Source organism: Pseudomonas sp. PLMAX, assembly GCF_046042685.1.
Lineage (GTDB): Bacteria > Pseudomonadota > Gammaproteobacteria > Pseudomonadales > Pseudomonadaceae > Aquipseudomonas > Aquipseudomonas putida_AE.
The window spans coordinates 881909-934150 of the sequence record NZ_CP064950.1; the positions used below are offsets into that span (position 1 = coordinate 881909).

Genomic DNA, 52242 nt, shown 5'->3' on the forward strand with positions numbered 1-52242 from the left:
AGCAGATGAGCTTTGATACCTGGCAAAAGACGCACGATGAAGCCCTGGCGGCGGGGGCGGAGCCTCCAAAATGCAACAGCATTACCCTGAGATGCACAGCAACGAAAAATGACCTGGTCGGCCAGATCGCCATGCAGGCTTATGGGAACATGAAGCAAAAACATGGGGTCTTTGAGAAGGAAGGTCACGTCCTGTGCCATACGTCAGCACGGTTCCTCGCCGAGTTCGAAAGGCCTGAGGTACTGGCAACCAACAACTACGCGGCAGCGAGGAGTTTTACGGAGCACTACGTGCCCTTAGATTTTCTGACGCTTCATGCTCACCCGAAAGGCAATTTGGGGTGGCCAACAGACGTTGGCTTCGACGAATCGAACGGCGGGAAGGCGCTTCGCTTCATGAACCTGAGCGAAGACATCCACAAAGCCCTTGGCCCGGTGCTGAGTCACGATCAGTGGAGGTTCATCTTGAAGGGTGACGTGATCAAGGGGAAAGACATACTCACGGCAGTGACGGTTCATGGCCTGAACAACCAAGGGATGAACTGGTGCTTTGAGCAGGAAACGCCGGGCGAGCTGAAGGAGCTTGGCTTTAAATGCGTTCCAGAGACAGAAGTGCTACTGAACAGCAAAACAGATGGGAGCGCTTGGGATATCCGGGGCTCAGGCAGAACGAGCGTGGATATCACGGAGATCAAGGATTTCTGCAAGCGAAAGGATCTAGGTAGCTATGGGGAGCCTTGGGCGAAATCCATGCTCGATGACACCTACGAACTGGGCCTGTGGCCTTTCAAAGATCCGAAGCCACCGCTGTCTGACCTGATTGCTAGCCTGGCCAGGAAGAAGAGCCCGCTTAGCGACATCTCTGACGCTGCGGTGATCGCCAGGTTTGTAATCACAGACTCAGCCATCGAGGAGTGCGTGAAGTACGCCAAGAAGGCCAGAGAATGGTCGCTGCTGGCGGACATCCACGGTGCCGAGGCGATGAAGCCCTATGTCACTGAGATGCCGGTGCAATCCAAGGGAAAGGTGTTCACCCTGGAGCTCGGGGTCTAGTCCTGAAACGAATAGGCTAAAATGACAAAAGGCACCTCGAAAGGTGCCTTCTGTTTTGTAGGGTGGCCAGCAAGTGAATGAGCTGTCGGGACATTTAAAAGATGTAGACATGCTCGGCATCTGGCCGATGATTCGACAAAAAGCGGGGGAGGCGTGTTTTCACCATAGAAGTAGCCCCTTCCCAAGCATTCGAACCAAAACTTTTTAAATCATCCAGTGCGTTAGCACTGGTTTTTGTATAGGTGGCCAGCAAAAAATGAGTCTGATGGGACATTTAAAAGATGTAATCACACTCTGCATCTGGCCGTAGATCGACGAGTAGAACAGGGGAGGCGTAGTTTCACCCAAAGAAGTAGCCCCACCCCAAGCATTCGACCTAAAACTTTTAAAGCTTTTCATATCGCCGTAGCGCTATGTTTTAAATTAGTGTGCCAGCAAGTTGTTGCGTGACGGAATAATATGCGATGTAGTCACAGCAGGCATCTGGCGTAAGCCGACAAGTTATGGGTTAGACACTTAGCCTGTAGTCCAATCCCTCATTCGGCTTGGTGTTACTCTATCAAATTAAAACCTTGTGTCAACAACTAATTTGAACAAATTTGGGAAATCCTTTTCCCGTTGTTACATCAATCCAAAGATACAGCGTTGATAGCATCGACCTGGTTTGTACGACCTTCAAAGAAGGACGCCATGACGTTGAACACCTCGTCCGAGAACCCGCCAACCATCAGGGTGTCAGCGCGGTTTGCGCTCACAGAATACTGGTTTGGCGTGATATCGCAGTTGACCATTTTTGCCCGTGGAAACATCCCTTTGTAACGAGCCCAAAGTGTCGACAAATCAGAGCGGTAGTTATCCGCCCAGCTCTCGTTGTCGGAGACCATCACAAGTTGGTCTACTTCGATGTTGTTCTTGATCAAATAGTTGATCACGCTGCCGCAGTTAGTTCCTCCACCAAGGTTTCGCTTGATGGTGTTTGCGATTGTCATAACTTTTGCATCATGTGCAACCCGAAGTGGGGTTGTTTCATACGCAAACGTCACGATGTTCGCCGAACGGTTCTTGTGCATCAGTGCTGCACCAACCAGGGCTGCAACATCCAAGCAAGTTACTTTCGAAGACGCTGATCCTTGGTTGCCAGTAATTGCTTGGCTCATTGAACCCGATACGTCGATGGCAATTACAGTCTTACCCGCGATTTCTGGTACGTTCTCCAGCGCCACTTCCATAGCATCTTCCAACGCCACTTTCAGCTTTTGAGGCAATTCATTGCTAACGTTCAGCATGGCTGTCATCAGCTGGTATGGGAATGCACGCGCCTTGATGATGTTTTCACGATCAGAAAGGCGGGCTGCAACCACATCAACCATCTCTTTGTTCTCGAACACTCCATGACGCTGAAACGTATTGAGATTCATTCGCGTCATTGTCCACTTAGCGTTCGACGCAATGCGCTCCCAATCATGAGTCGACAACGGCAACGCCGTCAGCTTCTGGAATGGCGCCTTCACTGGTGCGTACTTCGACTCGCCGGCAACAAACGCCTCGTAATCGCGGATGAAGTCTGGCAGCAGCGCCACATCGACTGGTTTACCCATGATGTAGGCGTACAGCGCGTTTCGATTTTCATCCTTCGCCTTTGGGTGCGCCAGTTTCAGCACATCCACCAGGCTTGGGTCGCGGCCAACAGAGGCTTCCCACAACGAGTAGTCGTTCAGGTTGCCGATGAAGCGCTTAACCAGACGCTTGGCTTTAGAACCAAGCGACTTACGGCCTACAGCGCCGCTACGCAGGATCTGCACGAAGTTACGCAGCATACGAGCGTTGTCGATGACCTTATCGAACACAACATCCGCCAGGGTGCTCTGACGAGCTACCAGCATTGCGCAGAGCAGGGCCGGCATGTCTTTCATGAAGCCTTTCTGACGAGCGTAGACCGCCAGTTTCGCCAAGTAGTCATCCGACACGTTCTTAGCGTGCTCGGTCACCAGACCCAATTGGTCTTTACCAGCAGCGTAGAACGTGTTGTTGAACGCGCCGGTGCAAGCCAGGGATGCTAAAATTTGCTCAGAGGACTTCAGGTGAGCCTTACCACCTGCGTGGTTCACTACCTGAGTCGAGCCGAATACGTTTTTGTTAGCCATTTCACTTCTCCAAATTCATTCTGAGTCATTCAGACGATGTGAGGAGTACTGCAAGTGAGATGCCAACATTTTGATCATCCTATGAAAATACCTTCGAAATGCCTGTATTTACTGGGCAAAAAGATATTCGCGATGATTCTCAAGAATTGACAGTCTGTCCTTTCTATAGGAAAATCTATTCCACAACATATGAGCATATGCGGACGGATACGATGAATACGGTGATATACAGCTTCTTGGGCACCCAGTTGGACGGCGGATTTCAGGAAAAACGCTGGAACCGCTGGCGCCCGAACGTTGGTATCGCCACTTCGACCGATCCGGAGATCAATACTCTGGTGCTTCTCTACAACGAAAAGCACAAGGCTCTGGCAGAGCGTGTCGCTAAAGATGCGGTGACCGCCGCGAACCGCATGAGCTTCTCTGTGCGCCTCAAGCAGGTCGAGATGGATCCTTATGATCTGCCTTCGACCTATCTGATGATGAGCAAGCTGCGGGAGGAAGAGACCTTCGAGGCGGATACCCGCTACCTGTTCAACCTCAGTACCGGTACCCACATCATCCAGGTCGCGATCTTCAAGATGGTCGAGTCCCGGCGTTGGCCAGGCCTGCTGGCGCAGACTTCAAAGGCTGAAGATTTATCAAGCAAGATCACCCTGATCGACCTAGATCTGCGGGCCTACGACTCGATCATGGATCGCTATCGCCTTGAAGAACTGAAAGGTGAGGATCGTCTCAAGCAGGGTATTCCGACCTTAAACGCGGCCTTCAACACGATGGTGACGAAGCTGCAGCGCGTTGCCTCAAAGTCCGAGAGCCCGATCCTGCTGATGGGGCCAACCGGCGCCGGCAAGACGGCCATGGCTCGCCGTCTGCACTCGGTTAAGCAGCAGTTCGGTTTGCTCAAAGGGGAGTTCGTGGAAGTGAACTGCGCGACCCTCAGGGGTGATACCTGCATGTCGACACTGTTTGGACACAAAAAAGGGGCCTTCACCGGCGCCAACGACAACCGGGAAGGTTTGCTCAAGAAGGCGCACAAGGGGCTGCTGTTCCTTGATGAAATCGGTGAAATGGGTCTGGACGAGCAGGCCATGCTGCTGCACGCCATTGAAGACAAGACCTTCAACCCGGTAGGTAGCGATGCGACTGTTCAAAGTGACTTTCAGTTGATCGCCGGCACCAACCGCGACCTCAATGAGGCCGTGCGGGAGGGGACTTTCCGGGCTGACTTGCTGGCGCGGATCAACACCTGGGCGTTTACGATGCCAGGCCTGCGGGATCGCTTGGAGGACATTGAGCCGAACGTTGGTTATGAGTTGGCCAAGCTGGAGCACGAACACGGCACCCGCTATCGCTTCTTGGCGCCAGCTCGTCAGGCTTACCTGTCCTTCGCATCCTCCAAAGAGGCGCTGTGGACGGGTAACTTCCGTGATTTGGCTGCTTCCATCGAGCGTATGACCACTCTGTGCGACAACGGGGTGATCGATAGCGCCGTGGTCGAGGACGAAATCCAGACCCTCCGGGCAGGTTGGTCGGGTGGCGCTGTGGCCGGTTCCGTAAACACCGTTGACCTGGTCGAAAAGCTGCTGCCAGGCAAAGAGATGAACCTACTTGAGCGGGCGCAGCTGAATGCCGTGCTGGCGCTCTGTGGTGAGGCTAAGAGCTATGCGGCGTTGGGCCGGCAGATCTTCGGGGACTCCGTGGGCAAGAACCCATCTCAGCGGGTAAGGGATCTCCTGGTTGATAACGGGCTCACCCTTGAGCAGGTTAAGGCGATCTTGGCCATGGAAATTCATCGCAGGTAATCGGGTCTTCCCTGGCAGCGCCATGGGGCTTGCTCTTGGCGCTTGCCGAATAGAGCGCAGAAGCGGGAATTCAGCTGCGGTCTGGAAGTAGAGGATAAAAATACAGACAGGTGATCGGGATCGTGTCAGCAATCGATTGAAACGGAGGGAGAAGCTGGGAATCGTGCCAGCAATCGGTTGAAACGGAGTGAGACCTCTGAAAAAAAACTGACAGTAATCGACTGAAATAGACGAAGAAATGGCTTATCAACCTTTTACTTCCGGTTTTATCTGAATCTTTACTTCCGAGTACACAGAGCAGGCTCTAGGGCGGAACTTTCAATGCGCTTCTGGCGTATGCAATCATGGGATATGGAGGGCCCAAATGGCTAACGATGCACTGAATTTGAAACTGTCTGGCGTACTCGATGGATACGCGGTTCGTAAGATCCACCTGGAAGAAGAGGTGGATGCGTCTGGGTATGCGCCAGTCATGGAAAGCCTGCTCTCGCTCGCGGCCACCCGCCAGAACATTGCTGTGGAAAATCCAAGCTCGGAATTTCTGGGTGCATTGAGCCCGAAATCCAAAGGGCTGATGCTGACGAGCGCCCTCCTGACTGATAACGCGGCGCTCTATACGCCGCTGTACGCCGAGATTGATACTTGCCTGGGTGAGATCTATCCCCAAGACCTGACCTCGCTCCTGGGTGGCAGCCAAGCGCCCAAGGCCCTGTCTGAAATGACGAAGCGGGCCTGTCAGGACATGACGATCCTGGGAACCTATAATGCCGGCCTTAACCAAATCAAAGCCTTTCAGACTGGCGATACGCCGCTGGCCAGCATCAAGGCAGACATCACCGATTCTGCATGGGTAGAAAAGCACCCAAATGAAACCCGAAATTTCCTCACGCTCGTTGATGCTGTACCTGAAACGAAGGAAGTCGAGACGCTCAAGCAAGGGCCGCTTGCACGATTCCTGATTGCTGGGCTGAAGCTCGGTGCGGTTGCCACGGTAGTGGCAGGCCTTGGGCTTACCGGGATCTATGGTGCAAGTTTTCTACACACCGCCAGTGGTCTTGGTTACGTCAACCTGGACACAAGGCCGGCCATTGAAACCGTCATGGCCCAAGACAAGGTTGAAATGCACAAAATCGTTCGTGCTGGTGAGTTCGACAGCGTGAAGCTCTTCAGCAACTATCTCGACAACCTGCAAAAAAAGTCAGTTCGTGATGCTGTTCGTAGCTTCTACAACGACCAGACCGTTGGTGTGGCGATGCTGGCCGAGAAGGGGAAATACTCCGATGATGGGCTCTGCATCGTTTCGTATGAGCAGACTGCGCCGGTAAGCAAGGATGGTCACTTTTCCGAATTTGGCGACCAGACGGGCATGATCGTCGAAAAGAATCTGCATGACTTCTTCGTCAAATCGCATGAAACAGGTCACTGCTTCTTCCAAGTCGATAACGGGGCAGTTCGTGAGCTCGACATCCAGCAGTACCGCTACCAAAAGAGCCTGGAGGAGATTTACGGCGACCTCGTAGCCATTCTCGACCACATGCACGAAACCGGCGCCAATGACCTGTACACCAATTACCTCAGGCCAGCACGGATTGCCTACGTCAAAGACTTCGATCACAAAACCGCCTGGGCTCTGGACATCATCCTTCCCGAAATCGACCCTGCTGCCATTCAATTGAAAGACAAGGTTGAAATTCCTCAGATCGCAAAGTATCTGATGGAGAAGCACTTCATGACCAAGACCGGGAGCTATTTTCCTGGGGAAATGCGTCTTGCAGAAGAAAAACTGATAGACACACCAGCTTCCATGGCGATGTGGATGGAGATTATCGCTGCCCGTAAGTTAGAGATGGCGCATTTCGAAGATAAATGGGCAGTGAAGCTGGCCAACGATGTGCAAGACTCGCTGGCGCAGCACTATGCCAAGTACCAGGGTGTTGCCAGTCAGGAAACGATGGATCGAGCCAAGGCCGGCTACGAGACGCTCGCCGAAAAATACAATCTCAAGCCACTTGAGGTCACCGAGGTAGCCCCGGCCAAGTTGGCTAAACCTCAAGAGTCCCTGCTATCCAGATACCTGTAGCCAATACGATAGGCCCGTAGATGGGGAGTCGGGCCTTCCCTGGCAGAGCCAAGGGGCTTAATCTTTCGTTTCACCGCATGGAAGTCATTGAGATGAGTGAGTCAAACGCAGCACTGTTCCACAGAATCTTCGGCCACCTGCCAAACCTGGAACAGTCGATCCTTGCTCATCCTTTCTATCGGGAGGGTGCCGACAGATCCGGCAAGCTCCTGCACGTTTGCCAGGCTCTAGAGAGCGGCTGCACACCATTTGAGATCATCCGTGCGCTGTCCAGCACGTCGGTAGGCGGTGAGGATCAACACCGAAGCACGGTGTTCCTGGCTATCGCCTACGCGCATATCGGCCCGCTGGAGTTCGACCAGGTCTTCCAGGATTGGCTCGACCATTCCGAGGATCTGCTCTGGAAGGTGGGTGGTGCTAAGCGCTTCCCATCGTTTAACGAAGTCGAGACAGCTGTGATGGTTAAGCGCGGGATTTCGCTCGTGCGCCGTGGGGATGGCTCCCTGAGGCCCCACGATGAGCTTGAACGCTTTGCAGGCAAAGGAGGGCAGGCTTTCTCGTTCATCCAGTCAGCGCTGCTCCATGATGACCTGGAGGGGCTTGAGCACCTGGAGTCGACACCGGGGATGGCCAAACGAATCGATCATGATGATATCGTCGAGTTCGTAGACTCCATCGTCCATGCCAAGCGTGAATTCGCTGAGAAAGGGGAGGAGCACTTCGAGGGCCTTCCGCCGATCCCAAGGGTAACGGCGCGGTTCTATACACAGCGGCTCATGCGCGATTACTGGCTGGCTATCACGGGGGCGATCTCTAAGGGCTCGATGGAGACCCTTGAAGCCAGTTTTAACCCTGACCTGTCGGTTAGAGGTGGTAGCGACCTGGTGCTGGATCTTTTAAACGACCAGACGATCACACTGCCGGCGCAGCGTAGCGTTGCGACCGCTTATGTGGCCAAGCATGTAGCCGCTGGCGCGGACATGGTCGATGCCTACCATGTGATGGCCCTTGGTCGTGTTTACGCAAAGGACTACGCCGGCGCCCCAGTTCCTTTGGATGTCGTCGTAAGCCGCGCCTTGAGCCAAGACTCAGGGGTGCGAGGCAACTTCCAGTGGTTCCTGCTCATGTACACCCCGGAGCAGATTCTTGAGCATCACAGTGCTCAGGACTGCCTGAAACTGCTTTACAGCATGACCGGCGACCTCAAGTACATGGCCTGCATTGAGTCCCTGGAGTACCGGGGCCAGGAATTTCTCAAAGAGCTTGGTGTTTAAACTTATTCAGCATCCCTTGGAGGGGAGATTCATGATCCTAGAAGACTACAAATCTGAGAATTGCGAAGTGACCATGCTGTCCGCGCTCTCCGGCGTTGAGGCCGAACTCTTGATCGGCAAAACCATTGCAAAACTGGACGCGAGTGAAGAGTCGCTAATCCTACATTTCACGGATGGTTCGGTGCTCCAAATCAATAACAACATAGGCGACAGCACACTTGGTGTGATTTACCGGGTCGCGCCTGGCACCGGCTCTGAAAAGCCAATTTTGGGATGAACATTCTGATCCCGGCCAATACCAAAGCTCATCAGTTCAAACCTGACCTCAATGCTGAAGACGTCGCGGCGCTGCTGTCTGTCGAGCAATGCGGCAGAAGAGATGGCCTGGGCTTTCGTCTGCTTTACAGGGCCTATGTCTACAAGCAGGTGGATCTAGAGTCCATTTTTAGCTGCCTGCTCGAGCTTCCAAGTTTCTATGAGGAGCAGGGTGAGGTACCAGGCAAAATCGACGTCTTACGTGCGCTCAATAGTTTCTGTGCTGCTCTGATGGCAGACCAGGATGTCCACGAGCGTTTGTTCAAGGATTTTCTGGGTCTGGGGTCTAGATTTTGGGTCGATCCAACGCTTCCGTACCACACACCTCGCCAATCCCTGGCTATTTTTCATGGTGGTGTGAATCTACTGCGTAAGCGTACTGGCGAGATCAAGTCAGATATCTTGAACATGTACACGTTGGCCAGAGATCCAGCTTCGACGCTCTTTCAAAGCGCGATCTTGCACGATGACATCGATGCGATTGAGGATCTGTACGCCAAATATCCCGGCTTCCTGAAGAAATACCCCTCGAACCTCATCAGGTCGTTCATCGCTGAGCTCGATGCCCTTGCCGAGGATGGCGTCGAGATCCCGTTGATCCCAAAGGTTCGGGATCGGTATGGCCGGCGTATGGCGACCAAGGAATACTTTGAAACCGTTCGAGTGGCTCTGGAGGCGGATGATGAGGTCTTGCTGGATCAAGTTTACGACCCTGTCATGACCAAGCGCTGTGGGTTGCAGATCATGGAGGCTCTGCTTGGCAAGGTGAGTGAGCGAATGAACATCAGCAATATCGCGCTGAAGTTTCTGTGCCGACAGGTTGGGGACGGGCTAGATCTTTATCCGCTGTTCCTCAAGCTTTCCTACGATGCGTTCGTGGCAATCGACATGGCTGGCGAGGAAATTGACCCATTTCTGGTGATCGATAAGTGCTTAACCTACATCAGAGTCGGGCGTTCCGATTACGCGATTTTTCTTCTGATGCTTACTATTGAGCAGATCAAGGTGCATCCGTCTGCTGAGGAGTGTTTTCGCCAGCTCTATGAGCTAACCGGTGACATCCGATTCATCGCTGAGGTCGAGTCACTGAGCTACCGGGGGCAAATTTTCATGAAGGAATTGGGCGTGTAGCTGCCTGGCAGAGCATGTCTCCCAGGCCCCACTGGCACTATCCGGGGAACACCGGCCAAAAGTGTTTCAACGACAAGAGCAATACAGCCGGCATGATAACCAGCATCAGAGCACACTTGCCGATGTGCAGCGAAAGCTCGCGTCCGGTCATGACAGAACCATCAGGATAAGAAGCTTCCTGGCACCACCACATCTTAAAACGCTCTTTCATTGGTCTTGCCTCTTTGAGTTGAGCACGCTGTCGAGGAGGATCGAGCAACTTGCGGAGTGGTCTCGCAGGCTATCGCGCTTTTGGTAGTCCTGCGCCCGTTCGGCGACTTCCGCTGCTGCCTGGTACAGGGCGCCGGCACGCTCCAGGTTGCGCTGGCGACTCTTTGGCTTCCACCATTCAGGGCTCCAGGGCCACTTGGAGGGCAGGGCGGTGTCTTGATTGACCGCATCGCGATAACAAAGAGCTGCCAGCTCCAGGGTTTCTGGCCCATGCTGATCATCATGGCTGGCAGTCCAGCCTTCAGAATCGATCTGACGCTGGCGCTCGGCAGCAATCAGCTGCTGTCCTGTTTTATGGTTCATGTATGCACTGTCTCCCATGCATAAAAATATCCGTGGTCTACCAGTCGTTCTTCTCTCGCTGGGCCAGGCTGGTCAGTCCACTGAGCAGAACGAAGCCAATCACGGAACTCGTCAAATGTCTGGCCTGCCTTGCGATGAAAGCCGCAGTCTTCTTCGAGCTCACGCAATACACGCGCAATGTGGTCACTGTGAATCTTGAATGACCGGGTTTCACGCCACCCTTCATCCAACAAGAAGGCCAGATCAATCCGGTCTGTGATGCCGTAGTAATCTGACCCGCCCACGCTCGACTCATCAGAGAAGTGCCAGTAGAGGGGCCCAAGCGTTGGGTGCGTAGCTGACACCACAACCCCTGTTCGCGTCCTGGTTTCTTCCGAAAAGAACATTTCTGGCCCTATCCCCTGGTGTATTCAGCTGCTGTCAATTGAGTGTATTTGTTGTTCACAAAATGCCGGGAATAATCAGACCGACAGCACCGCGAGGCTTACAGCTTTCTTCCTGTTTTTTGGTTCGGTGTTCAGCCTTGGTCTGTGCGCAGTCTCGGACAACCTGCTGATAGTCCTCCAAGACTGGCTGCAGAATTGGCCACGCAATGAACGGCATGATTGCCAACGAAATGATCGTCAAAACCGAGCTCGTTTTCATTCTGTTTTCGGCCCCGGCTCTGCAGGCTGCGATGCCGTAGTTCCGGCCTTTTCCGCTTCGCAGCGGTCATTGGCTCGGCGCATTTCTTTTGCTACATCCTTGATAGCATCGCTGACAGCCCACAGTCCCCAAAGCACGGCAATTGCCAAAAACCAGATCATCATTCCCTGCATTCTCTCAACCTTATAATCGGAATTCAGTTTTCAAAGGTGGGTGGCACGGTTACCGGCCCAGGCCTCTGATGTCACCGGACATCGTTTTCGCTTTTCCGGCAATCGAGTGGCAATTGATATCGCCGGACATGTTGCTTACATCGCCAGAAACGTCACCACAGCGCACGCTACCGCTCATGGTTTTTACTCGGCCAGCTGAGCCAGCAACCTCCACCGATCCTGAAGAGGTCTCAACAGATTCAGCGTTGCCATTCACCACCACGTTGATCGGCCCTACGAGGCTTTTACCCTGCTCAACCCCGTCAATCACGACCTTGTCGCCGACGATGCTGATGTTACGCCCAGAGAATTCTCGTCCATTGATGCTCACGGTGGAGCCGCCGACTGTGATTTTCATGCCTTTGTCCTTAAGTCTTCTATCGGACGCGCACTTTGCTTTTTTCCTCCGTGGTCTTAGCTTTGCGCACAATAAGCGCAACATGGTATTGCACCAAAATGGGCTAGTACAGCCAAGAAGTTTGGAGAACATCACCACCTCCGTGAGTCAGCCGGCTGAACACGGGTGTGACCATCCCAGGCAATGAAATATGGCCCGTAGCCGCCATCGATTAGGTCGGGAACCCAAATCTTCACGACGTCGTAATCGTCGGCCTGCTCATAGTCGAGGAGGGCCAGGGCAGCAATTGCCGCAAGCGTGTACTGGCCTGTCTTTACGACAAGGGACTGTTCGTGACCACCGTTGATCTGGACTGTAAACGTCGTGGTATCCGTCATGGTTTTCCTAAGGGGTTAGCCGTTTTTGGCAATAGAATTGACAACGTAATCCAAGAATTTCGATATGGTATGGCATCAATATTGATACGTACAGAGCCTGTTTATCCTGGACTCTTGAGGGATTTGCACCAATTAAGGTTCTCGATTGACGGTCTGTCAATTTATACCATATGATTTCGGCCTGATTGCACCTTGAGCCCCTCGTGGGCCCCCAGATTATTGCCAGGACTACAGCTATGACCGTCAAATATATCCCTGCGCCAAACGCGCAAGTCATGAATGTCACGTTTGACCCGGAGCGCCGAAACTTCTCCGGTCACCACATCACCAACGACGGTCACAAGATCCTGCTGCTCATCGGCTACGGCGAGGGCAAGCCAAAATTTGGCGAGAACTACGAAGCTCTGCGACTCCTGGACGCGATCCTGCACGCTCCAGAAAACCAGATCATCCGAAACTTCGAGGCGATGACCGAAGCGCACTTCCGCAAGGCCATCAACGATTACTCGACTAAGGTCGTTGAACTAAAGCACAACTTCCTGAAAACCATCGGCGCAGATCTCGATTCCGACGAGTCCAAGGCGTCAATTGCCGAGTCTCAGGAGAGCGCGAAATATGTCGCGAGCCTGGAAGCGCTTTCGTTCGAAGAAATCAAGAAAGTCCTACGTATCCAGCAGATCAGCATCGTCGACGGCGGTTATAAGATCTCGATTGGTACCTTTGAGCCTCAGGCTCTGCTGATCGGCGCCTTCCTTCCGACTCACGTTGATGTGACCCCTGAGCAGATCGAAAAGCTCAAGGCGATGGCCGGCAGTACTTCCGAGTGTCCTCTGTGTGCAGCTGGGATTCCGCATCCTGCTGATTTCCACCCACAAACAATCGTAGATCCAGGTGAGCTGGCGCCGGCGCCAGCAGCTCCAGCGCCAGCGGCTCGCCCGGCTGGTCACACGCTGCACTAAACAAATCACCGCTTAGTCGACGCCAGGGCCCTAGTACGGGGCCCCAACCTGAATTCGAGACATCAAAATGCAAATGACTTTCTCCCCTGAGTACAATCACTTCTTCGTGAAAATGCTCGATCTCGATACCAATCGTGATATCACGCTGTTTCGCGCTGTCTCGAACCCTGACGCGGTTTTCGAAGAAACCTTCGACTTGATGTCGAATGTGGCCTCGGCGCTCGGCAAAGACCAGAACATCTTCACCACCTGTTTCCAGGCCCTGCCTACCGATGGGATGCGCATGGCGGTGGAAAAATTCCTTGAGACCGCTCCAAGCTCTGACGAAGTGCGCGCTCAGGCTGGCCAACACATCACCGACCTGGCCGAGCTTCAGAAAGTGGTCGATGACCACGAAGCTCTGCTTCGTGAACTGGGCGTAGGACTTACGCTGTCCGATGAGGAATTCCGCGCCTCTTTGCGCATCTTGAGCATCGAGATGCAAGGCCCAGGTGACGGCTTCCGCATGGGCGTTTGCTGGGGCCCTCGCGACTTCAGGCTGCTGATGTGCATGATCCCGCACGAAGCCTTGAATTTCTCGCCAGAAGACCTCAGCCAGGCACAGGCTCAGCTGATGCAGGCGGGTCTGGAAGGAGAAGAGTGCCCGTATTGCGCAGCCGGCGTTCCTCATCCAGAAGAGATGGAGATGCCAGGTGAGCACGCCCCCGTTGGTGATGCTCCAAAGCACACCCTGCACTGAGTGATCTGCATGTATCCGAATATTGGCCGCATCATGGAGGGGACGAGTTTGTCCCTGGGTGTCATCAAACAGCGCTACGGGGGCTACACCAGCATCTTCCTCGCACCATCCATGGAAGACTTGAAATTCGTGGATGAAGAGCTGAATGGCGGCGATACAGAAGCCGTGGAGATGCAGAGCCACCTTGGTTCGAACGCCGGTACCCGTTTCCCGCATGGGTCGGGCGACACTTTTGAGCAGGCAATGGCTCAGCTGGAGTCGCTGGCCGAAACTCTGCAGCCAGAAGAGCTGCAGGCCTGGGGATCTGAAGTGCGTAAGGCCTTTGCAGCACTGCGTGAGGCCGAAGCGACCGGGCGCAATTGCCCTTGGTGGTTGTCCAAGGCTTTCCGAGAGGGGCGCCTGACAGCCGTCAACTGAGGTCTCCGGCTAGCGGAGCTCCATAAACAAGAAGGCCCCTAACCGGGGCCTTTTGGTGTCTGGCGATTACTGCTTAATCACACAGGCTCGAGATCCAGCGCCAGCTTGATCCGGATGACATTCCGGTCGCCATCGGTGGTCTGCTGACCGAACTTATGATCAGCGGTCAGGGTTGAGGCATCGGCGATCTCGCTGGAGAATCGCAGCACATCCGGCTGATTCTCGGAGTAGATCTGAAACACCAGGACATCATCGTCCTTGGCGTTTTCGATGAGTTTTTTCATGTCGCCAACGGTTGCACAAATCATGTGGCTCTCCTTGTTCAGTGGCTGATGACGTCGATGGTATTTTGATAGCTTTCTGGTGTCAATAAATGCCTTTTGTTTGGTTGTGGCCTTTACCTTAGCTATTTCCGTATATACAATGTAATCACTTTTAGAGGGATGTAACCTTGAAGTTGAAGATCCAACGCTGCGGCAATAGCTCGGGCATTCGTTTCCCAGCACAGTTGCTAAAGGAACTTGGCGTGAAAATCGGCGATTCTTTCGAAATGGAGCAGGTCGGCAGTGAACTGAGACTGAAGCCAGTAGTGACCAAGCCTGTGTTCGACATCGAGGCCCTTGCGGCTCAGTGCGATCCTTCTGCGGCGGTTCCTGCGGGACTATCCGCCTGGAGCACCTTGGAACCGGTTGGACGGGAGTGTCTGGCATGAATATTTTCTGCGCCGGCGACATCGTCAAGTTCATGACCCCAGGTGAAAACCAGCAGGCGCTGCAGTTCAAGGCCCTGGTGTTGAGCGATGCGAAATTCAACGCTCTGGGTATGCCTCTGGTGGCGCCAATCGTTGAAGGCCCAGTAGGGCGCTTCGAAGGTGTTTCAGTTCAGCTGCGTGAGTGTGGCCAGAAAGGTCACATCCTGCTGAACCTGGTAAGGTCGCTGGATCTGTGTGAGCGCTTTGCGCTGGTAGTCGACCGGGCCTCTCCTGATGTGATGGAAGAGACCAAAGCCAAACTGCGGGCAATCAACGGTCTTTGAGGCCAAAACGAACAAAAGGGAGTCCCCATGAGAAACGTAATAACCACTGGCGCCGAGTTGAAAGCTTTCTACCGGGACTCGAAGTTCTGGCCGGAAGGCGGCGTGACCGAGGTGTGGCACGAGGAAGTGTCGTTGAGAATCAACGGTAAACTTAACGAATCGCCAGATATCCATGGTATCGATGACGCAGCCACCGTTGAGATTGTAAATGGCGGCGTGATTTCGAATGACGACTCGGTCGATGAAGACTTCGACGCCTATTTCCGCAAGTGGCAGAAAGATCAGTCGCACTCCGAGATTGTCTGCAGTATTCCAAAGCAGCGGGTCGAGGCCTTCTTGGAGATGGTTGCGAAGTTCGGCGGCACGACCAAAGGTTGATCTGAAGACAAAAGCGGTAGTGCGTGCTATTAATGGCCTCTAGCCATATTGAACTAAGGGACGTAAACATGAGCGAAATCGTCAAAACCACCGGCGCCGATCTGAAAGCCTTCTACAAGGACGAAAGATACTGGATCGACCATAAAGGGGGCGCCCTTTGGCATGATGATGTGCTGCTCAAAATCAACGGTGAAGACGTAAGCGAACCTGATATCAATAGCATTGCTGATGATGCCGTTATCGAAATTCTTTCCGGCATGATTATGTCGAAGGATGATTCCTTCCGTGAGAGCCTCGACGAGTACTTTACGAAGTGGAAGTTTGCCCAGACCCACACCGGAGTTGTCTGCGGCATCCCCAGGGATAAGCTCGAAGAATTCAAGGTGCTGGTAGCTGAAATGGGCGGTAAGTTCCTCGCCTGAGGCTGCAGGTAGGTTGCTGGCCGGTCAGGGTGCTATCCTGCCGGCCAGGCAGCTGGTTTGGAGATCGATTTGGCGAATGCTAGATTCATGTCCAAAGCAGCAGTTAAGCGCTGCGACAGAGCAGGCCGGTTCAATTCCGGATCGCTGATCGAGAACTGGTGAATTGAGGGTTCGAGTCCCTAATAGGTCGAAAGGCCGAAGCTAAGCCTGAGGGGTATCAGGTGATCTGACAGCTGGAAAGACAGCACTATTTCTGCGGTGGTTGATGATTTATTCTGGGCCGACCCAACAAAGGATTGAGCCAGAATGATCTTTCGAGCCATTGCCTACAGCACCGACGAACTCTGGTCTGACTCCAAAGCCATGGAGCGGGTGGTCTTTGTCGACGCTGAGACCAGAGATGACGCCAAGCTGGTCATAAGCGAAAGCCTCACTCATCTCTGGCGAGTTCCTGAGAGATCCGTCGAGTTCTACAACCTGGAAAGTGAGTTTGAAGTCATGTCGCGGGCATTGGGCCCGGCATCGACCGGCGATCAAAGACTCTTTGAGGTTGGCTGCGAACAAGGACAGCCGATCTATACGGGGAGCCGAGTTCACGATCAGCCGCTGCTGCTTCTCAACGACAATCTGCACCGCATGACCCTGGCGTACCTCTCTCTGCCTAAGGAGTAGGGGAGTCGTAGCATTCGGTCTCGGCTAGCTTTAAGATGCTGGCAATTAGATACAGGTAGGCATGGATGAGTATTGAGTTCGACATCGACACAGCCTTTAAGCTGAAGAAGCCTTGCGCGAATTGCCCGTTCCTTAAGGTCGGTGCGATCAAGCTGCGCCCTGGTCGAGTGGAGGGGATCATTAGCGACCTGACACAGGATGATAAGGGGATGTTTCCTTGCCACAAGACGATTAAGAAGACAGATGTCGAGCTCGATGATGACGGTAACGAGATCATCACCGGTGAGGCCAATGTTTGCGCCGGCTCTCTGTCCTACCTCATCAAGCTGGGCAAGATCCCAGTTGGAATGCGTATCGCGGACAGGCTCGATATGATCAACATCGCTGATTGGGAAGCGATAGGCCATTTGACCATAGATCCGGATCCAGAGACCGAAATGCCGATGGCTCCAAAAGCGGAAGAGAAGGCCTGAGGCTGGGTTAGATGCCCAGCTCATTGGTAAACACTGGGCCTCGATCTTCCAGATCCAGTAGCGATCCAAGACCCGAGATATCATGTTTCATGGCAAGCTGGGCGAGTTGCTTGCTTGGTGCACCGGACTTAAACAGCTCGACCACATCCGGGTGTCCTTTTACGTAGCTGAGTATTGCTCCGTGGAAGGGGCCTGACTGATACAGCAGGTCTCCCCTCGGGATGGACAGTCCAAGCAGATCAATCATGATCGTAGGATGGCCAGATTCCAGGGCCGCAGCAATCATGGCTTCGATGTACATGGTCACCAGCATGTGGTGAGTCTTTCTGAGCTGCTTGCCAGGCTCACTGACAAATTCAAACCAAGCTTCCGCCTCCATCGACTCACGAAAGTGAACAGCCGCTTTGGCTGCCATGGCCAACCTACTCTCGATGTCTTCTTCCGGGTAGGTGTGCTCGATGGCCGCGAACATCATCTCCATCCATTTTTTGGAGCCCTGATAGCCTTTCAGCGCCTCAGAATCCACTACGTCTGCAGACCTAACGCCGAGCATGAGGATATCCATCACCTTCAAGTCTTCGTCTATGAGGAATTCATAGAAGTACTCGGTCTTGAATACTCTCGAGAACAGTTCGCCCAGGGTCTTCTGAGAGATGGAATAGGTGATGATGTTCATGCACGATCCTTCGTCTAAACCTGGCATCAATGCCAATCATAAATTGCGGTGCCACCTAGTTTGGTGGCGTATGGCCATTCTATAGGATACTTGCACAAATGCATATCGATTATTCGCTATATCCAGATAATGATCCCTCGATTATCCGTCAGATCCGTATAATCAAGCGCTGTACTTGCCTCCAACGCTTAAAGTAGATTGGGGAAAACAGGAGACCCTCGTGTCAGATCAATTTATTAAGCGCCTCGATGAGCTAACCGCGATAGAGAAGCGTGCACGCGCTTCGCATATAGGTTCCCTTGAAGGCAGTACGCGTGACCTCGCTAAATGCGTCATGGAAGCTCAAGAGCACCTCCACAAAAGCCCATCTACACCTCAGAATTCAGTGCTGCAGTACCGCATTCAAAGAAGCGCGGAACATCTACTGCTAAACGCTAACGGGCAGCTTTTCGCAGACGGCCAGCTGGAGGCTGTCTTCAACATCGTTCCGGATCCAGTCCTGCTAAACGGCGCGGTACACAAGGCTTTCTGGAGACAGGCTGATGAGACCTCATACGCCCTTGCCAGAGAAGCTCTAAGGCTGGGTGCCGTATGGCTCACCTCAAGCAACGGCCTGGTAGAGCAGGTTTTGGATCGGGATGAGGTCAAGCCTCCAGTCGACATCTGCAAATCGGCGCTCATCGCCCTGGTCGAAAAGCAGTGGGCCTTTGACCACACGAAGCTGACTGACCTGTACCAGCAGCAGCTGGTCTTTGCGCTGCTCGCCGTGTGCTCAAACGAAGGCGATCATGATTTTGTAATCGAGTACCTGCGTGGCAATCAGGAAAACTACCTGAATGACTTTGCCGTGAACATGGTCACCAACTCCAGCAACCTGGTTACCCATCTGGTGTCCGTCATCAGAAGTGTGAAGGACGAAGGACTGCTGGTGCGCCTGGCAGAAACCGATGCCGATCTGTATGTGGAGTTGGGCCGGTCATCGTATTTGCAGAATGACCTGTACGGGCATGTCGTCGACGCAAAGAGATCTTCTTTTGACCTGTCGAACCTGCCGCCAAGTGAGTTTTTGGATGAGGTGTTTCTATCGGCCTGCCTTGCCGGCCTCGTGAAGAACGACACCCTGGACGAGAACAATCACGCGATGCTGACCAGTACCTGGGAGAAACAAGGAATCCCCGGAACTCTGGAAGGCTTTTCGAGGAAAAATTACGAGGTCAAAGAGCACCTCGATTACCTGAAGCACTACCGCAATGCCCTGAGCATGGACATTGACTGGTGCATCCTCTCGGAAATCAAGAACAAGGATTACGCCCCTCGCAAGTCGACATTCTTCCTCGACGCGATTTTCACGACGCGGGGAGGGCTCATCGGTGATGACCCGGTGAAGATGGCTCGTCACACGGCGGTCTACATCATGACCAATGGCGAGATCCCTGATGAGGCCAAGGCCAAAGGGGAAATCGATGTCGACAACCTGATTTTTGGGGCTTGTCTGATGAAGACGCACGCGGTCTACAACAAAAACGAGAAGCAAAATCAGGAAGTGATTGCCTTGATCGCAGCGGTGTTTGAGGACAAAACCAAACACCACATGCTGAAAGACCTAACCAAAGATCGCCTCGATGAGCTGCGGGTGTACTGCAAGGCGATCACGGATGAACAGATAAAGGCCATCAAGTGGGATGACTACCGCATCCACGGTCAGGTGTTCATCCAAGAGTTAGGCGTTTAACGTCTTACAATCCCCGTCACGATGGCCCTGAGACTCGTACTGATGTCGCACGGGCCGTCGCAGGGCCCATCGCATTTGCTGCTTGGAATGCAGTCACCGACGTCACCACAAGCATCAGCCGCCCTTGGAAGGCTGCAGGGCCCTGAAGGGCTTTTGCCCGGCTTCCCGTCACGTTTCTCGCGCTTCTTGCGTTCCTCACGCTCCTTTGCCGCGCTGTCGCAGCTGTGGAAGCGCTGCTTGATCAGACCCCACCCGCTGAACAGCCCCTTATCCTCCAGGATCGACAGAACCGCGCCGGAGCAGCCGGGCCCGCCGTGCTCAACCGAATAGGCACAGCGAAAGCCCTTATGGGGCGAAATCTTCTGCTGGTAGACGCCGATAGCCAGGCGATATAGCGTTTTCATGAGGTGCACCATTGGTATGTCAATATAAGGCATATATCATGAAACACTTTGGCACAGGTTGCCACTGATTCAGCCGCCTACGGCGAAAGGGCGAGTTGCTTGGATTTTGCCCGCGCTTAACCGGCGATACATGCCACGTACATACCACGTATTACATACCAAGGATCTCAATGAAGATTTTGCGTAAGGCTAAAGTGGGTCGCTGCTTGATGACCGGGATCAAGGCCCACAACCGTTTCCTGGGCTATTCCACCAATCCCGGCCTGACCGATCCGGCCAGCGGCCCGCGTGACGGCACCAACCGGATGACTGAGCGGTTCTTCGGGAAGGCTGATCGGGGCTGGATTCTGTACGGCCTGATGAGCAAATCCAGGAATCGTTTCATTGGGTACTGCGTTGTCAGCGAGGAAGCTGCTGAAAAGTAGTGGCAATTTATGCATAATATTCATTGCAAGGTACTCTTAGAGTACCTACAATCAGCCCACTTGCCCGCGCCGGGCCTACTATCGAGCTGAAATCATGGTCGACACCACCCAAAAACTTAAAGCCGACAAAGGCCTGAAGAACGGCAGCTGCAATCGCACTGCTTGCCAGGAGCCGGGCGCCAACTTCTTCAACCGCTCCACCAAAGCCTACTACTGCGAGTACTGTGCTCGACGAATCAACAACTTCGACGACACCCGCAAGTATTGCCAGGAAACCTTCGGCAATCCTGATCTTTGCGTGCGTGACGATGGCGACGTCGACTTGCGCTTCCAGCCGTTGCCCTACGTGAAGAAGGCAACTGACCCAACTCCAGCGGACGCTTGAGCATGGATGTCGAGTCCTTCGAACCAACCGATGAAATGATGGTGCTTATCAATGAGCGCCTGAGGCCTGTTCAGCTTGTTGCTGCCGAGCGGCGGAGTCGACTGGAAGCGAAATACGGGGAAGGGGCGCCTATCCAGTTTTTCGCGGAACCGGATCAGCCAGGTGATTTGGATACCGCCTATGGGCGATCCCTTAAACACGGGTGTTTATTGAGAGAGTTGAAGGTTCTGGGTCTTGAAGTCTGGGAGCGAACCGGCAAGAAGGCGCAATTTGATGCGATTACACAGCAGGTGATCGAGAACGGTCGCCGGGCCGGCGCTTGCTGAATGGGGAACGTGGCCATGACTAAAAATTGCGATGAGTACGTTGGAATTCACTTCCAGGATGGCAAAGCAGTGAACCTTTACCGGTTCGGTCTCGACCATGCCGCCCGCAACTTTCACCAGCAGGCCACCAGCCTGAATGCTTTCCGACGCCGGGAGCAAAAGCGTGCAAGCGAAGCAATCCGCAAGGACTGGGCTCAGCGCATTTCTCAATGGCCGACCATCCAGTACGCCGAGATTCAGATAGCGGAGAGCTTCGATCAGAGCGAAGCCATTGTGCCCCTGTACGACGATCTGCCGGTTCATCATCTCCCATCGCTCGCAGAGTTTTACCAGGCCATCGGCTACGACCGTCCCAAGCAACGCTATGGCGTCGTAGAGGCGCCAGCCGTTAAACTATCGCCATCGAACACTTAAACCACTGACAACCGCCCACAGGCTCCTGAGACCCCATTGATGTCCCCAGTTGATCAACGAAGTGCAAAAGCTCCACGTCACGCGACCTTTGCACGCGGGGATACTCGCAACCTCCTGCGCGTAGCGCTGGCTATGTCTCAAGTGGAATCACCGACCCTGAACAACCTCGCAAAGGCTACCGGCCATGTGAAGTCGGGTGTCCTGCGGGATATCGAACGACTGCAGGGCCAGATGGGCGTCGTGGTAGAGAAACGTGGTTCGGAGTTCGTGCTTAAGCATTGGGGCCCGGTGCTCAAGAGTGCTGAAGGCATTGAGCAGTTCCTTGATGAATCGATTGCGGAGGCCAACTGATGGCGAAGCTTACAGCCCTCGAAGTTCTTGCAAAGAACCAAGATGACCACCCTTTGCCGCTAGGTGCTCCGGTCGATCACATCAAAAATGTGCTCTGTCCCCCTGATCGTCAAGATGACATAACTACCACGTTGCTCGAAGGCGGCTATGTCGGCGCCAAGAAGCTTGAGGACGGCAGTTATGCCGTTGTGCAGCGCCTCTTCTCGACTGCCGCCATTGGCCTGGGCGTTGATTGCTTTGGGATGATCAACAATCGCTATTGCTTCAACGATCTGCAGGATTGCTTGTCTGCCTGGGAAGATCTAAAGACCCGCAATGACGAGCCTGAAGGCTGGATTGCCCGCCGACCAGAACGACCTGAGGACAAGGAAGCTGAATTCCAGCGTACCTTGGCCAAGTTCCGTGAGCAGGAAGCCCTGAAGGCCAACGGGTCATCCTTCGAGCCATGATTCGATCCAAGCACCCGCACGTCCAGCGCTTTCCTAACGGCTGGGCCATTCGCCGCCTTGACGGGACGATCTTAAAGATCCTGCCCGTGCTTAAGGGGCAGCGCAATTCGTCGGTCAAAAAGGAGGCGATCAGGCAGGCAAAAGAGGTCGACCTTTCCCCGAAGGCTGACAAGCGCATGGCGGTCAACCGCTCCCTGGAGAACTTGCCAAGGGTTCAGTTAACCATTCGCCGGCGCTCGCGGGGGCGTAACGCATCGCCTGATCGGCTGTACTCGATCCACGTCTCTGTCCAGCTTACGCTGATGTCCCTGATGGTCGACGGCAGCCGGAAGAACCGCTATGAGCGGATATCGCTAGGGGAGATGAGCTCACTCTCCCAGGTGAACATAGACCAAGCCTGGAAAGCGCTATACGGGGCGTGGGCCTGGGCGACGGTTATGCGCCAGGAAGCTGAGGTGGGTGCCATTTTCAAACAGGACGTACCCGCCGACCGTGATACCTGGCTGGCGCTGATTCCAGAGTTGCCGACGCCCCTGACGGTGCAGGGGATCTGGGACGATTACGGCTACGACCAAGCGACAGGTACCGATGAGAAGTGCAGGGCGGAGTTAAACGCCACCACAGCCTGACGTTGGACACAAAAAACGCCCCGAAGGGCGTTTCTTTTTTCCTGCCGGCTTAGATCCGGAAGCTACCAACAAGCCCCGTAAGCCTCTCTGCCTGGATCTCAAGATCCTTGCAGGCGCGGAGGGTGGATTGCAGGTTCTCGACGCCTTCCTGATTCAGCGTGTTGATCTCGATGATGTCCACGTTGATCGACTCGACGACGGCGGTTTGCTCTTCGGTGGCGGTGGCCACTGACTGGTTCATGCCGTCGATATCGCTGATGCACGAGGTAACGCTTCCCAGGCGCTCGCCGGCCTGGTTCGCAATGCTCACGCTGTCATGACTGTGCTTCTGGCTTTCTTCCATGGTGTCGACAGAGGCCTGAGCGCCAACCTGGAGCTCCTCGATCATGATCTGCACCTGCTGCGCCGACTCTTTGGTGCGGTGGGCGAGTTTTCTCACCTCATCAGCTACCACAGCGAAGCCTCGACCAGCCTCGCCGGCGCGGGCCGCTTCAATGGCCGCGTTCAGCGCCAGCAAGTTGGTTTGCTGGGAGATGCCGGTGATGACTTCCAGGATCTTGCCGATGCTTACCGTGTTGGCGGCGACACCCTCGATGTTGGTGCTGGAAGCGCTGATCATCGACGACAGCTTGTTCATGGCCAGAATCGATTGTTCAACGACCTTCTGACCATCTTCAGCCAGATGTCTCGCGTCACTGGCCTGGCGGGAGGCCTGAGCGGCGTTGTGGGCGATTTCCTGGGCGGCGGCACCCAACTCGTTGATTGCGGCTGCAACGCTGCTTGTACGGTTCGACTGCTCGTCTGAGTTGACGATGGAGGAGTTGGACGCGCTCACCACGCGCTTGGCAACTTCGTTGACCTGCTCGGTAGCCGAGGCAACCTCTTTGATCGAGGTGTGGATGCGATCAACGAAAAGGTTGAAGGACGTGCCAAGTTCGCCGAACTCGTCGTTGCGGATGATGACCAGGCGCTGGGTTAGGTCGCCTTCACCTTCAGCAATGCCCTGCATGGCCACACTCATGTCTTTGAGAGGGCGCATCAGGACGCGGATGAACATGCCCAGCAAGCCGATGATGATAAACACCGACAGGATCGAAGCGATGATGGCCGAGTTGCGGAACTCCTGGAGGGCTGCAAAGCACTTCTCTTTGTCCAGGGAGAGGGCGACAAACCATTTAACGTTCGGCAGTCCCTTAACCTGCGTGAAGGTCACCAGGCGGGTATTGCCATCGAGCGTGACCTCGTGGATGTCGTTTGTCAGCGCTGGGGCGCCACCGGTGTAGAGGTCGTTGATGTTCTTGTTGATCTTCTTCTTGTCCGGGTGCACCAGGATCTTGCCTTCATCATCGACCAGGTAGGCATAACCTCTGCCGCTGAAATCCATGCTGTTCAAGTTGTCGATCAAAGCCTGGATGCTGATGTCGGCGCCCACAACCCCGGTAGCTTTGCCGTCTTTGATGACAGGTGTGGCAATCGTCATGATCAACTGGCGGGTGCTGGCGTCAGCGTAGGGGTTTGTCAGCGTAGGGGAGCCGGCAGTAATCGCATCCTGGTACCAGGGTCTGCTTCTTGGGTCGTAGCCAGGAGGCATCGGTGAGTCAGGTTTTGTCGTGAAGGTGCCTTCCGAGTCCCCGATGTAGCTGGAGATGAAGGTTTTGGACATCGCCTTTTGACCCAACAGGCTGGCGACTTGCTCAGACTCTGGGTGGTTGGCTGCGCCTTCTGCGACATGCTCGACCAGCAGAATCTGTCCGGTAAGCCAGGAGCTTACGCTGGTAGCCGAACTGTCACCCATCTCATGGAGGTAACCCTCAAGATCATGGGTGATGGATTTCTTCTGCAGGTAGTCGTTGTAGGCAGTGAAAGCCGTGAAGGCGACCAGAACGATCATCGACGCGGCGATCAAAATTTTACTGCTGAACTTCAAGTTTTTCGTCATGGGTGTGTCCGCGAATACTTCTTGCTGGAGCTAGGCCCAGGCCCTGGGCGGGGTAATAGTGGCGTTTAGAAAAGCTGGTGCTCCCCATGACTTACACGTGCCTGTGAGGTCAAGGCTGCTGCCACTTACTGCTTATCGACAAATAAAGGCGAAAACTTCAGTGCCAACAGCGAATTTTCAGCTAGATTTTCTGCGCGACAATTTATCATTATCATCTGACCGTTCGTCGGCGAATTGGAGCCGTTCGGGGCGTTTTAAGTGACTAGAGAGGCTCGATTCTGTAGGGTTTGCGTCACTAAACGACAAGGACGCCTCGACATGCAACAGATTGGATCTGCTCTTCTTAATTTCCCCAAAGCCATCCTCGAAGCTTTCCGTGGCGCTCCTGTGCCTCAAGAGCCAGTGCTCACCGCCGAGCAGATCTCGGAGCTCGAGCAAAATGTGCTCGTGTTTTTCGCCACCGAAGCTAAGCCTGAATTTATGCCTGCCAATGCTCTGCCTGTGGCCAGCGCGTGGGAAAATTCTGAAGGGGAGGCCATCAAATCATTGCGCCGCAAAGCAGCTGAGAATGGGCGTGAAGCCGTATACAATGTGACCATAGAATCCCGGCCCTACTACGAGGGCGGTCGGTTCTTCTCGATTTATCGAGTCTACGGTTTGATTTGATTCTGGCTCCAGGCTCCAGAAGCCTGGCATTGAGGCGATGGGGTTTTAGATGAGTGAACAGCGTGTGTCGACGGGTGCGCCTGTCGAATTGATCTCGCCGGGTGGCCCTGAGTTGCCGAAGTCCTTAGGCGAGCTCATGGATTATGCGTATTCAGCAGGGCATGGGCATGTTGCGTTTGAGCTGCGGTTGAACCTGGTGCGCACCATCTTCGATTTCTTTGGTGGAAAAAACCGACGTGTCTGGGAGCACAAATCGCCAGCAGAAAACGCAGTAAACCAGATCCTGGATGAGTTGTACGGTACCGACCGCCCTGGCTTGTGTTATGAAATGTCGCCTCAGGGACGGCGTTTCGAGGTCTCTGGCAAGAGCCGAAAGTATCTGGTCAATTGCAACTGCACACCTGCGATCCCATCAGGTGCTGCCGTTACTATCAGGATTGTCAGCGCGACAGAATTGGGTGAAGAAAAGCTGGCAATTTAGTGGATATGTTTTTGCTGGAAGGCCATCCATTCGATGGCCGCTCATCAAAGATAGTGAGATAATTGACGAGCTGATTCTCTACAGTTTGAGGTTCGTCGATGTCCAAGTTCGTGCAGCACTCTTTTCCCGTCGAAGTGTCCCCGGAATCCTTCAAAAGACCCTTCATTTTCGCCGCTGATGCCCATCCGTTTGTGAACGGTCATCGCTCGCTCAGCGTTGTAAACCAGCACGGTCTGGTCAAGATCTATGGTCTGGTCGATACCCACCAAGAAATGCGTGTCGCACGGTTCCTGATCATCGGTACGAATCACGAAGTACCCGAAGAAATCATCGACCGTGTACACCTCGTTGGCCCAGTTTTGCTGGCCGATGGTCGCTTTGGACACCACGTCTACTACATCGACGATTACCAGGAAAACCACAGCTCGGCACGTCCAAGCACCTTAAAGGCGTCCTCCGTCACCTTTGGCCTGCAGTCTTCTGCTGCAAATGCTGCCGATGAGAAGTTGCTGTCGTCGATCTACGAGCTCTGCAACAAGCACCGTGGCCGTATCGTGCTTGTACCTGAGCCGGGTCATTTGATGGCCTTCACTCTGCGAGTCCTCGATCCAATGTTCAACGAGGAACCGGAGTTTGCGGATCTCATGGACAAGCTCTACGACGAGCCTGCCGTTGAGTGGGTTCGTGTAAACAAGGCAGTGTGAGGATTGACCATGGAAAGCATTTTTACCCAGACCCTAGTCAAAACCGACGTCGATTGCAACAACAACAAGTGGTGGAAGGTCGTGGTCGGCCAGGACTTCACCGCGCACGTCACCAATGGCCGTGTGGGCGGAAACGGTCAGGTGCAGAAGCCGAAGTCGTTTCCAAACGAAGCCGCTGCGATGCGCTTCGTTGAGTCCAAAATCCGTGAGAAGACGCGTGATGGCTACACCCCATTCAAAGCGCTTACCGGGGGCGGTACCGCAACCCGGCAAGAGGCGAGCCGTATGGATCTGGAGGTCGCGGCTTCTGAACAGATCCGCACCCGGCATAAAGACGTCGTCAGTGACCTGATCAAGCGCCTGGTGATGGCGAACGTTCACTCGATCCTGAAGAGCACCGACCTCAAATACGACGAGGTCTCTGGTGTGTTTGAGACGGCTTTGGGTGTCGTTACCCAGGACTCCATCGACGAAGCGCGTAAGCTGCTGGGCAGGATCTCCAAGCACATTCTGGGCGATGACTTCGACAGCGATGTGATCAAGAAGCTGGTGGCCTCCTACCTGATGCTGATTCCGCAGAAGGTTGGCCGGAAGCTGGTGATCAGGGATCTGATGCCTAACCAGGAAGCGCTTGATAAGCAGAGCGGCATCCTGGATGACCTGGAGTCGTCGATTGCCCAGGTCGCGGAACTGCGCAAAAAGCAGGCCGACGAGAAGTCCGACACGGTGGTGAAGATTCCGAACATCTTCAACTGCGAAATCAACGTGGTTGAAGACCAGGACGTTATTGCGTCTATCGACAAGTTCTTCAACAGCACGCGCCAGCGGATGCACAGCTCGTATGACTTGCGGATCAAGCGTGTCTTTGAGGTCAAAATCGACCACATGGACGCGGCTTATGAGGCGGAAGGGAAGGCCTTCGGTAACGAGCAGCGCCTATGGCACGGCACGAGACCTTCGAACGTGCTGTCGATCCTGAAGAGCGGCCTGATCATCACGCCCGTAGGCTCGTTTCAGAATTCTGGTCGTGCGTATGGCAATGGTCTCTACCTTTCAGATCAATCCACCAAGTCGCTTCAGTACTCGAACGGCTATCACGCTCGTACCAACGAGCGTCAGGTGTTCATGTTCCTCTGTGACGCTGCCATGGGTAAGCCGCATCTGGCTCAGTACAGCGACTCTCGTCTGCATGAGTACGGGTATGACTCGGTTTTCGCCAAGGGTGGGGTCAGCGGGGTTCTCAACAATGAGATGATTTTGTTCAAGACGTCCCAGGTAAATCCGAGATTTTTGGTCGAGTTTTGCGACTAAAAATGGCTTCCTAGAGGGGTGTTTGCGAATCTAAGCTATTGATTTGGCAGATACTCACTAGTGATACAAGCAATTTGGTGCAATGCTGCGGTTGCGTGATCATGACTCCATAATAAGAACGGAGATTGACCATGTACCGCAGCATTTTTGCCGCCATCCTCGCTGTTACCTCCGCTGGCGCTTACGCCGCAGACGGCGCCGAGCAGCTCGAAAAAGCCCACTCCCGCATCAGTGCTCAAGCCAGCACCACGACTGACCATCAGAGTGTTACCGGCACGACGGCGCATCCTGATCAGCAAAGCTCACCACAAACCTAAAAGCATGCGGAATTGCAGGCCTTGTCGGCACAGTCAGCAGTTTTAAAAAAAGCCCCTGGGCCTTACAATGAAATGGCCACCATATTTTCAGGGTCGAAACTGATGAGCTCAAGCTGTGCCGATAAGCCTTGCCCAACTTGCCCATGGCGGAAATCATCGGCCAAAGGTGGCGGCGAAATCCCGAACTTCAGCATTGAGTTGATGCGCCAGCTGGCAAACACGGTTGCACCTCAGGGATCGGACGTTACCTGGCCGAGAAAGGTCTTTGCATGCCATAGCAGCAAAGAAGGCCGCGAGTACGCGTGCGCGGGTTACGTTGCCCAAGAGGGGGCCACGAACGTGAACCTGATGATGTTGGGCATCGACGTGGATCAGATCAAGAGCAACTGTGCCGAGATCGATCTCTACGAGAATTTTCATGAGATGCTGGCGGACTATGAGTCAGCACTTGGCAACCAGGCGCCAGAGAAGCCAAATCTTGCCGAACGCTTTCGCCTGGTGCTGGACGAGTGCCTTCCTGGGGCCAACCGTTGGGTTAAGCTTGAGGAAACGACGGGCATACCCGGTGCTAACTGGGAAGCGGCCTACACCCAAGGTCTGGAGCCAACAGCCGAGATGGTTGACGCAATCATGCGGCATTGGTCGGGACACGGCGTCTGGCTGAAGTCTGGCGGCACCCACATGGATTACATCCGCCAGCTCCGTGGCTAATCATTTTGCATTTCGGCTTGTTTAGCTGCGCAGCTAATCAAGCCGAATTACATAAGGAAGCCGTATTTACGGGTGTTTTACCACCTGATCGTCGTCAGCCCCACAGCCTCCTCATGTTCGGTCAGCTCCAGGTTCTCGAAGTGAATCGGCTTGGCGGTCTTGCGGATGGCATTCATCGCCCGCTTCGACAGCGCGAACACAATCCCGAGCTGGAGGGTGCGCCAAGGATCGCTAAGCTGGGTGTGGATCGGATCGACGCGACCGATTCTGCTGTTCCCGGTGTAGCACTCAGCAAGATCCCAGTGCTGCAGGACATCCGGAAGCTCCTCGACTGCACAGCCGGCCATGAAAGCGAGATCCTGGGAGTTCAACGGCCTGATGGCGACCTCATAGGAAGCGATGGCAGCCGTGATGTTGCAGACCGGTCTGTATCCATCCCAGGTGAACAAGGTGTTGTACCGGTTCCCAGGCGAATCCTGCTTGATGTCGTAGACCTTCATCAGCCTATGGAACATGATCGCCGGCTTGTAGTTTTCCTGTCGCTCAAGTGCGAAGGTCGGATTTTCGCTTTTGGCGAATCGGATGACTGGGCCATGCTCACCCACGTTGTGGATGTTACCGGTGGTGCGCAGCCAAATTTCATCCTGGTGGGCATAGGCGAGGATGTTGTCCCTGTTTTCTCGGCAGCGGCGAAGGAACCAGGCCTTGACCTCTTCCTTGCGGGCTTCGAACTCTTGCGTGGCCAACATCTGCATCGAGCGGGCGTAGTTGGCGCGAGCGAGAAACTTACGGTCTTTCTCAAGCTCGTCCTGGGTACCGAACTCGGTGATCGACAGCCTCAACGCATTCCTAGGGTGGGCGTAAACCGCACGCGTAAGCTCCATGGAGTTCTCGTCATCATCGGCCACGACAACGTTGTTCTCATGATTGATGAACATCGTGATCTCGGATTCACTGGAGTCCGTCAAATTCAGCACATCCTGGGTAACCCGGTGGCCGTAGCGATCTTCCAGCCAGCTGTAGCGGTTGGTGACCTGTAGCCCGATTTCTTCCTCAGTAGCCACGCCCGGCGTGATGGCGTGAACGTCAATGTTCTGAAACTCAGGTAGCTGGGTCGCGACTACCGGGAGATTGGCTTTGCCGGCGTAGGCCAGCAGCGCTTGTGAGTCCTTGACCATTTCACCTGTGTAGGAGAGCTGAGGCGCCTGTTGCTTCTGACCCCAGTACCGGTCGACGATCAGGGAGAACAGCATTGCCGTCCAGAGGAAGGATTCGGCGGAGATGTCTTTAAGCTCTGCGAGCGGCAGCAGCTCGACCTGATGCGTGGACAGGCCGCGCTCTTCAGATTTCGGGTGAATGACCTTCCCACTGAAGTGATCCAGGTCAAGCCCAGAAAGCTCGTAGGGGAACCAGTGTTTATTGATCCGCTCGTCCAACACGCGACCCTCGTTCCTGCGCTTCTCAAGCGGGCTGGAGAGCTTTGGCTTATCAGAGAGGATGTACAGGTTGCCGCCGTTGCGCACGGCAATGACGAAAAAGCTTTGCAACGCGTCCTTGGCGGCGATGTAATTCAACGAGATCCCCGAGGGCATGCGCGTGGCAGCAGCGAGCAAGGAGTTGATGTTCCAGAACTTGTAGATGGTCTTAACGAACACCGGTTTCACGTCTTCCGGCTCAAACGCGCCCGTCAGGAACTGGTCAACACGCAGGGTGTGGGCAGAGTTAAAGGCGGAGTGGCGCAGATCCGTGATCAAGCCGGTATCGTGCATCGCCTCCAGGACTTTCTCGTTATCGCTGGCGCCATAGTGCGAAACAGCCTTCAGCACCGCAGCCTGAAACTGATTTTTAGCGTCCTGCAGCAGAGGGTGGCCAAGAATGGCTTCCATGCGTTCGGCGCGATCCATCGCCACCTGGTACGCCTCAACATTCTTGCGCACGTCGTCGATGCTGAAGCGCTGCTCGGCTGTATAGGCTTTGTAGAATTCGATGATGAGCAGGGCGGAGGTGATCCCTGATGGATCGTGAGTCAAACCCGCCACCGCACGCTTGAGGTCACTCATCGTTCCAAACTTGAACAGGTCAATGCTGGTGTCGTCATGATTGACGCCAGTGATCTCCTGCCACAGTCGGATTCCCTGCCGGGCCAGGTCGAAGGCGGTGGTCATTGCTTCAAGTCCTTGATAATCGAGATAGCAAAATAGTAGCAAAACAGCCAAAAATGTCAATTGATGGCATATATTATTGGGAGCAAATGGCCCTTGATTTGCTGTTGGTTACGCAGGATTTGGAGTGATCCGGACATGAGCGGACATCAGCGGACATCAGCGGACATGAACGAACCGCATGTTCATGGCTAATTCCGGGGTTGCGGAAGGGTGACCAGGACGCCATCGGACATCATCGGACATTTTGTAAGGGAGGGAGTGGGGCGTTTAAGAGCTAGGCGCCCGATGGGCGAAGAAGCGACTGCCCTGTTATTCGTCCTTGAAGCTGTCCTGGAGTTTCTTAAAGTCCCGCAGGTAGCTTTCGGTACGCAGAATTTGATCACGATCTGATTCAGAGCGATTGGCAAGGCACTCGTCCCGGCTCTCACCTTCGGCTGGAGGCCAATTCATAGCGTCGAGCAGGCCCTCTCTGTCGCGCATGGCGCATTCCAACGCGTAGATGAGGGCTCTGGCCTTACCGTTCTCGTAACGACTCACCGTGCGGCCCTGAGGTGCTTGCGTTGATTGCTGCGTAGGAGCTCATCACCGTAGCCGCCATGATTCGAGTCGAAGAGGATGTTTCCCAGGTGCTTGGCGCAGCGCTGCAGCTGTTCATCACTGGTATCGGGAATGAAGTTTGGAGCATCCGCCAGCATCACTTTGAGCTTCTTGTATCTGCCGCTACGAGCCATCCGGAACAGCTCGGCCACGATTGTGATGTCTTCGTTGGGGATGTTTTCGTAGAGATTCACTGGGGATAATCCTTTAAGAGTATCGAATTATTATACTGGTTACTGGCCTTTTGCAAGCCGCCCGGCGCTATACCGGATGGCTTGGTTGCCTGCTTCGAGAGGCTCGCACCTGCGCTGCAAGCGGCTAAGCTTCTATCCGGAAATCATCGTGAAGAAGCTTCCAATGGGCCCGGAGAATTTCCTGCTGGTCTTCTGTCATCGGACTGTTTGCAAGAGCCTGTGGCCACAACGCACGCGCCTTGTTCATCACTTCCCGCAGGTTGTAGAGAACCGCGCTCCATGGGATGTCGCCGTATTCAGCCCACTTCTTGAAGTGTTCAAAGGACACCTCTTGCCAGTCCTTTGTCTTGGCCATGTTTAAGGCGTAATGCGATTCGCCGGCGATGTAGGCCTTGGTGGTAACGATGTCATAGGCCGGGGAGAGCTCTGCATGGCGCCCGTCACGGTAAATCATGCTCCAGTTCTTAAGGTGGGCGTCACCGTTAGCGAGCAGGATGTTGACCAAGAGCCGGATAGCCATCTGCACGGCATCGCGCTGCCCGTGCATCGAGTTCTGGTAGATCAGCTTGCCGATCTGGTCATAACTGGCGACACGGTACTTATCGTGGGCGTGGGCAAAGAAGATCTGCGCGAAGTCCTCGGCGTGCACTCGCTGATTCTCCGGGAGGCGGTCAAACCGGCGTATACCGTAGGCAAACTTCTCGTTCGGCAGGTTGATGTTCGGCAGGGCCTCGATGTCGTCCATGTTGATCAGCTTGATTTCCGGCATGTCGACGCCGGCCAGCGCAGCCAGGGACATGGCAGTGAACTCGTTCAACGGCACGAAAGGGTGCACGGTCGATGGTGTCTTGATGATCCAGTCGCCCGAAGCATCCTGGTTGTCCATGATGTACCGACCGTCCTTGTTGCGCATGGAGAACTTCATCTGCACGCCAGCCAGTGAGAAGTGTGGCCGGACGTCCGGGACATCGATCACGACTGGCTCTATCTTGCCGTGATGCAGTAATGCAAAGCCTGGGATTTCTGCTGCATCCATTGGCTCAGCGATCAGCGCACCGGGCAGATCCCGGCCCAGCCAGCTCAGCAGTGGGAACTCGTTGTCCCGGTGAACCTTCATGGCCTGGGAGAGCATGTCGCGCAAGGCGCCCTCTGGCAGCAGATTGCTCAGCACCGGGTGGAGCTTCTGATTGGTCGTGTACGGGTGCTTGTCGGCCAACTGCCGGGCAAAGGCTTCGGCATTGGTGTGCGACAGCGTCAACGGGTGCCTGGCTGCGTTCTCGATGTACTCAGGGGCCAGGGAAAATACGTTCTTGCCGTTCGAGTAACCGGCCAGATAGCCCACGAGTTGCCCTTGGAGCGTGATACGCAGGGCTGCAACCGTTTCGCCTGCCATTACAGAGTCTCTCCCCAAGGGTTGTCACTCTCATTACTGCCGAAGAGCTCAGGTTGAACAGAACGCGGATTCGCCTCAGTGATCTGAGACTCACCACCAAGCGCCCGCTGGACGGCTTCCAGCTTGTCTTTTGGTACCAGCACCAATACAGCATCCAGACCTTCAGCAATCTGGTCGAGCGTGTTCAGGCGGGGATTCCCACCGGCTTCGATCTTTCCGTACTGCTGACGCGTAAGGCCGGCCCGAAGGGGCATCTCCTGGATTTGTAGCCCCAGGGCCTCACGACGTTCACGGATTTGATGAAGCAAAGTGGTTTTCATGATCAGAACTCTTGGTTGAGCTTTCATTATGTAACCTATGTGGCTCATGTCAAGTCGTGAGAGCCATATAGATTACATTGTTGACTTGTGAGCCATATATGGCTCATAGTTCGATTCGTGAGCCATATAGATTACATTTTCGTATAGCTCCCCAAACGAATTTGAGAAAATGACGGTCGATATGACCATCACGCTGACCAGGCTGTCCTCTATGGGCGGCGGCACCTTACGGAGATACTTACATGCTGAACCCTGACACGGCCCCTTTCTGGGTCTCCGCTTCCGGTGGTCGCACGTCCATGATGATGGCTCGACTGATCCAGCTCGCGTTTCCGGACGCCAACATCCCCTTCGTGTTTTCGAACACCGGGGAAGAGCACCCGGCCACGCTGCAATTCGTGAAGGATTGCCAGGATCATTGGGGCATGCCAATCGTATGGGTTGAGGCAGTCGTGCATCACGGTGAGCGTCGTGTCTGTACTCACAAGGTCGTCGACTTTGAGACTGCCAAGCGCAGCGGTAGGGACGGCCCGTTCGAAGAGGTGGTCAAAAAGTACGGCCTCCCGAGCAAAATGTACCCGCATTGCACCCGAGAACTTAAGATCAACCCGATGTACAGCTATATCCGCAGTATCGGTTTCGAGGGTAAGTCCTGTGTAGGCATCCGTGGAGACGAACCGAAGCGCCTGGGCAAGGATCCCAACATCGTCTACCCGATGGCCGACTGGTGGCCGATGACCAAACAGGACGTCCTGGACTGGTGGGCAACCCAACCCTTCGACCTGGAGCTGGCCGGCGAGGAGGAGGGGAACTGCTTGTGGTGCTGGCAGAAGAGCGACAAGAAGCACGCGATCAACCTGGAGAGAAATCCCCAGTGGTACGACTTCCCGGCGCACCTGGAAGCCAATTACGCGGACATCAAAGCTCCAATTGAACCACGCCGAATTTTCCGTGGTGGGCGCTCAACCGTGCAGTTGATCGAGTCAATAAACATCAATTAATCGGGGTGAAATGAAATTGGCCAGCAGGGCGCTGACCAATAAGGGGAGAGGTGCGGTCGTTGTAACTACTTGCGACCGTCGACGATGTTCGCAATGGTGGCGGACAGCGGTTTTGGCATCAACTGAACGACGTTGGCGCTCCGGACGGGCTCTGCGATGCCGTTACGCTTTTTCCAGTCCTGCCAGTCAGCCTGGGTGAAGCCCTTGGCACGCAGACCCCCAGAGCAGTTGGCCGCGCCCATGCACGCACAGATGCCGCCGCTACACCACCGTGCACGCCAGCCTTCAGGCATATCAGCCATGAACTCGTCGATGGTTTTCCCTTCATGCATAGCTGGCGCAGGGACTGGTACTGGTGGAGGGGTGCTGGCGCGGATCTCCACTGGATCCTCCAACGAAACCCCTCCCTTGTCAGGGAAGCGCGTCCCAACTGCCAACCGGCCCTCTTCGTAGGCCTCAAGCTCAGCCCTGGAGAGGCCATCTTGCCAGGCGAAGAACTCCTCAGCAGACAGTATGGAAGTGGCCGGCACCTTTGGCTCAGGAGGGATGAACGAAAGTGACTTTACCGGTATCGCCATATCCGGCTCAGGGTTCTGTTTCACCCAGTAATCCCAGTGTTGCTTGTTGAAGCCGGCTTTTACCAGGCCACCTGCGCAGTTCGCCGCACCGAGGCAATCGCAGTTTTGGCTGGAGCACCAGGAGTAACGCCAACTGGCCGGCATCTCGGCCATCAGTTGATTGAATTTTTCGCGCATGACAGATCTCACGTTTGTGATTTTGAGGACAAGCAAAGGCAAGATGCTCTCAAACAAAGGCGATATATTGCAAGCTCAATAGGGCAGCAGGCTGCTGCACAATTTCGGGCCCATGATACTGACGTCAGGAGGGGGCGGGAATCCCACAGCGCTGGTAAGCGCGGGCCCAGATCGCTGACTGGATCTCCCACTGTGCTGGGTTGCTTGCCCGGAGTGATTCATCCCTGAACGTCAGCGTGCGGCATTGACTGAAGTCGTCAGGAGAGACACTGAAAAACTCATCTTTCCCCATGTGGTAAAGCACGATGAGGCCGGCATCCGTCGTACCTTTGACCATCACCGTGCCGCAGAACGGTGTCAGGTTCCACAGAATGGCTTGGCCGGGTTGAGCAATCACCGGTTTTTACTCCTTCTCAGGTATTGAAGGCGCGAGAAGGGGTCTTCAGGGTTCTTGACGGCGTCGACAACGATCATGATCGGAAGGATGGTTGAGAAGAAAAGGCCGACGATTAGAGACGTCGGCCAGCAGTACCGGCCAAATTTCTCATCATTCTGGAAAAAGCTGGCGACAGTGAAGTAGAGGAACACACAGACCCAGACACAGCCGAGAATCTTTAAAGCTAGCATGCAGCTCACCATATCAATGCGCCCCCGATGCTGACCTTGGTGGCGCGTGAAGATGAACTGATGATCTCACAAGGCGGGGAGGTTGTTAATCTGGCTGTCGCTGATAAATGGATAGGAAGGGGTGGTTCAGTCTGATCCGGGTCGCTCGCCTGAGTTGCCACTCTCGAAGAAACGAGAGTGGCTAACCTTGCTACATAAATTTGGCTGTCTTTGGCATAGTCGATGTCTCACAACCGCACCCGTGAATGCTGAAGAACTTTTCATCGGATTGAGTGCGATACTCTTCCTGCCGGCGCTGAGCCGCACGAATACTCGCGATATCCAAACGAGTATAAATGTGAGTTTCTGGATCGAAGTCGGGTTTTGTTTCGCGTTGGAGCGCAGTGACCTTGTCGACTTTCTGTTGCAGCTTATCAATGTGAACTTGCTCGATCTGGACGAAGCGCTCGCGGTTCAAGGTAATGAAGTGTGCCTTGGTGCTCGCCATTTCTTTGCGAACTTCGTCCATATCCATGCCATCAAGCTTTTTAGCGAATTCGGCGCTTTCGTAGCGCGAATGCAGCATACGGATATTGACCAGGTAAGTGATCGAATCGTGCTCACTCAGGCCTTTGCCCATCGCCTTTAGCGTTTGATCTGCGGTTGTGACACTGGTGCCGTCAACCTTGGTGATCTTAGCTTCCCCGCACGCGGCAAGCATTACAACAGATAGAGCGATTACCAGTTTTTTCACGAAATGCATTCCTTTGGATTGGACTTGCTTTATAGCATGGCCATGATGTCAGTTCAATGCCATTGTAGGCGGCGATGGCTCTGTTCCGGTGGTCTTCCGGCACATAATTTTGTAGACGGATGTCCTTGTTTGCCGCAGAAGGTGGATGCTAGGCTGCCGTTAATTGCATGAATTGACGAGCAGCTAAGAATGAATTTCAACTGAGAGAATCACGCGTGCTGGCGAGCCTCCTCTGCAGCCATCTCTTCCTGCTCTTGCTTCTCCTCCTCCGCGATCTGGGCTTCAGCCATCGCAAGCACATCCTCTGGCCAACCTTCAAAGATCGGTTCCAGACGGTCGTTGGTGATATTAATCCAGACGCGTTTGGGATCCTTGAAATCGAGGTACGAGCAAGGGTAGCTACGGAACTCCAGGTGATAGACGTAGTAAGCAGGCTCAAGATTTTTGTCGTCTACCGGGCCAATTACGAATTGGTTGTGGGAATAACGCCTTTCGACGATTTCGTCCCCTAGATCAAGGCTTTCGAGTTCATCGAAGTGAGGCCACAGAAGGCCAAAGACAAGGGAGCCAAGGTTTTCTTCCCGTCCAAACCGGATGCGCTTTTCAGGATCTCTGTCCTTGAGGAAGTGCAGCGCCACGTGGTGTCCCCAGAGAATGTTTCTGCAAAGAGAGGATAGGCACTCCCCGAGGCGGGTTATGCCGCCATCGGATTGCACCATGATGTCGATAGCTTGTTCGGGAGTTTTGCCGGCGCAGCGAATGAGTGCTGGAGTCATTTTCTTTTCCAGGTGCAGGTTGAAGAGGGTGCGTAGGCTGCCTTAATAGCCATGAATTGACAAGTGACCAAAAAGAATCGGTATGCCGCTCTAGCCCGCATGTCTTATGTCAAAAAAAATATGAAAAAGCCATCATGACAATATTGACTCATTGTAGGCGTTTGGATATCATGGGCACCAAGACTTGAGCAGCCAGTAGAGCTATTCAGGACGAACTAATTGCTCTAAGGAAAACGCATGAAAAAGGTATTCGCTCTTCTGACTCTGGCTGTGGCACTTCAGGGTTGCACTACTTCCCTGATCGAAGGCCAAAAGCGTGAACTTGAAACTTACAGCCAGAAAGGTCTGGAAGTTCAAGAGCGTCGTCCTGGAGTTGCTGCCGCACTGGGCGTATTGCCTATGGCAGGTTACTTCTACACGGGGCACTACGTACTTGCCTTTACTACACTTCCACTGTATCCATTCCTTGGCCCACTGTGGATGCCGTTCGACAACTACGATGCAGCTCAAGCGCGTAACTACTACGCAACTAAGACAAGTGTAGAACGAGCCCGTGCTCAAGCCCTCCGCGCCAACGACCGCGAAGCTGACGATAAGCACATCGACGAAATCACGCATCGTCGCAATCAGCGCGACATCGAGGACAAGTACTCCGCTTACTAAGCGAAGTAGCTAGTTCTAAACAAACCCCGCTATTTGCGGGGTTTTGTCATTCCAGTGCGGACGTAATTTTACTGATGTTTTGTGCAAGGGATCGTGAACTCCACGCCTATGGCGTTGGCTATGTTCTCGTTGAGCCAGACAGGACTCATCAACCATACTGACGGATGTCTGAGCAGCAATTTTGAATCTAGGGTGATTACCATGAGCGGCAAGAACAACTGGACGTACTGGTCGCACCTGGCGATGCTCCAAAAGCACATCGATGATGGGGGCAACCTGCAGCGTTTGGGTGAGTTCGTCAAAAACGATTATCTGTTGACCTATCCAGTCGATGGAAGGCCGCTGAACCTCAACGACCCCGCACTGGGCTATTTCCTGAAGCTGTGCGGCATTCCGAATCCATCGGCCCCTGATGTTGAGCTTTACGATATCAAGAGGGGGCTGCAAACGTGGTATTCGGCGAATGTCACCAGTCGAAACCCAAAACTTGGATTTGAAACCATCGAGGAGTTCGACAGGTTATTCGAACTGAGGTCTTCAGAAGCTGGATGGTCTGAGCTTGACCGATTGACTACGCTACTGGGTGAAGTGACGTTCAGTAAGATTGTTGACTCAAACAAGACAGTGCTGTTCGACCCTGCAGATCCTGATCTTGGCTGTCTTAAGCCTTATTACGCCCAGTCGTTCAAAATGATCACATCCCAAATGAATCCATCGTTCGAAATGATGAGCTATGAAGATGAGCTCAGAATGAACTGTACTTTCATCGCATCCTCATTTGAGCGGCTGATGAAAAACGTGATGGATTTTGCGACCAATTTTCAGCTCGATAAAGTCGAACCCAATCAGCACCCGGACTACATCGTCATATACAAAGGCCCGAGCAAAATCATCACCTTCCCTTTGCAGCCACACAGTGAAGGAAAGCCTGGCCTGGAGATGGACTACACTGGTCTGTTGTGGGAAAGGACAGGGCAGGGCTTGCTCAAAAGCGTGTTGAACGCGCTCCCAAGCGAGGCGCACTATAAGGTCAGAGGGACGATGTTTACTGTAGAGCTCGGCGTCTAATTTATGATCTCGGAATTTGGAAAAGCGTTATGAGTGTTGAAAACAAGCCGAAAGTAAACACTCCAGCCATGGTGTCGTTGAACTATCTGGTGATGCTGCACATCTGCGAGAAAATTCTGCCTTCGGTCGAGCACCCCCAGGAGCTCCTGAACGCCACCATCAGAGAGTCGGTGTCTGCCTTCAACCAAGACGATAGTCCGGAGTGCGATCTGCGAGTGGTCACCGACTTCCTGACCACAATCTCTGGCGTTGATGGCCTGGACTATTCGGAGATCTCCGTTGGCGAGCTGCTCTCAACGCTGCAGGACTGGTGGAACAAGTACAAAGCAGCCGACCAGCCTGCACCGCATGTTCAGCAGACCGTTCTCAAACTGATCGAACAGCTACCGTCGACGCAGGCAGCCTTTGCCGGGTACACCGAGCCAGGGCATGCGACGTTTGACCAGCTGATCAAAGTGGTTTGTGGGGAGAGTTTTTCCAGTATCGCTTACCGAGTGATGGAGAACCCCTTCGTTGGTTTCACGAAGACCCCGGAAGCCAAAAAGGACTTTTACAGCATCACGGCAAACATCGAGTTCATAACCGATGCTGATGCAACGCACCCAGGCAGTCCCTCGCCTTATGTGGAGTGCTTGCCGATGATCGCAATTAGCGGCAATCCAGCCAGAATAGGCAGCTCACTCAAACCAGCCTTGATTCATGCCGCGAACTACCTTCTTGAAGAAAACTTCGGCGCTATGGCCTCGGTAAGTGAACTGGTTGTCTGCAAGAACAACAAAATTTACATGACACTTCCGATCTCTCTTAACCGTGCCGACTCCCGCATGTGTGAGCAAAACATGATGGAAGATTGGTTTTTGGTGGCAAACAAGCACCCTGAAGACATTTACGGAATCGATTTCAAGAAGATGAAGGTTCTAACGAGCGACCCTCTCTTCGTGGATAAGCTCTGCGAAGGTCTGAAGGAAAACGAGCAGTACTACTTCAAGGCCGGGCATTTCCAAGCTGACCTTGGCGTCTAAGCCACAAAAAGAGCCCATCGAATGGGCTCTAATTTTATCGGTAGCGCTATGGGTTACATCGCCAGTGCAAGTTCCTGGCGCTGAGCATAGGAGACCATTCGTTTGCTGTGCGGGTACGCTGGATCGCCAGGCTCAAACGAGTTGCTATCCAGGCTCAGTGTCCACTTCCTCGGATCACCATACAGCTCAGTGATCTTTGCAGCGTCTTCCGGATCCTGGAGGTCGAAGATCGCCTTGTCTTCGGTTTGCACGAAGTGCTTGATCCACAGGTCGACGATGTATCGCCCCCGAATGACCGCGAAGTCATGTCCTTCCGATCCTGTGATCTCGCTGTCTTCGACGGGGTTATCCTTCACGAAGAATCCGTAGAGGTCACCCTCGCCGAGGTCTTTGATTACGTACTGAGCTCCGTACGTGCAAATGGCCAAACTCGCGTCGTTTGGCAGCATCGTGATGGTGCTCATGTCGTCAGTGATATCCTCGTACTCAACCCTTTCACCGGTAGAGTAATTCTGCTGATGAATGCCGCAGGCTTCTTCAGTTCCGTACTTGTCTTCGAGGTACTGGCGGGTGATTTTTTGTGGCTTTGGTGGCATGGGTTCGTACTCCTCTGGCTGTGTACAGGGTAGGGGATGCGGGCAATATATTTCAATTGTTCTGAAGGTCTGGCATCCTCGCCGGCTCTCTTTCAACCGGAATAGGTGGTTTCCCATGCCTGAGGTACTGATCCAGCATCCAGCGCTCTTTTACCTGTGCGTTGGTCTTACAGGCTTACTGTGCGGCTTGCTCATCGCGCTCTACACGAACTGGCTCCCAAAGCGCATGGAGCTCATCTGGCAGCACGAGGCGAAGGAGATCCTGCAGCAAGGCGAGGAACCACTCCAATCGCCGCTCAAGCACCTCTGGAGTGAGGTGGTGAGTTACGTGAAGGCTGAGTCACAGGGGTTCTCGACCAGAACCATTTTCATTGCCCTGGCCGGTTTGCTCATTTGCTGGTTCATACCGCTCCACTTTGGCGCAACAGTGCACACCCTGGCGCTGTGTGTGTTTGCCCTAGGCCTTCTGACCCTGAGTGTGATCGACTTCGAAACCTTCCTGCTGCCTGACTGCATCGTGTTCCCGCTCTTGTGGTTGGGCTTGATCACCGCAGTGCTCTCCGATGAGGTCATGCTGGCCAACTCAGTGTGGGGCGTCGTCCTGGGCTACCTGATCCTCTGGGTGCCTGCGAGCCTCTACATGCTCGTTCGGGGCCGGGCTGGAATGGGGCACGGGGATTTCAAGCTGCTGGCGCTAATCGGTGCCTGGCTGGGCTGGCAGAGCATTCCGATGGTTCTCGTCATCGCCTGTGTCGTCGGCGTTGCCGGTGGGATCTACACGCTGTACAAAAAGGGGGAGGGGCTAAGAGCTCAGTTTCCGTTCGGGCCTTACCTTGCACTGGGTGGCCTGGTGGTGCTCTTTGTAAGTCCAGAACAGATACTCGCAGCACTCTTCTAGCCAGTCAGCTCTTCCCGGAAAAGAGCTGACCAGTCGCAAGATCATTGAACGGGGGCTTCGGCCTCCGTTTTTGTTGCTATTGAGCCTCCAGAGGCTTGCTCTGGGTACATCAGAGCGATCAGGTTGTTAAACAATTTCGTGTTTTCACGGGGATCCTGGGCGCCAATCCACATAGGAGTGCACCCATAGCTGTTGTCATGACAGTAGTCAGGCTCTCCCACGATGGGGAAACGCTTAAAGATTTCGGTGAGTTCGGTATCTGATGCGCCGGCATCCCGGCCTGCAATCACGGCATCGGTGATGCATCCATCTTTTTGGGGAAACAGGCTGTCCTTCCAGCAGGAGTCGTAGGTATCGATGACGGTCTTGTTCAGTGCAGAATCGGCGGCGATAGCCTGAATTCGGTCATGCCTCCAAGTCATCAGTTCATGAGTTAGGAATCTGTGCCGGAACGATACGCTCGCTGCGAGGAGCAAGCAGAACAAGACACCCAGAATCAACCAATCGAACAAAGTGACTTTCTTCTGTTCGGCCATGCAAATTTCCCTCAGACTGATTTTTTGAGGCCGTATGGTAGTCAATTTCTACCAATCGTTTGTGAGTTTCTCGGAAATTATTTGGCTGCCTTGTGCATGCCCAGAAACTTGCAAATAAATTCCTAAGGTGTAACTTCTGGGTATCTCGCCAAAGAGCGGGGCTAGGCCAACAATAAGAAAAAAGGCTAACCGATGAGTTACAAGATCGAAATCACGCACAAGACAGAAGCATCAAACCCAGAACTGCCGAGCACATTCTACGGTGGCTGCGGTAGCGACCGGGGCGAGTTCCTGGTTACCGGGAGCCCCATGCCGACAGAGGCTGAGGTTGATGCTTACCTGTCTGAGGAGATCGTTGATTTCTGCATGCAGAGCTACGATCCCGAGACGGGGATTGGCAAGTATGTGGTGGTCGACGGCTGGGCGCCCGAAGTGGGCACCCTGTACTACTACGACGACATTTGACCGGTCTGCACCTTCCTGGCCACCTCTAGAAGATCCGACGCCAGAAACTGTTGGAGAGACTGCCTTTGCAGGACTGGTACTGGGCCCGATAAGTGTTCGACCGCTTGCCGACCTTGTTGGCCACGCCCACGAGCCAGCTTTTGCGCAGGTACGTTTTCTTGCGATAGCCACCCCATCCCTCGTGATAATTGAGGTAGCCAGCTTTGGCGTCGGTCACCGATACCTTGTTGATCTTGTTCGTGCGGCGGATGTACCAGCCCATGAAGTCCATCGCGTCACCGTAGTCATCGCGCTCAGCGAACGTATGGCCGGTCGACTTCTTGTATTCGGCCCAGGTGCCGTCAAGTGCCTGGCTGTACCCATAGGCTGAACTGACCCTGCCCCAGGGAATGAACCCCAGCACGTACTTCTTCGGCGGGCGGGCGTCATGCCGAAACATCGACTCCTGGTACATCATGGCCATCGGAACATGGACAGGTACCTTCCAGCGCTTTTCCATCGCCAGGGCATCCTCATGCCAGCCTTTCTTTTCCCTGAATATGTCGCAGAGGTTCTCTGGGTTGCTCGGCGGGGCGGATGCGCAGCCGGTGAGCATCAAAGTCAACGCCGCTGCGAGGCCAAGACCGGCCTTTTTGATAATGGCCGGTCGGTTTGAAAGTGTTGAGATAGAGCTGTTCGAGTCAAATTTTGGACGAGGAAATAACACCTAAATACCCATCATTTCTTATTATTTTTATTGGGTGTGCGCTTAGAGAGCGCTAATGGCCAAGACTTTAACATCCGATTTGCGAGAGCACCATTTGGCATTTGTCTGCAAATATCTAACCGGCACTGATGCAAAAAAACTTAGGGGGCGAGTAGGGCGCCCTGGGTAGCGCGATAGGCCTCCGGAAATGGTTGAATTTACGGGGTGACTGGAGCCAACCCCTTGCCAGCCGGGGGTTTGGTTTTGGCAATTTACCTAAATTATTTAGCCGGAGTGACGAATTTTTTCGTGATGTTGTCTAAGTATGCTGTTATCTTTCGACCTTTATTGCCACGTAGCCGTGAATTCCCTCGGGAAAGGAACACGCCGCGAATTTTTAGGGTCTTTTTATGCACACTTTGACGAGATTTGGGCTGTGCGCCCTGGTCAGCCTTCTCGCCGGTTGCTCTGGTATGGCTCCACAGAGTGATCAAGACACCGATAACTCCAGCTTCTTCGGCCTGTACCACTCCAAGCCAGCCGTGAAAGCCAAACCGGCGCCAACTCCGGTTGAAAAGCCAGCTCTTCCAAAGACGACAGTTGCTGCCAACGAAGTGCTCATCCAAGCGATGGGACTCGTGGGTGTCAAATACATCTGGGGTGGCGAAGACCCGAAAAAGGGTTTCGACTGCAGCGGCCTGATCCAACATGTGTTCTCTGAAGCCATCGACGTCAACCTGCCTCGCACCAGCCGGGCGATGTCCGCGATGAACGTCCCGCTTGTTGACCGCGACAAGCTCAAGTCCGGCGATTTGCTGTTTTTCGCTACCGAAGGCGGCAAACGTGTGAGCCATGTGGCCATCTACGTCGGCGACAATCGCTTCATTCATGCGCCACGGGCTGGAAAGAACGTCAGCATGTCTCGCCTGGACAACATTTACTGGAACAAGCACTTCGTGTCGGCTAAGCGGGTGATCACGCCCCAGACCCTCTCGATGGCGACCAAGCAGAAAGGCGACGTAGACGCGATCTAAGCGTTCGCAACCAAACAGACGGCCCTCAGTGGCCGTTTTCTTGTTTAAGCGCACTGGCGGCGTGTGAGACGCTGTCAGGAAGGCTATCGGCGAGACCCCATCATCATGTCCAAGTTTTCGCATACTCAGCTCTTCCACAGCAATGTTCTGCGCTCGATATTTAACCAGGACAGGGAGACCTACCACCAGGTGGTCGATAGAGCGTATCCGCCTCATGCGGTAGAGAACATTTTCGAGAAAGTGTCGCTCGAGAAGTTATTCGCTCAATCTATTCTGATGGACGCCGGCTCCACCGTTCATGTCAAAAATCTCTTGGGTGGTATGAGGTATCACGATGACGTTAAGGAGTGGATCGTTGCAGGTGGTTCGCCGTTGATGGCGACAAAGCATGTGACCAGGAATGCTGAAGAAGTGATTCCCCTCTTGGGTTATCGGCAATCGATCTCACATTCTGTCGCTCTTGGTGGTGTTCTCCGGGGATTAGAGGCGCCTCTCAGGCTCGAACAGTGGTTGCTGGGGGCTGACCAGGAGATGATTGCTTCCTCGCTGGTGCGAGGTTTCATGGTGGGTACGTTGCGATTCTCCAGCATCGGGACGACGGTGCCGGCAGTTCTTTTTGAATGCTTCAACGAGCCTTCAATAAGATCAAGGGTTTGCGACTTCCTAAGCGCCTTCAAAGGGGATGCAAAGGGCTACGGTGCTGATTCAAAGATGGTCTCAACGGCATACACTTTCAGTAGGTTGGGGCATCACGATCTGGTAGAGGCCATTCAGCGGTCACCGCGATATGAGGCAGTTCTTGAATTCCCTAGAGCGCCAGCCCAATCCCTGATTTCCGATGCATTCTCTGAAGGGCTCGAGAGCTTCGAACACGCTTTGAATTTCGCTGAGTCATTCTTGGGTATCGACAAGCTCAACCCTCTTATCGATGATCAATTTGCCCAGTCGGCACAGTACTTTCATGGCGAGGCCTGGGACGAGGCATGGAGCCGGATAGTGCCTACAGCGACCGTTCGGTTTCAGTTGTTAAAGGAGGCTGGAAGGCTTCACCAGGCTGTCGAATGGCTGAAGGATGTACTCCCGCATGCAAGCGCCTTTCCAGAGATCCCGCATGATCAGAAAGAAGCGTTTGTCCTTGAAATTCAAAAGTCCTACCGCAGTCAAAAACAGATTTTCAAGGTAATGGGGGCAGAGGGGAAGGGCACCACCTTGGGTTGGCTTCTCAAATCAATTGGTAAGCAGGCGGTGTTGGACGAATACCGTAATGCCTGCATTGACACTGTCCGGGCCAGGGTAAATGAATATGGGGCAGGTTACAGCCTCATTGACTCTATGCTCTTGGAGTTCGACCACAAGGTACTTCAGGAACACGACCTGCTACACCCGATTCTTGACGTTCTGCACCACCTTTACCCCGAGATCTGGGGTAAGCAAACGTGTGAAAAACCCAGCGGAACTGAGATCAGCCAGCTTGTCCAGCTGGGGCGCTGGGTTGCTAAGGCTTTGGTTATCGAGCCTTCAGTAGAGGCTGGACTGAAATGGCTATCCATTCTTGATCAACCTGCAGCACGAAAGGCTTTGTTGTTAACCTTACCGATGGAATCAGAGATGATTCAGGCCTTGAGTTATCAGGATCGAGCGATCAGGTTTACCGATGAGCTGGGTGTATGAGTCAGATGAATTGACGGTTGATAGAGCCCAGGCTGTGACCTGGGCTCACAAGCCGATTCTTATGCCAGTGCCTGTTTTGCAACTGGGAGGAAAGGCAGCAGTACGACCACAGCCACAGCGATCACATCGGTGGCGTAGTTGTTGGGCAGCTTCCACCGAACCCACAGCACCTGATACGCGTTCCAGATAGCCAAGCCTACGGCTGAACTGGCGAATACACACAGAACCTGTACGTTCAGCTCGATATCAAGGCCGAAGTGCTGGCGCAGAACGGTCGTAGCGATGGCGCCGCAAAAGGCACCGAGAATCGCGATCAGTCCATAAATCAGCATTTGTTCACCTATGTCTTAGTGGCCGGGTCTTCCCCGGCCTTTTGATTTATGCCCTGGAATATCAGGCCTCTCGGTTCTTCAGCAGATAACGGTTGCTGATGACCTTGAACGAGCCGCGACCGTTGACGCTGTGGTAGAACAGGCCTTCGCGCTTGGTATCAGGGTTCAGGGAGGTGCCATCGGCTCTTGCCAACATGTCATCCATTGTCCCCAGCTCGGACAGCTTGAAAATGCCCGTAAACTTGGTGGTTAGCAGATTTGCCCCAAGCTCGCGCAGTTCGAGCACGATGCGATCTCGCTCTTCTGGAGTGCAGCGACGGCTGTTCTCGATATCCCAGATGCGGAACAGGCGGAACTCTTTCTCAGCCAGCTTTTCCTTGTTCTTGCGGACACCAGGGCCAATCAGCTCACCCTGCAGACCCAAGCTCATAGGGTGCTTTTTCAAAGCCTCGACCAGCCCCTGGCGGGCGGCAGTCACCATGTACTCGTTCACGGTGTCGTCTTTAAACCACCAGCTGCGGTCGCAAACACCGCAGTCCTGGCCATGCTTGAAGACTGACATGGAGAAGCCGTCGAGCTTGATGGACTCCTCGAAGAGTTCATCCGGGCACTCCTCAATCAGCGCGGGGATATTCTGAATACGCTCGCCACCGGTGGCCGGAAGGTAGGTGGGCATGCCGCCACGAACCGTTTCCATGATCTCACCAGGGACAATGGCTTCCCATTTCACGACCCCAACGACGTCCGTGAAGTCCATAGCGCGGATCGACTTGTCGTCCAAGCCTTCAATCAGCTGCTGTACCTCAGGGAAGTCCTTAAGTGGCAGGGCCAAACCTTGGGAGATTTGCTTACGGAACTCGCGGGTCGTGATTTTGACCCCAAAGAGGCCATTCCATTCCCGCCTGTTGTCCTTCATCAGCACCTCGAAACGAGGGTCGGATTCGAGCAGAAATGAGTCAATCTCAAAGTACAGACACTGATCCCCAACAGCGAAATCGCCCTTCAGGGCTACGCATTTCCATCCTTCGACGGTTGCGCACTCGATCAGATCGGCATCAGGAATGGGTTTAAGCGAAGACACTCGTCGAACGGTAACTAGCTTGCGCATGGGCAATCCTTTAGAGGCAGGAATAATGGCTTTTACTCTCTTGGTGCGCGAATTATTAGCATATATTGACGTGATGTCAATTTGACTTTGATGAGGCTGGATCAGACAACAAAAAGCCCCGCTATTGCGGGGCTTTACGGGCGCTGCGAGGGCAGGCCTTAAGGCGCGTAACCACCGTCGACTTCGTGAGCTTTCATCGTTGGCTGCATAGCCAGCTTGGCCCAGTCAGGCGCATCGTCAGAAACATCCAGGCCGAAGTCCTTCGGATTATCGAACATCTCTTCGTTGCCGTGCTTGAGACTGTCGAGCAGATCAGCTCGTTCGCTTGCACGCATCGGGCGCCAGCCGGCTGGTTCGGAGCCTTCAAGGCGAGTGCAGATTTCGCCGGCGACCAGGGTCTCTTTGTCAGCATCGACCAAGATGCGGCAAGTGGTGTCGCGAGTGGGGGAGGATGGGAACTTGTGCTCCCATTGACCGTGAATGAATTGCATTGAAATCTCCATTTTTGGATGTATCCATAGCTTAAGTGGGGAGCGCTACGGTTTGCCAGCTGGTGGTGGGCATCTATGCGAAACATTGGCATTTTGCCGCTAAAAATGATGGCCATTTAGAATAATTGCTATATAATGACACCCATCGGAGGCAGCTTGTGTAGCTGACCTCAAAGGTCTTAACCGGCAGTACATGGAGGTGTCTCATGAGCAACAAGAAATCCCAGGGCCAGCTGCGCCGAGAGCTGCTCATGCTGCGCCTGCGCCATTCGATCCGTGGCATCAAGGTCAACTGCTCCGGTGGCCTGGGTCTAGACGATGATCTTAAGCGACTGATCAAGGAAGGCCATGTAAAGCTCATACGGGATAGTCACTACACGCCCGGTAAAACAAGGCTGGGAACGAACTCCAAGGCCAGCAGGATCTCCCGTTTTCACCTGGCCCAGCCGGCAGATGGTGTGCACCTGACAACCTGGCCTGCGTGCCCATGCTGCGGCGTGGTTGGTAGCGCGGTGTATAACATCCGCCATGCGCTGAACTGTTCGTTGCGCACCGATCACCGGGCCGACTCGCGCAATCGCCGTGGTCGTGGCCCTACGATGCTTCTGGCTCCCCGCAAGGCCAATCGCGCCTGACCGCTTTCCTAAGCTCGGCTCTCCAGGGTTAAACTGTCCTATAGCCCGGAGAGCCCAATGAGCGCCACCTTCAACTTCACCAAGCGAACCTTTGCAGCGATCAAGAAGATCGATTCAGATCTCTTCGACGAACTCGTGGCGCCACACGGCAGCCCAGAAAGCTACATGTACCTGCACCGAACCAGCCATAAAACCCTCTTCCAGCGCTCGGGTGTTCTCGACAACCCTGGGCGGAGCCCATTGGTGAGGTCGCTGGTTTACGACATTGGTGAGGACAATGAATTCAAGGATTGGATTCTTGAGGGCGGCTCTCCAATGCTCTCGACTCAGCTCAAACGCAAGGATGTGGAGACAGTACCGATCCTGGGTTACCGGCAGAGCGTCTTTGATGCTTACCCATCGGATTTTCCACCCTACAAATTTCCCGCTGATATGCCATTGGAGCAGTGGCAGCTTGGTACAACGCCGGCAATGATTGCGTCCTCCTTGTTGCGAGTGATGGGCAAAGGCCGGATCACGGGGCCGATGATCGAGAAGATCGGCATTCCGAAGGGGCTATTCGAGGTCTTCAAAGACCCCGAAGTGGAAGTCCCGCTCACTGAGTTCTTGGCCAACCAGCCGAAAATCCATGCCGATGGGTCGTTCATGGATCACTCCGCGCACTTCGGCAGTGTCGCTTTTATCCTGATGAAATACGGTACTGATGAGCAACTCAAGGCGCTGGCGGGATCTGATGCTGGAAGCGTATTGACCGAAAGAGCTGATGAGGTGTTCTCGCAGCTGATCTTCTGCGAATGCCATAAGGCAGAACCTGATATCCAAGGTTTGTTTGCTCGAGCAAGCGAGGTCTTCGGTCTGAATAGTCTGAGCGAAGAGTTTGATTTGGGGCTCACTCAGATGTTTGGGTACTCGAATGAAACAGGTCGAGACGCACTCATTGCCTATAGCGTAAGTCGTATGGTGGCTCTGGCTGAGGCCGGGCGGTTGCACCAGGCGGTGCGCTGGCTGCACCACGTTGTGGAAGAAACCCCGGCGATTCCTGAGCTCGATACCCAGGCCCGCAAGAAATTCGTCAGGGCATACTCCGCACAGCCGCAATCAGACAAGAAGCTGATGTCCCAGCTCAATGGGAACCATAGGCTTCGCTTTGCTATCCGTGTGCTCGGGCCCGAAGCCTTCGTTAAAGAATACGGAAAGGAGCTTTTCGCCTCGTACAAAGCGAGCTGGGACAATGTCTCTACGGACATGGGAATGGGTGGAGTGATCGGTGATGGTTTGCTACCTGATCCTGCAGCTCTAAAGGAATTTGGTCTGATCATCCCTGTTCTTGAGAAATTGGACGAGTTCTGGGGCAAAAGTTGGGCTGACGATGCAAAACACCTCGCAAATTGCCAGGAGCTCAACCTGGCTAAGCGCATGCTCAAAAGGCACCTGGAGCGTGTTGCCGGGTGGGTAGGGGAAGCCCTGACCGCCGACCCTGACCAGGTCTTGGCGCATAAGTGGTATGACCGACTGGAGCACCCGTTCGTGCAGCTGTCATTCGTGGATGCCATGCCGTTCGACAAAAGCCTCCGTCAGCGTATGGCGCCGAATACGCAAGGCCAGCAGTTCCTTAGAGATCTCGGGATGTAGTCAGGCTTGTGTGACAATTGATGTCAAATATTGACAGTCCTGCGGTTTCGGCATAGGATTGGCGATTGCTCAATTAAACACATGGAGGTAGCGCCCAATGATGGCCCTAGCTAACGTACCAACCCTGGCTACACCAATGGCACCAACGACCGACCTGGTTCAGTGCCGCTTTTGCTCCGAAGTCGTAAAACCAGTGCTCATGGCACGAACCTCGGTCTCGCACCGAAGCAACATCCCCGGCGTTTTCGGCCAGTACAAGCAGATCCCATGCTGCCCGAAATGCGGCGAGAAGAATCCATGAAGCTGGCGCTGAAGTGCTCTTCCAACCGAATGAGGCTTCCGCCAGGTCTGACCAGTCAGACACCTTAGAAGGGCGAGTCGATCTCGCCCTTTTTTGTGGGCGTGTGAAAAGCCGAACTCGACGAATCAAACAATTGGCATATATTGTTGCTTGACACCAGGCCAGCGTCCTATACTCCAGGGGAATTACCGTTGAGTGGCCGAGCAGTGGACGCTGAGAAGACATACTCCGTTGAAGACCTGATGGGCTGCAGAATCATTACCGGCCCCGTTCCCATATCGGATCTGATCCCCCTGATGACAGGGCCAGATGACGAAGTCTGGCTTACAGACCTCAATCTGGGCCCCAAGCTCGGCGCCACCATGGTGCTGGGTACCAGGGAGAACCTGGATCGCTTGGCATTATCCGAAGGCATCATCGAACGTGTGATACAGCGTGCGGTCGGCATAAAGCGGCAAATCGAAAGTGAAGGGGGAGTCGTTCCCCAATCCGCCCTCGAGTGGCTGGTGGATGGTGAGCGAGGCCGCAGCAGCGATGCCGTATTCGCTTTCTTGACCCACGCAAAATCCATGGCCTCGACTGCGCACCCTCACGACGCTCATGATTTCAGGCGCTGCCGGCTGCTGCTGGATCGCGTGCCAGAGTTCAGAGGTGGATTTGCAGGGGTTAAGTATCTTTCGCCAACCTGGGCCCGGATCGCGAAAAACTGGGCAAAGCTCTGCGGTGCAATGGAGGTCGAATCTCCAGCTTGGCCTAACGGCATCGAGCACTCCAGCCGGTTTAATTCCGTGCTGAGGACAATTCTAGAGGACACCCAATGAGCGAAGCCGTAAGTGACTCCCAGGCTGCAAAAGACCAGGCGGATTTGATCAACGACCTGGAATCCCTGTTGGCAATGTGTAACGTCAGGCGCCCGGCGAAAGATGAGAAGATCTTCGCTTTCTTGATGCTTGCAGCAGCAGTAACTGCGATCTGTGCTTTTATCGGGATTGCGTTTGTTAGTCGCTACAGTGTTTTTGGAATCATGCTCGCTGCGATCTGTTGCTCAGTCGGCATGTGCTTTTACCCAGTCCCACCGACCATGACGAAGGAAGAGTGCGCTCAGGTTTTCAGCCGGTTTAACCACCTACCTGGCCGGGACGCGCTGCTGGAGCGTTATGCCCAATGTGGCACTCTTTCATACGAGGAAGTGAAAGCGCCGCTGCGAGAGGCTCTCTACAAGCTGAGAATGGCGCAACGCAAAGCAGAAATCATGGAACTAGCCAACGACGTCAAAGAAATACCGTCCAAAGCTGTGTAAAGCCCGTGGCGCCTAAGCTTGGGCGCCCATATGGGTTGATAATTGAGAACAAAATGAGCCAGGCACCAAATGTTTGATAAAGAACTCCAAGACCTCGAAGCTCACCAGGCTCGAAACATACGTATCGCAGAAGCTGGCCGGAAAATCGAACATCTGAAGGCGGTTGGCGCTTCGATGGATCCACACCTGAAGCTTTTCCGGGCGGAGAATATTTTCCGTGGGCTTACGATACTCATGCTGGGGATCTCGATTGAGGGGACGTT

Annotated in this window: 68 protein-coding genes and 1 pseudogene (2 of these 69 only partly in view); 42 read left to right on the forward strand and 27 right to left on the reverse strand. The window is 54.1% G+C overall.

The annotated features are described in order from the left end of the window. Positions 1–1052, forward strand: partial view of a hypothetical protein gene (locus DKB71_RS37640; protein ID WP_408601720.1) — the 3' portion only. 682 nt of this gene lie to the left of the window's left edge; only the last 1052 of its 1734 coding nucleotides appear in the window; its start codon lies off the left edge, out of view; the stop codon is at positions 1050–1052. Positions 1053–1678: 626 nt separating this feature from the next. Here DKB71_RS37640 and DKB71_RS37645 read toward each other — a convergent pair. After that, positions 1679–3196: a vWA domain-containing protein gene (locus DKB71_RS37645; RefSeq protein ID WP_408601722.1), complete on the reverse strand. Its 1518-nt coding sequence runs from the start codon at positions 3194–3196 to the stop codon at positions 1679–1681. Between the two features lie 98 nt (positions 3197–3294). Between DKB71_RS37645 and DKB71_RS37650 the strand changes: the two genes are divergently transcribed. The 5 genes from DKB71_RS37650 to DKB71_RS37670 all read left to right on the forward strand — a co-directional run bounded on the left by DKB71_RS37650 (position 3295) and on the right by DKB71_RS37670 (position 9801). Then, positions 3295–5001 carry an RNA repair transcriptional activator RtcR family protein gene (locus tag DKB71_RS37650; protein WP_408601723.1) on the forward strand — a complete coding sequence of 569 codons (1707 nt, stop codon included), beginning with the start codon at positions 3295–3297 and terminating at the stop codon, positions 4999–5001. A 364-nt stretch (positions 5002–5365) separates the two neighbouring features. Further along, complete coding sequence (locus DKB71_RS37655) at positions 5366–7081, forward strand: hypothetical protein (protein WP_408601724.1); 1716 nt, start codon at positions 5366–5368, stop codon at positions 7079–7081. A 92-nt stretch (positions 7082–7173) separates the two neighbouring features. Further along, positions 7174–8355, forward strand: a complete 1182-nt coding sequence (locus DKB71_RS37660; protein ID WP_408601725.1) for a hypothetical protein — start codon at positions 7174–7176, stop codon at positions 8353–8355. A 31-nt stretch (positions 8356–8386) separates the two neighbouring features. Continuing rightward, entirely contained in the window at positions 8387–8632 is a 246-nt protein-coding gene (locus DKB71_RS37665) for a hypothetical protein (RefSeq protein ID WP_408601726.1), read from the forward strand. Continuing rightward, positions 8629–9801: a hypothetical protein gene (locus tag DKB71_RS37670; RefSeq protein WP_408601727.1), complete on the forward strand. Its 1173-nt coding sequence runs from the start codon at positions 8629–8631 to the stop codon at positions 9799–9801. Before DKB71_RS37665 ends, DKB71_RS37670 begins: the two co-directional genes overlap by 4 nt. A gap of 37 nt (positions 9802–9838) precedes the next feature. Here the strand turns inward: DKB71_RS37670 and DKB71_RS37675 are convergent, their stop codons facing one another. The 5 genes from DKB71_RS37675 to DKB71_RS37695 form a co-directional block, all read right to left on the reverse strand. Continuing rightward, positions 9839–10012, reverse strand: coding sequence for a hypothetical protein (locus DKB71_RS37675; protein WP_408601728.1), 174 nt, complete (start codon positions 10010–10012; stop codon positions 9839–9841). Further along, positions 10009–10374, reverse strand: coding sequence for a hypothetical protein (locus tag DKB71_RS37680; RefSeq protein ID WP_408601729.1), 366 nt, complete (start codon positions 10372–10374; stop codon positions 10009–10011). Before DKB71_RS37680 ends, DKB71_RS37675 begins: the two co-directional genes overlap by 4 nt. A gap of 641 nt (positions 10375–11015) precedes the next feature. Then, complete coding sequence (locus DKB71_RS37685) at positions 11016–11183, reverse strand: hypothetical protein (protein ID WP_408601730.1); 168 nt, start codon at positions 11181–11183, stop codon at positions 11016–11018. A 58-nt stretch (positions 11184–11241) separates the two neighbouring features. After that, the gene (locus tag DKB71_RS37690) at positions 11242–11589 is read right to left on the reverse strand and encodes a hypothetical protein (protein ID WP_408601731.1); all 348 of its coding nucleotides are present in this window, start codon (positions 11587–11589) and stop codon (positions 11242–11244) included. 131 nt (positions 11590–11720) lie between these two features. Continuing rightward, a complete protein-coding gene (locus tag DKB71_RS37695; protein WP_408601733.1) occupies positions 11721–11966 on the reverse strand; it encodes a hypothetical protein in 246 nt (81 codons plus the stop codon). 236 nt (positions 11967–12202) lie between these two features. Here DKB71_RS37695 and DKB71_RS37700 point away from each other — a divergent pair, with 236 nt between their 5' ends. From DKB71_RS37700 to DKB71_RS37710, 3 genes are all read left to right on the forward strand, one after another. Continuing rightward, positions 12203–12925: a hypothetical protein gene (locus DKB71_RS37700; protein WP_408601734.1), complete on the forward strand. Its 723-nt coding sequence runs from the start codon at positions 12203–12205 to the stop codon at positions 12923–12925. A gap of 67 nt (positions 12926–12992) precedes the next feature. Beyond that, a complete protein-coding gene (locus DKB71_RS37705) occupies positions 12993–13664 on the forward strand; it encodes a hypothetical protein (protein WP_408601735.1) in 672 nt (223 codons plus the stop codon). A gap of 9 nt (positions 13665–13673) precedes the next feature. Then, positions 13674–14081 carry a hypothetical protein gene (locus DKB71_RS37710; RefSeq protein WP_408601736.1) on the forward strand — a complete coding sequence of 136 codons (408 nt, stop codon included), beginning with the start codon at positions 13674–13676 and terminating at the stop codon, positions 14079–14081. Between the two features lie 77 nt (positions 14082–14158). Here the strand turns inward: DKB71_RS37710 and DKB71_RS37715 are convergent, their stop codons facing one another. Beyond that, complete coding sequence (locus DKB71_RS37715; RefSeq protein WP_408601737.1) at positions 14159–14389, reverse strand: hypothetical protein; 231 nt, start codon at positions 14387–14389, stop codon at positions 14159–14161. Between the two features lie 143 nt (positions 14390–14532). On the opposite strand from DKB71_RS37715, the gene DKB71_RS37720 reads away from it, so the two are divergent. The 6 genes from DKB71_RS37720 (at position 14533) to DKB71_RS37745 (ending at position 17061) form a co-directional block, all read left to right on the forward strand. After that, positions 14533–14793 carry an AbrB/MazE/SpoVT family DNA-binding domain-containing protein gene (locus DKB71_RS37720; protein ID WP_408601738.1) on the forward strand — a complete coding sequence of 87 codons (261 nt, stop codon included), beginning with the start codon at positions 14533–14535 and terminating at the stop codon, positions 14791–14793. Continuing rightward, positions 14790–15116: a type II toxin-antitoxin system PemK/MazF family toxin gene (locus DKB71_RS37725; RefSeq protein ID WP_408601739.1), complete on the forward strand. Its 327-nt coding sequence runs from the start codon at positions 14790–14792 to the stop codon at positions 15114–15116. Before DKB71_RS37720 ends, DKB71_RS37725 begins: the two co-directional genes overlap by 4 nt. A 27-nt stretch (positions 15117–15143) precedes the next feature. Continuing rightward, positions 15144–15494, forward strand: coding sequence for a hypothetical protein (locus tag DKB71_RS37730; protein ID WP_408601740.1), 351 nt, complete (start codon positions 15144–15146; stop codon positions 15492–15494). Positions 15495–15562: 68 nt separating this feature from the next. Continuing rightward, the gene (locus DKB71_RS37735) at positions 15563–15916 is read left to right on the forward strand and encodes a hypothetical protein (protein WP_408601741.1); all 354 of its coding nucleotides are present in this window, start codon (positions 15563–15565) and stop codon (positions 15914–15916) included. 306 nt (positions 15917–16222) lie between these two features. Beyond that, a complete protein-coding gene (locus DKB71_RS37740) occupies positions 16223–16588 on the forward strand; it encodes a hypothetical protein (RefSeq protein WP_408601742.1) in 366 nt (121 codons plus the stop codon). A gap of 65 nt (positions 16589–16653) precedes the next feature. Beyond that, positions 16654–17061, forward strand: a complete 408-nt coding sequence (locus DKB71_RS37745; protein ID WP_408601743.1) for a hypothetical protein — start codon at positions 16654–16656, stop codon at positions 17059–17061. A gap of 7 nt (positions 17062–17068) precedes the next feature. Here the strand turns inward: DKB71_RS37745 and DKB71_RS37750 are convergent, their stop codons facing one another. Beyond that, positions 17069–17737, reverse strand: a complete 669-nt coding sequence (locus DKB71_RS37750) for a hypothetical protein (RefSeq protein ID WP_408601744.1) — start codon at positions 17735–17737, stop codon at positions 17069–17071. A 220-nt stretch (positions 17738–17957) separates the two neighbouring features. Here DKB71_RS37750 and DKB71_RS37755 point away from each other — a divergent pair, with 220 nt between their 5' ends. Then, entirely contained in the window at positions 17958–19469 is a 1512-nt protein-coding gene (locus tag DKB71_RS37755; protein WP_408601746.1) for a hypothetical protein, read from the forward strand. Here DKB71_RS37755 and yidD read toward each other — a convergent pair. Then, complete coding sequence (gene yidD / locus DKB71_RS37760; protein ID WP_408601748.1) at positions 19466–19873, reverse strand: membrane protein insertion efficiency factor YidD; 408 nt, start codon at positions 19871–19873, stop codon at positions 19466–19468. The genes DKB71_RS37755 and yidD overlap by 4 nt on opposite strands. Before the next feature lie 170 nt (positions 19874–20043). Between yidD and DKB71_RS37765 the strand changes: the two genes are divergently transcribed. The 7 genes from DKB71_RS37765 to DKB71_RS37795 all read left to right on the forward strand — a co-directional run bounded on the left by DKB71_RS37765 (position 20044) and on the right by DKB71_RS37795 (position 22852). Then, positions 20044–20298, forward strand: a complete 255-nt coding sequence (locus DKB71_RS37765; RefSeq protein ID WP_408601749.1) for a hypothetical protein — start codon at positions 20044–20046, stop codon at positions 20296–20298. A 94-nt stretch (positions 20299–20392) separates the two neighbouring features. Beyond that, a complete protein-coding gene (locus DKB71_RS37770; RefSeq protein WP_408601750.1) occupies positions 20393–20683 on the forward strand; it encodes a hypothetical protein in 291 nt (96 codons plus the stop codon). 2 nt (positions 20684–20685) lie between these two features. Beyond that, entirely contained in the window at positions 20686–21009 is a 324-nt protein-coding gene (locus DKB71_RS37775; protein ID WP_408601751.1) for a hypothetical protein, read from the forward strand. A 15-nt stretch (positions 21010–21024) separates the two neighbouring features. Then, entirely contained in the window at positions 21025–21423 is a 399-nt protein-coding gene (locus DKB71_RS37780; RefSeq protein WP_408601752.1) for a hypothetical protein, read from the forward strand. A 132-nt stretch (positions 21424–21555) separates the two neighbouring features. Next, the gene (locus DKB71_RS37785; protein WP_408601753.1) at positions 21556–21774 is read left to right on the forward strand and encodes a hypothetical protein; all 219 of its coding nucleotides are present in this window, start codon (positions 21556–21558) and stop codon (positions 21772–21774) included. After that, a complete protein-coding gene (locus DKB71_RS37790) occupies positions 21774–22223 on the forward strand; it encodes a hypothetical protein (protein WP_408601754.1) in 450 nt (149 codons plus the stop codon). The genes DKB71_RS37785 and DKB71_RS37790 overlap by 1 nt, the downstream gene beginning before the upstream one ends. Continuing rightward, complete coding sequence (locus DKB71_RS37795; RefSeq protein ID WP_408601756.1) at positions 22220–22852, forward strand: hypothetical protein; 633 nt, start codon at positions 22220–22222, stop codon at positions 22850–22852. Before DKB71_RS37790 ends, DKB71_RS37795 begins: the two co-directional genes overlap by 4 nt. Before the next feature lie 49 nt (positions 22853–22901). Here the strand turns inward: DKB71_RS37795 and DKB71_RS37800 are convergent, their stop codons facing one another. Both DKB71_RS37800 and DKB71_RS37805 read right to left on the reverse strand, forming a co-directional pair. Next, positions 22902–23690: a methyl-accepting chemotaxis protein gene (locus DKB71_RS37800; RefSeq protein ID WP_408602313.1), complete on the reverse strand. Its 789-nt coding sequence runs from the start codon at positions 23688–23690 to the stop codon at positions 22902–22904. A 69-nt stretch (positions 23691–23759) separates the two neighbouring features. After that, a pseudogene (locus DKB71_RS37805) lies at positions 23760–24791 on the reverse strand (cache domain-containing protein); the annotation flags it as partial. A 318-nt stretch (positions 24792–25109) separates the two neighbouring features. On the opposite strand from DKB71_RS37805, the gene DKB71_RS37810 reads away from it, so the two are divergent. From DKB71_RS37810 to DKB71_RS37835, 6 genes are all read left to right on the forward strand, one after another. After that, positions 25110–25457 (forward strand): hypothetical protein, encoded by a 348-nt coding sequence (locus DKB71_RS37810; RefSeq protein WP_408601757.1) that lies wholly within the window; start codon positions 25110–25112, stop codon positions 25455–25457. A gap of 49 nt (positions 25458–25506) precedes the next feature. Beyond that, entirely contained in the window at positions 25507–25938 is a 432-nt protein-coding gene (locus DKB71_RS37815; protein WP_408601758.1) for a hypothetical protein, read from the forward strand. 98 nt (positions 25939–26036) lie between these two features. Next, the gene (locus tag DKB71_RS37820; RefSeq protein ID WP_408601759.1) at positions 26037–26642 is read left to right on the forward strand and encodes a hypothetical protein; all 606 of its coding nucleotides are present in this window, start codon (positions 26037–26039) and stop codon (positions 26640–26642) included. A 9-nt stretch (positions 26643–26651) separates the two neighbouring features. Beyond that, positions 26652–27953, forward strand: a complete 1302-nt coding sequence (locus DKB71_RS37825; protein WP_408601760.1) for a WGR domain-containing protein — start codon at positions 26652–26654, stop codon at positions 27951–27953. A 131-nt stretch (positions 27954–28084) separates the two neighbouring features. Then, entirely contained in the window at positions 28085–28270 is a 186-nt protein-coding gene (locus DKB71_RS37830; protein ID WP_408601761.1) for a hypothetical protein, read from the forward strand. Between the two features lie 102 nt (positions 28271–28372). Beyond that, positions 28373–28981, forward strand: coding sequence for a DUF6283 family protein (locus DKB71_RS37835; protein ID WP_408601762.1), 609 nt, complete (start codon positions 28373–28375; stop codon positions 28979–28981). Between the two features lie 77 nt (positions 28982–29058). On the opposite strand, the gene DKB71_RS37840 is transcribed toward DKB71_RS37835, so the two are convergent. The 5 genes from DKB71_RS37840 to DKB71_RS37860 form a co-directional block, all read right to left on the reverse strand. Further along, complete coding sequence (locus DKB71_RS37840; protein ID WP_408601763.1) at positions 29059–31146, reverse strand: hypothetical protein; 2088 nt, start codon at positions 31144–31146, stop codon at positions 29059–29061. 309 nt (positions 31147–31455) lie between these two features. Continuing rightward, positions 31456–31683: a hypothetical protein gene (locus DKB71_RS37845; RefSeq protein WP_408601764.1), complete on the reverse strand. Its 228-nt coding sequence runs from the start codon at positions 31681–31683 to the stop codon at positions 31456–31458. Next, a complete protein-coding gene (locus DKB71_RS37850) occupies positions 31680–31937 on the reverse strand; it encodes a hypothetical protein (RefSeq protein WP_408601765.1) in 258 nt (85 codons plus the stop codon). Before DKB71_RS37850 ends, DKB71_RS37845 begins: the two co-directional genes overlap by 4 nt. 124 nt (positions 31938–32061) lie before the next feature. Next, entirely contained in the window at positions 32062–33330 is a 1269-nt protein-coding gene (locus tag DKB71_RS37855) for a type II toxin-antitoxin system HipA family toxin (protein WP_408601766.1), read from the reverse strand. Next, positions 33330–33650, reverse strand: a complete 321-nt coding sequence (locus tag DKB71_RS37860; RefSeq protein ID WP_408601767.1) for a helix-turn-helix transcriptional regulator — start codon at positions 33648–33650, stop codon at positions 33330–33332. The genes DKB71_RS37855 and DKB71_RS37860 overlap by 1 nt, the downstream gene beginning before the upstream one ends. Positions 33651–33892: 242 nt before the next feature. Between DKB71_RS37860 and DKB71_RS37865 the strand changes: the two genes are divergently transcribed. Next, a complete protein-coding gene (locus tag DKB71_RS37865; protein ID WP_408601769.1) occupies positions 33893–34651 on the forward strand; it encodes a phosphoadenosine phosphosulfate reductase family protein in 759 nt (252 codons plus the stop codon). A 65-nt stretch (positions 34652–34716) separates the two neighbouring features. Here DKB71_RS37865 and DKB71_RS37870 read toward each other — a convergent pair whose 3' ends face one another. From DKB71_RS37870 to DKB71_RS37890, 5 genes are all read right to left on the reverse strand, one after another. After that, positions 34717–35406 carry a hypothetical protein gene (locus tag DKB71_RS37870; protein WP_408601771.1) on the reverse strand — a complete coding sequence of 230 codons (690 nt, stop codon included), beginning with the start codon at positions 35404–35406 and terminating at the stop codon, positions 34717–34719. A gap of 124 nt (positions 35407–35530) precedes the next feature. Further along, positions 35531–35803 (reverse strand): hypothetical protein, encoded by a 273-nt coding sequence (locus DKB71_RS37875; protein ID WP_408601772.1) that lies wholly within the window; start codon positions 35801–35803, stop codon positions 35531–35533. Continuing rightward, positions 35800–36033 carry a hypothetical protein gene (locus DKB71_RS37880; RefSeq protein ID WP_408601773.1) on the reverse strand — a complete coding sequence of 78 codons (234 nt, stop codon included), beginning with the start codon at positions 36031–36033 and terminating at the stop codon, positions 35800–35802. The genes DKB71_RS37875 and DKB71_RS37880 overlap by 4 nt, the downstream gene beginning before the upstream one ends. Before the next feature lie 190 nt (positions 36034–36223). Continuing rightward, positions 36224–36766, reverse strand: a complete 543-nt coding sequence (locus DKB71_RS37885) for a hypothetical protein (protein WP_408601774.1) — start codon at positions 36764–36766, stop codon at positions 36224–36226. Positions 36767–36975: 209 nt separating this feature from the next. After that, complete coding sequence (locus DKB71_RS37890; protein ID WP_408601775.1) at positions 36976–37542, reverse strand: hypothetical protein; 567 nt, start codon at positions 37540–37542, stop codon at positions 36976–36978. Between the two features lie 237 nt (positions 37543–37779). Between DKB71_RS37890 and DKB71_RS37895 the strand changes: the two genes are divergently transcribed. From DKB71_RS37895 to DKB71_RS37905, 3 genes are all read left to right on the forward strand, one after another. Then, positions 37780–38205, forward strand: a complete 426-nt coding sequence (locus DKB71_RS37895; protein WP_408601776.1) for a hypothetical protein — start codon at positions 37780–37782, stop codon at positions 38203–38205. 201 nt (positions 38206–38406) lie between these two features. After that, entirely contained in the window at positions 38407–39273 is an 867-nt protein-coding gene (locus DKB71_RS37900; protein ID WP_408601777.1) for a hypothetical protein, read from the forward strand. Between the two features lie 29 nt (positions 39274–39302). Beyond that, the gene (locus tag DKB71_RS37905; protein ID WP_408601778.1) at positions 39303–40295 is read left to right on the forward strand and encodes a hypothetical protein; all 993 of its coding nucleotides are present in this window, start codon (positions 39303–39305) and stop codon (positions 40293–40295) included. Between the two features lie 53 nt (positions 40296–40348). Here DKB71_RS37905 and DKB71_RS37910 read toward each other — a convergent pair whose 3' ends face one another. Next, positions 40349–40891 (reverse strand): hypothetical protein, encoded by a 543-nt coding sequence (locus DKB71_RS37910; protein WP_408601779.1) that lies wholly within the window; start codon positions 40889–40891, stop codon positions 40349–40351. Positions 40892–41006: 115 nt separating this feature from the next. Between DKB71_RS37910 and DKB71_RS37915 the strand changes: the two genes are divergently transcribed. Then, complete coding sequence (locus DKB71_RS37915) at positions 41007–41789, forward strand: prepilin peptidase (protein WP_408601780.1); 783 nt, start codon at positions 41007–41009, stop codon at positions 41787–41789. Positions 41790–41830: 41 nt separating this feature from the next. Here DKB71_RS37915 and DKB71_RS37920 read toward each other — a convergent pair whose 3' ends face one another. Then, the gene (locus DKB71_RS37920) at positions 41831–42325 is read right to left on the reverse strand and encodes a hypothetical protein (protein ID WP_408601781.1); all 495 of its coding nucleotides are present in this window, start codon (positions 42323–42325) and stop codon (positions 41831–41833) included. Between the two features lie 192 nt (positions 42326–42517). Between DKB71_RS37920 and DKB71_RS37925 the strand changes: the two genes are divergently transcribed. Next, the gene (locus DKB71_RS37925; RefSeq protein WP_408601782.1) at positions 42518–42790 is read left to right on the forward strand and encodes a hypothetical protein; all 273 of its coding nucleotides are present in this window, start codon (positions 42518–42520) and stop codon (positions 42788–42790) included. A 25-nt stretch (positions 42791–42815) separates the two neighbouring features. Here DKB71_RS37925 and DKB71_RS37930 read toward each other — a convergent pair whose 3' ends face one another. Next, positions 42816–43427 (reverse strand): hypothetical protein, encoded by a 612-nt coding sequence (locus DKB71_RS37930; RefSeq protein WP_408602314.1) that lies wholly within the window; start codon positions 43425–43427, stop codon positions 42816–42818. A gap of 458 nt (positions 43428–43885) precedes the next feature. On the opposite strand from DKB71_RS37930, the gene DKB71_RS37935 reads away from it, so the two are divergent. Both DKB71_RS37935 and DKB71_RS37940 read left to right on the forward strand, forming a co-directional pair. Next, entirely contained in the window at positions 43886–44509 is a 624-nt protein-coding gene (locus DKB71_RS37935) for a C40 family peptidase (protein WP_408601783.1), read from the forward strand. 105 nt (positions 44510–44614) lie between these two features. Next, positions 44615–46180, forward strand: a complete 1566-nt coding sequence (locus DKB71_RS37940; protein ID WP_408601784.1) for a hypothetical protein — start codon at positions 44615–44617, stop codon at positions 46178–46180. 59 nt (positions 46181–46239) lie between these two features. Here DKB71_RS37940 and DKB71_RS37945 read toward each other — a convergent pair whose 3' ends face one another. From DKB71_RS37945 to DKB71_RS37955, 3 genes are all read right to left on the reverse strand, one after another. Then, a complete protein-coding gene (locus DKB71_RS37945) occupies positions 46240–46512 on the reverse strand; it encodes a hypothetical protein (RefSeq protein WP_408601785.1) in 273 nt (90 codons plus the stop codon). A 61-nt stretch (positions 46513–46573) separates the two neighbouring features. Next, positions 46574–47620 carry an RNA ligase family protein gene (locus tag DKB71_RS37950; protein ID WP_408601786.1) on the reverse strand — a complete coding sequence of 349 codons (1047 nt, stop codon included), beginning with the start codon at positions 47618–47620 and terminating at the stop codon, positions 46574–46576. 158 nt (positions 47621–47778) lie between these two features. Continuing rightward, positions 47779–48111, reverse strand: coding sequence for a hypothetical protein (locus DKB71_RS37955; RefSeq protein WP_408601787.1), 333 nt, complete (start codon positions 48109–48111; stop codon positions 47779–47781). A gap of 206 nt (positions 48112–48317) precedes the next feature. Between DKB71_RS37955 and DKB71_RS37960 the strand changes: the two genes are divergently transcribed. From DKB71_RS37960 to DKB71_RS37980, 5 genes are all read left to right on the forward strand, one after another. Beyond that, positions 48318–48746 (forward strand): hypothetical protein, encoded by a 429-nt coding sequence (locus DKB71_RS37960; RefSeq protein WP_408601788.1) that lies wholly within the window; start codon positions 48318–48320, stop codon positions 48744–48746. Positions 48747–48803: 57 nt separating this feature from the next. Beyond that, a complete protein-coding gene (locus DKB71_RS37965) occupies positions 48804–50378 on the forward strand; it encodes a hypothetical protein (RefSeq protein WP_408601789.1) in 1575 nt (524 codons plus the stop codon). A 507-nt stretch (positions 50379–50885) separates the two neighbouring features. Next, positions 50886–51500: a hypothetical protein gene (locus DKB71_RS37970; protein ID WP_408601790.1), complete on the forward strand. Its 615-nt coding sequence runs from the start codon at positions 50886–50888 to the stop codon at positions 51498–51500. Next, positions 51497–51979, forward strand: a complete 483-nt coding sequence (locus DKB71_RS37975; protein ID WP_408601791.1) for a hypothetical protein — start codon at positions 51497–51499, stop codon at positions 51977–51979. Before DKB71_RS37970 ends, DKB71_RS37975 begins: the two co-directional genes overlap by 4 nt. Positions 51980–52048: 69 nt before the next feature. Beyond that, positions 52049–52242 carry the start of a hypothetical protein gene (locus DKB71_RS37980; protein WP_408601792.1) on the forward strand. The gene runs 316 nt beyond the window's last position, so only the first 194 of its 510 coding nucleotides appear in the window; it begins with the start codon at positions 52049–52051; its stop codon lies off the right edge, out of view.

Excerpts from the sequence above, each read along its gene's own strand:
- DKB71_RS37865 (WP_408601769.1), top strand. The coding sequence starts at position 33,893 with ATGCTGAACCCTGACACGGCCCCTTTCTGGGTCTCCGCTTCCGGTGGT.
- DKB71_RS37895 (WP_408601776.1), top strand. The coding sequence starts at position 37,780 with ATGAAAAAGGTATTCGCTCTTCTGACTCTGGCTGTGGCACTTCAGGGT.
- DKB71_RS37810 (WP_408601757.1), top strand. The coding sequence starts at position 25,110 with ATGCAACAGATTGGATCTGCTCTTCTTAATTTCCCCAAAGCCATCCTC.
- DKB71_RS37700 (WP_408601734.1), top strand. The coding sequence starts at position 12,203 with ATGACCGTCAAATATATCCCTGCGCCAAACGCGCAAGTCATGAATGTC.
- DKB71_RS37835 (WP_408601762.1), top strand. The coding sequence starts at position 28,373 with ATGAGCTCAAGCTGTGCCGATAAGCCTTGCCCAACTTGCCCATGGCGG.
- DKB71_RS37790 (WP_408601754.1), top strand. The coding sequence starts at position 21,774 with ATGGCGAAGCTTACAGCCCTCGAAGTTCTTGCAAAGAACCAAGATGAC.
- DKB71_RS37685 (WP_408601730.1), bottom strand. The coding sequence starts at position 11,183 with ATGATGATCTGGTTTTTGGCAATTGCCGTGCTTTGGGGACTGTGGGCT.
- DKB71_RS37780 (WP_408601752.1), top strand. The coding sequence starts at position 21,025 with ATGACTAAAAATTGCGATGAGTACGTTGGAATTCACTTCCAGGATGGC.
- DKB71_RS37910 (WP_408601779.1), bottom strand. The coding sequence starts at position 40,891 with ATGCCACCAAAGCCACAAAAAATCACCCGCCAGTACCTCGAAGACAAG.
- DKB71_RS37950 (WP_408601786.1), bottom strand. The coding sequence starts at position 47,620 with ATGCGCAAGCTAGTTACCGTTCGACGAGTGTCTTCGCTTAAACCCATT.
- DKB71_RS37675 (WP_408601728.1), bottom strand. The coding sequence starts at position 10,012 with ATGAAAGAGCGTTTTAAGATGTGGTGGTGCCAGGAAGCTTCTTATCCT.
- DKB71_RS37830 (WP_408601761.1), top strand. The coding sequence starts at position 28,085 with ATGTACCGCAGCATTTTTGCCGCCATCCTCGCTGTTACCTCCGCTGGC.
- DKB71_RS37955 (WP_408601787.1), bottom strand. The coding sequence starts at position 48,111 with ATGCAATTCATTCACGGTCAATGGGAGCACAAGTTCCCATCCTCCCCC.
- DKB71_RS37825 (WP_408601760.1), top strand. The coding sequence starts at position 26,652 with ATGGAAAGCATTTTTACCCAGACCCTAGTCAAAACCGACGTCGATTGC.
- DKB71_RS37670 (WP_408601727.1), top strand. The coding sequence starts at position 8,629 with ATGAACATTCTGATCCCGGCCAATACCAAAGCTCATCAGTTCAAACCT.
- DKB71_RS37645 (WP_408601722.1), bottom strand. The coding sequence starts at position 3,196 with ATGGCTAACAAAAACGTATTCGGCTCGACTCAGGTAGTGAACCACGCA.
- DKB71_RS37905 (WP_408601778.1), top strand. The coding sequence starts at position 39,303 with ATGAGTGTTGAAAACAAGCCGAAAGTAAACACTCCAGCCATGGTGTCG.
- DKB71_RS37890 (WP_408601775.1), bottom strand. The coding sequence starts at position 37,542 with ATGACTCCAGCACTCATTCGCTGCGCCGGCAAAACTCCCGAACAAGCT.
- DKB71_RS37650 (WP_408601723.1), top strand. The coding sequence starts at position 3,295 with ATGCCTGTATTTACTGGGCAAAAAGATATTCGCGATGATTCTCAAGAA.
- DKB71_RS37690 (WP_408601731.1), bottom strand. The coding sequence starts at position 11,589 with ATGAAAATCACAGTCGGCGGCTCCACCGTGAGCATCAATGGACGAGAA.
- DKB71_RS37710 (WP_408601736.1), top strand. The coding sequence starts at position 13,674 with ATGTATCCGAATATTGGCCGCATCATGGAGGGGACGAGTTTGTCCCTG.
- DKB71_RS37855 (WP_408601766.1), bottom strand. The coding sequence starts at position 33,330 with ATGGCAGGCGAAACGGTTGCAGCCCTGCGTATCACGCTCCAAGGGCAA.
- DKB71_RS37920 (WP_408601781.1), bottom strand. The coding sequence starts at position 42,325 with ATGGCCGAACAGAAGAAAGTCACTTTGTTCGATTGGTTGATTCTGGGT.
- DKB71_RS37680 (WP_408601729.1), bottom strand. The coding sequence starts at position 10,374 with ATGAACCATAAAACAGGACAGCAGCTGATTGCTGCCGAGCGCCAGCGT.
- DKB71_RS37740 (WP_408601742.1), top strand. The coding sequence starts at position 16,223 with ATGATCTTTCGAGCCATTGCCTACAGCACCGACGAACTCTGGTCTGAC.
- DKB71_RS37965 (WP_408601789.1), top strand. The coding sequence starts at position 48,804 with ATGAGCGCCACCTTCAACTTCACCAAGCGAACCTTTGCAGCGATCAAG.
- DKB71_RS37665 (WP_408601726.1), top strand. The coding sequence starts at position 8,387 with ATGATCCTAGAAGACTACAAATCTGAGAATTGCGAAGTGACCATGCTG.
- yidD (WP_408601748.1), bottom strand. The coding sequence starts at position 19,873 with ATGAAAACGCTATATCGCCTGGCTATCGGCGTCTACCAGCAGAAGATT.
- DKB71_RS37705 (WP_408601735.1), top strand. The coding sequence starts at position 12,993 with ATGCAAATGACTTTCTCCCCTGAGTACAATCACTTCTTCGTGAAAATG.
- DKB71_RS37695 (WP_408601733.1), bottom strand. The coding sequence starts at position 11,966 with ATGACGGATACCACGACGTTTACAGTCCAGATCAACGGTGGTCACGAA.
- DKB71_RS37750 (WP_408601744.1), bottom strand. The coding sequence starts at position 17,737 with ATGAACATCATCACCTATTCCATCTCTCAGAAGACCCTGGGCGAACTG.
- DKB71_RS37900 (WP_408601777.1), top strand. The coding sequence starts at position 38,407 with ATGAGCGGCAAGAACAACTGGACGTACTGGTCGCACCTGGCGATGCTC.
- DKB71_RS37715 (WP_408601737.1), bottom strand. The coding sequence starts at position 14,389 with ATGATTTGTGCAACCGTTGGCGACATGAAAAAACTCATCGAAAACGCC.
- DKB71_RS37660 (WP_408601725.1), top strand. The coding sequence starts at position 7,174 with ATGAGTGAGTCAAACGCAGCACTGTTCCACAGAATCTTCGGCCACCTG.
- DKB71_RS37915 (WP_408601780.1), top strand. The coding sequence starts at position 41,007 with ATGCCTGAGGTACTGATCCAGCATCCAGCGCTCTTTTACCTGTGCGTT.
- DKB71_RS37925 (WP_408601782.1), top strand. The coding sequence starts at position 42,518 with ATGAGTTACAAGATCGAAATCACGCACAAGACAGAAGCATCAAACCCA.
- DKB71_RS37860 (WP_408601767.1), bottom strand. The coding sequence starts at position 33,650 with ATGAAAACCACTTTGCTTCATCAAATCCGTGAACGTCGTGAGGCCCTG.
- DKB71_RS37960 (WP_408601788.1), top strand. The coding sequence starts at position 48,318 with ATGAGCAACAAGAAATCCCAGGGCCAGCTGCGCCGAGAGCTGCTCATG.
- DKB71_RS37795 (WP_408601756.1), top strand. The coding sequence starts at position 22,220 with ATGATTCGATCCAAGCACCCGCACGTCCAGCGCTTTCCTAACGGCTGG.
- DKB71_RS37815 (WP_408601758.1), top strand. The coding sequence starts at position 25,507 with ATGAGTGAACAGCGTGTGTCGACGGGTGCGCCTGTCGAATTGATCTCG.
- DKB71_RS37735 (WP_408601741.1), top strand. The coding sequence starts at position 15,563 with ATGAGCGAAATCGTCAAAACCACCGGCGCCGATCTGAAAGCCTTCTAC.
- DKB71_RS37945 (WP_408601785.1), bottom strand. The coding sequence starts at position 46,512 with ATGCTGATTTATGGACTGATCGCGATTCTCGGTGCCTTTTGCGGCGCC.
- DKB71_RS37840 (WP_408601763.1), bottom strand. The coding sequence starts at position 31,146 with ATGACCACCGCCTTCGACCTGGCCCGGCAGGGAATCCGACTGTGGCAG.
- DKB71_RS37745 (WP_408601743.1), top strand. The coding sequence starts at position 16,654 with ATGAGTATTGAGTTCGACATCGACACAGCCTTTAAGCTGAAGAAGCCT.
- DKB71_RS37730 (WP_408601740.1), top strand. The coding sequence starts at position 15,144 with ATGAGAAACGTAATAACCACTGGCGCCGAGTTGAAAGCTTTCTACCGG.
- DKB71_RS37725 (WP_408601739.1), top strand. The coding sequence starts at position 14,790 with ATGAATATTTTCTGCGCCGGCGACATCGTCAAGTTCATGACCCCAGGT.
- DKB71_RS37770 (WP_408601750.1), top strand. The coding sequence starts at position 20,393 with ATGGTCGACACCACCCAAAAACTTAAAGCCGACAAAGGCCTGAAGAAC.
- DKB71_RS37655 (WP_408601724.1), top strand. The coding sequence starts at position 5,366 with ATGGCTAACGATGCACTGAATTTGAAACTGTCTGGCGTACTCGATGGA.
- DKB71_RS37775 (WP_408601751.1), top strand. The coding sequence starts at position 20,686 with ATGGATGTCGAGTCCTTCGAACCAACCGATGAAATGATGGTGCTTATC.
- DKB71_RS37870 (WP_408601771.1), bottom strand. The coding sequence starts at position 35,406 with ATGCGCGAAAAATTCAATCAACTGATGGCCGAGATGCCGGCCAGTTGG.
- DKB71_RS37935 (WP_408601783.1), top strand. The coding sequence starts at position 43,886 with ATGCACACTTTGACGAGATTTGGGCTGTGCGCCCTGGTCAGCCTTCTC.
- DKB71_RS37765 (WP_408601749.1), top strand. The coding sequence starts at position 20,044 with ATGAAGATTTTGCGTAAGGCTAAAGTGGGTCGCTGCTTGATGACCGGG.
- DKB71_RS37975 (WP_408601791.1), top strand. The coding sequence starts at position 51,497 with ATGAGCGAAGCCGTAAGTGACTCCCAGGCTGCAAAAGACCAGGCGGAT.
- DKB71_RS37820 (WP_408601759.1), top strand. The coding sequence starts at position 26,037 with ATGTCCAAGTTCGTGCAGCACTCTTTTCCCGTCGAAGTGTCCCCGGAA.
- DKB71_RS37940 (WP_408601784.1), top strand. The coding sequence starts at position 44,615 with ATGTCCAAGTTTTCGCATACTCAGCTCTTCCACAGCAATGTTCTGCGC.
- DKB71_RS37785 (WP_408601753.1), top strand. The coding sequence starts at position 21,556 with ATGTCTCAAGTGGAATCACCGACCCTGAACAACCTCGCAAAGGCTACC.
- DKB71_RS37880 (WP_408601773.1), bottom strand. The coding sequence starts at position 36,033 with ATGCTAGCTTTAAAGATTCTCGGCTGTGTCTGGGTCTGTGTGTTCCTC.